General features: G+C 70.4%; 57 protein-coding genes (2 of these 57 running past the window's edge). 28 read left to right on the top strand and 29 right to left on the bottom strand.

Features of this window, described 5'->3' with window-relative positions; all coding sequences use genetic code 11:
- From ACZ7MG_RS21705 to ACZ7MG_RS21695, 3 genes are all read right to left on the bottom strand, one after another.
- On the bottom strand, positions 1 to 971 hold the 5' portion of the coding sequence (locus tag ACZ7MG_RS21705; protein WP_471395657.1) for an energy-coupling factor transporter transmembrane component T family protein. It extends 358 nt beyond the left edge of the window; only the first 971 of its 1,329 coding nucleotides appear in the window; the start codon lies at positions 969 to 971; its stop codon lies beyond the left edge, outside the window.
- On the bottom strand, positions 961 to 1,824 hold the full coding sequence (locus ACZ7MG_RS21700; RefSeq protein ID WP_471395656.1) for a DUF8175 domain-containg protein: 864 nt from the start codon (positions 1,822 to 1,824) through the stop codon (positions 961 to 963). The genes ACZ7MG_RS21705 and ACZ7MG_RS21700 overlap by 11 nt, the downstream gene beginning before the upstream one ends.
- Positions 1,825 to 2,004: 180 nt before the next feature.
- Positions 2,005 to 2,313: a hypothetical protein gene (locus ACZ7MG_RS21695; RefSeq protein WP_013002563.1), complete on the bottom strand. Its 309-nt coding sequence runs from the start codon at positions 2,311 to 2,313 to the stop codon at positions 2,005 to 2,007.
- Positions 2,314 to 2,787: 474 nt separating this feature from the next.
- On the opposite strand from ACZ7MG_RS21695, the gene ACZ7MG_RS21690 reads away from it, so the two are divergent.
- The gene (locus ACZ7MG_RS21690; protein ID WP_471395665.1) at positions 2,788 to 3,423 is read left to right on the top strand and encodes a S1 RNA-binding domain-containing protein; all 636 of its coding nucleotides are present in this window, start codon (positions 2,788 to 2,790) and stop codon (positions 3,421 to 3,423) included.
- Between the two features lie 23 nt (positions 3,424 to 3,446).
- Here the strand turns inward: ACZ7MG_RS21690 and ACZ7MG_RS21685 are convergent, their stop codons facing one another.
- A complete protein-coding gene (locus ACZ7MG_RS21685) occupies positions 3,447 to 3,932 on the bottom strand; it encodes a hypothetical protein (protein WP_471395655.1) in 486 nt (161 codons plus the stop codon).
- A gap of 247 nt (positions 3,933 to 4,179) precedes the next feature.
- On the bottom strand, positions 4,180 to 4,446 hold the full coding sequence (locus ACZ7MG_RS21680) for a DUF397 domain-containing protein (RefSeq protein WP_471395654.1): 267 nt from the start codon (positions 4,444 to 4,446) through the stop codon (positions 4,180 to 4,182).
- A 122-nt stretch (positions 4,447 to 4,568) separates the two neighbouring features.
- On the opposite strand from ACZ7MG_RS21680, the gene ACZ7MG_RS21675 reads away from it, so the two are divergent.
- Together ACZ7MG_RS21675 and ACZ7MG_RS21670 are read left to right on the top strand one after the other, a co-directional pair.
- A complete protein-coding gene (locus ACZ7MG_RS21675) occupies positions 4,569 to 5,576 on the top strand; it encodes a C40 family peptidase (protein WP_471395653.1) in 1,008 nt (335 codons plus the stop codon).
- Between the two features lie 253 nt (positions 5,577 to 5,829).
- Positions 5,830 to 6,558 carry a phosphatase PAP2 family protein gene (locus tag ACZ7MG_RS21670; RefSeq protein ID WP_471395652.1) on the top strand — a complete coding sequence of 243 codons (729 nt, stop codon included), beginning with the start codon at positions 5,830 to 5,832 and terminating at the stop codon, positions 6,556 to 6,558.
- A 173-nt stretch (positions 6,559 to 6,731) separates the two neighbouring features.
- Here the strand turns inward: ACZ7MG_RS21670 and ACZ7MG_RS21665 are convergent, their stop codons facing one another.
- Positions 6,732 to 8,285 (bottom strand): FAD-binding oxidoreductase, encoded by a 1,554-nt coding sequence (locus ACZ7MG_RS21665; RefSeq protein ID WP_471395651.1) that lies wholly within the window; start codon positions 8,283 to 8,285, stop codon positions 6,732 to 6,734.
- Positions 8,286 to 8,898: 613 nt separating this feature from the next.
- On the opposite strand from ACZ7MG_RS21665, the gene pstS reads away from it, so the two are divergent.
- The 4 genes from pstS (at position 8,899) to pstB (ending at position 13,078) form a co-directional block, all read left to right on the top strand.
- On the top strand, positions 8,899 to 10,029 hold the full coding sequence (pstS, locus tag ACZ7MG_RS21660) for a phosphate ABC transporter substrate-binding protein PstS (protein WP_471395650.1): 1,131 nt from the start codon (positions 8,899 to 8,901) through the stop codon (positions 10,027 to 10,029).
- A gap of 135 nt (positions 10,030 to 10,164) precedes the next feature.
- Positions 10,165 to 11,172, top strand: coding sequence for a phosphate ABC transporter permease subunit PstC (pstC, locus tag ACZ7MG_RS21655; protein WP_471395649.1), 1,008 nt, complete (start codon positions 10,165 to 10,167; stop codon positions 11,170 to 11,172).
- Complete coding sequence (gene pstA, locus ACZ7MG_RS21650) at positions 11,169 to 12,233, top strand: phosphate ABC transporter permease PstA (RefSeq protein ID WP_471395648.1); 1,065 nt, start codon at positions 11,169 to 11,171, stop codon at positions 12,231 to 12,233. Before pstC ends, pstA begins: the two co-directional genes overlap by 4 nt.
- Positions 12,234 to 12,301: 68 nt before the next feature.
- Positions 12,302 to 13,078 carry a phosphate ABC transporter ATP-binding protein PstB gene (gene pstB / locus ACZ7MG_RS21645; protein ID WP_152169898.1) on the top strand — a complete coding sequence of 259 codons (777 nt, stop codon included), beginning with the start codon at positions 12,302 to 12,304 and terminating at the stop codon, positions 13,076 to 13,078.
- Positions 13,079 to 13,354: 276 nt separating this feature from the next.
- Here the strand turns inward: pstB and ACZ7MG_RS21640 are convergent, their stop codons facing one another.
- Both ACZ7MG_RS21640 and ACZ7MG_RS21635 read right to left on the bottom strand, forming a co-directional pair.
- Positions 13,355 to 14,353 carry an inorganic phosphate transporter gene (locus ACZ7MG_RS21640; RefSeq protein WP_471395647.1) on the bottom strand — a complete coding sequence of 333 codons (999 nt, stop codon included), beginning with the start codon at positions 14,351 to 14,353 and terminating at the stop codon, positions 13,355 to 13,357.
- A 7-nt stretch (positions 14,354 to 14,360) separates the two neighbouring features.
- Positions 14,361 to 14,981, bottom strand: a complete 621-nt coding sequence (locus ACZ7MG_RS21635; protein ID WP_471395646.1) for a DUF47 domain-containing protein — start codon at positions 14,979 to 14,981, stop codon at positions 14,361 to 14,363.
- Positions 14,982 to 15,169: 188 nt separating this feature from the next.
- Between ACZ7MG_RS21635 and ACZ7MG_RS21630 the strand changes: the two genes are divergently transcribed.
- Entirely contained in the window at positions 15,170 to 15,544 is a 375-nt protein-coding gene (locus ACZ7MG_RS21630) for a metal-sensitive transcriptional regulator (protein WP_471395645.1), read from the top strand.
- A gap of 44 nt (positions 15,545 to 15,588) precedes the next feature.
- Here ACZ7MG_RS21630 and ACZ7MG_RS21625 read toward each other — a convergent pair whose 3' ends face one another.
- The 10 genes from ACZ7MG_RS21625 to mshD all read right to left on the bottom strand — a co-directional run bounded on the left by ACZ7MG_RS21625 (position 15,589) and on the right by mshD (position 25,951).
- Complete coding sequence (locus ACZ7MG_RS21625; RefSeq protein WP_471395644.1) at positions 15,589 to 15,774, bottom strand: hypothetical protein; 186 nt, start codon at positions 15,772 to 15,774, stop codon at positions 15,589 to 15,591.
- 119 nt (positions 15,775 to 15,893) lie between these two features.
- Entirely contained in the window at positions 15,894 to 16,727 is an 834-nt protein-coding gene (locus ACZ7MG_RS21620) for an SCO4651 family lipoprotein (protein WP_471395643.1), read from the bottom strand.
- A 457-nt stretch (positions 16,728 to 17,184) separates the two neighbouring features.
- The gene (locus ACZ7MG_RS21615) at positions 17,185 to 17,607 is read right to left on the bottom strand and encodes an NUDIX hydrolase (protein WP_471395642.1); all 423 of its coding nucleotides are present in this window, start codon (positions 17,605 to 17,607) and stop codon (positions 17,185 to 17,187) included.
- On the bottom strand, positions 17,604 to 18,890 hold the full coding sequence (locus ACZ7MG_RS21610) for a CHAD domain-containing protein (RefSeq protein WP_471395641.1): 1,287 nt from the start codon (positions 18,888 to 18,890) through the stop codon (positions 17,604 to 17,606). Before ACZ7MG_RS21610 ends, ACZ7MG_RS21615 begins: the two co-directional genes overlap by 4 nt.
- Positions 18,871 to 21,105, bottom strand: coding sequence for an RNA degradosome polyphosphate kinase (locus tag ACZ7MG_RS21605; protein WP_471395664.1), 2,235 nt, complete (start codon positions 21,103 to 21,105; stop codon positions 18,871 to 18,873). The genes ACZ7MG_RS21610 and ACZ7MG_RS21605 overlap by 20 nt, the downstream gene beginning before the upstream one ends.
- A 485-nt stretch (positions 21,106 to 21,590) precedes the next feature.
- The gene (locus ACZ7MG_RS21600) at positions 21,591 to 22,571 is read right to left on the bottom strand and encodes an ABC transporter permease (RefSeq protein ID WP_471395640.1); all 981 of its coding nucleotides are present in this window, start codon (positions 22,569 to 22,571) and stop codon (positions 21,591 to 21,593) included.
- Complete coding sequence (locus ACZ7MG_RS21595; protein ID WP_471395639.1) at positions 22,568 to 23,572, bottom strand: ABC transporter permease; 1,005 nt, start codon at positions 23,570 to 23,572, stop codon at positions 22,568 to 22,570. Before ACZ7MG_RS21595 ends, ACZ7MG_RS21600 begins: the two co-directional genes overlap by 4 nt.
- A complete protein-coding gene (locus tag ACZ7MG_RS21590) occupies positions 23,569 to 24,522 on the bottom strand; it encodes an ABC transporter ATP-binding protein (RefSeq protein ID WP_471395638.1) in 954 nt (317 codons plus the stop codon). The genes ACZ7MG_RS21595 and ACZ7MG_RS21590 overlap by 4 nt, the downstream gene beginning before the upstream one ends.
- Positions 24,519 to 24,914, bottom strand: coding sequence for a GntR family transcriptional regulator (locus ACZ7MG_RS21585; protein ID WP_471395637.1), 396 nt, complete (start codon positions 24,912 to 24,914; stop codon positions 24,519 to 24,521). The genes ACZ7MG_RS21590 and ACZ7MG_RS21585 overlap by 4 nt, the downstream gene beginning before the upstream one ends.
- A 110-nt stretch (positions 24,915 to 25,024) precedes the next feature.
- Positions 25,025 to 25,951, bottom strand: coding sequence for a mycothiol synthase (gene mshD, locus ACZ7MG_RS21580; protein ID WP_471395636.1), 927 nt, complete (start codon positions 25,949 to 25,951; stop codon positions 25,025 to 25,027).
- A gap of 274 nt (positions 25,952 to 26,225) precedes the next feature.
- Here mshD and ACZ7MG_RS21575 point away from each other — a divergent pair, with 274 nt between their 5' ends.
- Entirely contained in the window at positions 26,226 to 28,037 is a 1,812-nt protein-coding gene (locus ACZ7MG_RS21575) for a bifunctional metallophosphatase/5'-nucleotidase (RefSeq protein WP_471395635.1), read from the top strand.
- 211 nt (positions 28,038 to 28,248) lie between these two features.
- Complete coding sequence (locus ACZ7MG_RS21570; RefSeq protein WP_471395634.1) at positions 28,249 to 31,308, top strand: NACHT domain-containing protein; 3,060 nt, start codon at positions 28,249 to 28,251, stop codon at positions 31,306 to 31,308.
- A gap of 13 nt (positions 31,309 to 31,321) precedes the next feature.
- Here the strand turns inward: ACZ7MG_RS21570 and ACZ7MG_RS21565 are convergent, their stop codons facing one another.
- Positions 31,322 to 32,053: a response regulator transcription factor gene (locus ACZ7MG_RS21565; protein ID WP_471395633.1), complete on the bottom strand. Its 732-nt coding sequence runs from the start codon at positions 32,051 to 32,053 to the stop codon at positions 31,322 to 31,324.
- On the bottom strand, positions 32,025 to 32,897 hold the full coding sequence (locus ACZ7MG_RS21560) for a TioE family transcriptional regulator (protein WP_471395632.1): 873 nt from the start codon (positions 32,895 to 32,897) through the stop codon (positions 32,025 to 32,027). Before ACZ7MG_RS21560 ends, ACZ7MG_RS21565 begins: the two co-directional genes overlap by 29 nt.
- 102 nt (positions 32,898 to 32,999) lie before the next feature.
- On the opposite strand from ACZ7MG_RS21560, the gene ACZ7MG_RS21555 reads away from it, so the two are divergent.
- Positions 33,000 to 34,178: an erythromycin esterase family protein gene (locus ACZ7MG_RS21555; RefSeq protein WP_471395631.1), complete on the top strand. Its 1,179-nt coding sequence runs from the start codon at positions 33,000 to 33,002 to the stop codon at positions 34,176 to 34,178.
- 7 nt (positions 34,179 to 34,185) lie between these two features.
- Here ACZ7MG_RS21555 and ACZ7MG_RS21550 read toward each other — a convergent pair whose 3' ends face one another.
- Complete coding sequence (locus ACZ7MG_RS21550) at positions 34,186 to 34,476, bottom strand: hypothetical protein (RefSeq protein WP_471395630.1); 291 nt, start codon at positions 34,474 to 34,476, stop codon at positions 34,186 to 34,188.
- On the bottom strand, positions 34,473 to 34,709 hold the full coding sequence (locus ACZ7MG_RS21545; protein WP_471395629.1) for a hypothetical protein: 237 nt from the start codon (positions 34,707 to 34,709) through the stop codon (positions 34,473 to 34,475). The genes ACZ7MG_RS21550 and ACZ7MG_RS21545 overlap by 4 nt, the downstream gene beginning before the upstream one ends.
- Before the next feature lie 149 nt (positions 34,710 to 34,858).
- Here ACZ7MG_RS21545 and ACZ7MG_RS21540 point away from each other — a divergent pair, with 149 nt between their 5' ends.
- From ACZ7MG_RS21540 to ACZ7MG_RS21515, 6 genes are all read left to right on the top strand, one after another.
- Positions 34,859 to 35,689, top strand: coding sequence for a helix-turn-helix domain-containing protein (locus ACZ7MG_RS21540; protein WP_471395628.1), 831 nt, complete (start codon positions 34,859 to 34,861; stop codon positions 35,687 to 35,689).
- Positions 35,686 to 35,886: a DUF397 domain-containing protein gene (locus tag ACZ7MG_RS21535; RefSeq protein ID WP_471395627.1), complete on the top strand. Its 201-nt coding sequence runs from the start codon at positions 35,686 to 35,688 to the stop codon at positions 35,884 to 35,886. The genes ACZ7MG_RS21540 and ACZ7MG_RS21535 overlap by 4 nt, the downstream gene beginning before the upstream one ends.
- 28 nt (positions 35,887 to 35,914) lie before the next feature.
- Complete coding sequence (locus ACZ7MG_RS21530) at positions 35,915 to 36,202, top strand: hypothetical protein (RefSeq protein ID WP_471395626.1); 288 nt, start codon at positions 35,915 to 35,917, stop codon at positions 36,200 to 36,202.
- Entirely contained in the window at positions 36,199 to 36,597 is a 399-nt protein-coding gene (locus ACZ7MG_RS21525) for a PIN domain-containing protein (protein WP_471395625.1), read from the top strand. Before ACZ7MG_RS21530 ends, ACZ7MG_RS21525 begins: the two co-directional genes overlap by 4 nt.
- Positions 36,598 to 36,744: 147 nt before the next feature.
- Complete coding sequence (locus ACZ7MG_RS21520; RefSeq protein WP_471395624.1) at positions 36,745 to 37,986, top strand: AAA family ATPase; 1,242 nt, start codon at positions 36,745 to 36,747, stop codon at positions 37,984 to 37,986.
- Complete coding sequence (locus ACZ7MG_RS21515) at positions 37,976 to 38,572, top strand: DUF4276 family protein (protein WP_471395623.1); 597 nt, start codon at positions 37,976 to 37,978, stop codon at positions 38,570 to 38,572. Before ACZ7MG_RS21520 ends, ACZ7MG_RS21515 begins: the two co-directional genes overlap by 11 nt.
- Positions 38,573 to 38,580: 8 nt before the next feature.
- Here the strand turns inward: ACZ7MG_RS21515 and ACZ7MG_RS21510 are convergent, their stop codons facing one another.
- From ACZ7MG_RS21510 to ACZ7MG_RS21495, 4 genes are all read right to left on the bottom strand, one after another.
- A complete protein-coding gene (locus tag ACZ7MG_RS21510) occupies positions 38,581 to 40,044 on the bottom strand; it encodes a HAMP domain-containing sensor histidine kinase (protein WP_471395622.1) in 1,464 nt (487 codons plus the stop codon).
- On the bottom strand, positions 40,041 to 40,775 hold the full coding sequence (locus ACZ7MG_RS21505; RefSeq protein ID WP_471395621.1) for a response regulator transcription factor: 735 nt from the start codon (positions 40,773 to 40,775) through the stop codon (positions 40,041 to 40,043). Before ACZ7MG_RS21505 ends, ACZ7MG_RS21510 begins: the two co-directional genes overlap by 4 nt.
- A 179-nt stretch (positions 40,776 to 40,954) precedes the next feature.
- Positions 40,955 to 41,137 carry a hypothetical protein gene (locus tag ACZ7MG_RS21500; RefSeq protein WP_471395620.1) on the bottom strand — a complete coding sequence of 61 codons (183 nt, stop codon included), beginning with the start codon at positions 41,135 to 41,137 and terminating at the stop codon, positions 40,955 to 40,957.
- 112 nt (positions 41,138 to 41,249) lie between these two features.
- Positions 41,250 to 42,413: a S1C family serine protease gene (locus ACZ7MG_RS21495; protein ID WP_471395619.1), complete on the bottom strand. Its 1,164-nt coding sequence runs from the start codon at positions 42,411 to 42,413 to the stop codon at positions 41,250 to 41,252.
- A 330-nt stretch (positions 42,414 to 42,743) separates the two neighbouring features.
- Between ACZ7MG_RS21495 and ACZ7MG_RS21490 the strand changes: the two genes are divergently transcribed.
- On the top strand, positions 42,744 to 44,525 hold the full coding sequence (locus ACZ7MG_RS21490; protein ID WP_471395618.1) for a trypsin-like serine protease: 1,782 nt from the start codon (positions 42,744 to 42,746) through the stop codon (positions 44,523 to 44,525).
- A 156-nt stretch (positions 44,526 to 44,681) separates the two neighbouring features.
- Here ACZ7MG_RS21490 and ACZ7MG_RS21485 read toward each other — a convergent pair whose 3' ends face one another.
- Positions 44,682 to 45,704, bottom strand: a complete 1,023-nt coding sequence (locus ACZ7MG_RS21485) for a LacI family DNA-binding transcriptional regulator (RefSeq protein ID WP_471395617.1) — start codon at positions 45,702 to 45,704, stop codon at positions 44,682 to 44,684.
- 94 nt (positions 45,705 to 45,798) lie between these two features.
- Positions 45,799 to 46,590 carry a winged helix-turn-helix transcriptional regulator gene (locus tag ACZ7MG_RS21480; RefSeq protein WP_471395616.1) on the bottom strand — a complete coding sequence of 264 codons (792 nt, stop codon included), beginning with the start codon at positions 46,588 to 46,590 and terminating at the stop codon, positions 45,799 to 45,801.
- A gap of 158 nt (positions 46,591 to 46,748) precedes the next feature.
- Here ACZ7MG_RS21480 and ACZ7MG_RS21475 point away from each other — a divergent pair, with 158 nt between their 5' ends.
- From ACZ7MG_RS21475 to ACZ7MG_RS21440, 8 genes are all read left to right on the top strand, one after another.
- The gene (locus tag ACZ7MG_RS21475) at positions 46,749 to 47,633 is read left to right on the top strand and encodes an alpha/beta hydrolase (RefSeq protein ID WP_471395615.1); all 885 of its coding nucleotides are present in this window, start codon (positions 46,749 to 46,751) and stop codon (positions 47,631 to 47,633) included.
- 174 nt (positions 47,634 to 47,807) lie between these two features.
- Complete coding sequence (locus tag ACZ7MG_RS21470; RefSeq protein ID WP_471395614.1) at positions 47,808 to 48,062, top strand: MoaD/ThiS family protein; 255 nt, start codon at positions 47,808 to 47,810, stop codon at positions 48,060 to 48,062.
- Positions 48,063 to 48,072: 10 nt separating this feature from the next.
- The gene (locus ACZ7MG_RS21465) at positions 48,073 to 49,263 is read left to right on the top strand and encodes a hypothetical protein (RefSeq protein ID WP_471395613.1); all 1,191 of its coding nucleotides are present in this window, start codon (positions 48,073 to 48,075) and stop codon (positions 49,261 to 49,263) included.
- Between the two features lie 292 nt (positions 49,264 to 49,555).
- Positions 49,556 to 50,290, top strand: a complete 735-nt coding sequence (locus tag ACZ7MG_RS21460; protein ID WP_471395612.1) for an LmeA family phospholipid-binding protein — start codon at positions 49,556 to 49,558, stop codon at positions 50,288 to 50,290.
- A gap of 468 nt (positions 50,291 to 50,758) precedes the next feature.
- The gene (locus ACZ7MG_RS21455) at positions 50,759 to 51,598 is read left to right on the top strand and encodes a sulfurtransferase (protein ID WP_471395611.1); all 840 of its coding nucleotides are present in this window, start codon (positions 50,759 to 50,761) and stop codon (positions 51,596 to 51,598) included.
- Positions 51,599 to 51,667: 69 nt separating this feature from the next.
- On the top strand, positions 51,668 to 51,955 hold the full coding sequence (locus tag ACZ7MG_RS21450) for a DUF1416 domain-containing protein (protein ID WP_004986406.1): 288 nt from the start codon (positions 51,668 to 51,670) through the stop codon (positions 51,953 to 51,955).
- 89 nt (positions 51,956 to 52,044) lie between these two features.
- Complete coding sequence (locus tag ACZ7MG_RS21445; RefSeq protein ID WP_471395610.1) at positions 52,045 to 52,308, top strand: DUF3099 domain-containing protein; 264 nt, start codon at positions 52,045 to 52,047, stop codon at positions 52,306 to 52,308.
- Positions 52,309 to 52,365: 57 nt separating this feature from the next.
- Entirely contained in the window at positions 52,366 to 52,764 is a 399-nt protein-coding gene (locus tag ACZ7MG_RS21440) for a VOC family protein (RefSeq protein WP_471395609.1), read from the top strand.
- A gap of 16 nt (positions 52,765 to 52,780) precedes the next feature.
- On the opposite strand, the gene ACZ7MG_RS21435 is transcribed toward ACZ7MG_RS21440, so the two are convergent.
- A complete protein-coding gene (locus tag ACZ7MG_RS21435; protein ID WP_471395608.1) occupies positions 52,781 to 53,143 on the bottom strand; it encodes a DsrE family protein in 363 nt (120 codons plus the stop codon).
- 131 nt (positions 53,144 to 53,274) lie between these two features.
- On the opposite strand from ACZ7MG_RS21435, the gene ACZ7MG_RS21430 reads away from it, so the two are divergent.
- Entirely contained in the window at positions 53,275 to 54,027 is a 753-nt protein-coding gene (locus tag ACZ7MG_RS21430; RefSeq protein ID WP_471395607.1) for a hypothetical protein, read from the top strand.
- Positions 54,024 to 54,641 carry the 5' portion of a hypothetical protein gene (locus tag ACZ7MG_RS21425; protein ID WP_471395606.1) on the top strand. It continues 324 nt past the right edge of the window, so only the first 618 of its 942 coding nucleotides appear in the window; its start codon is at positions 54,024 to 54,026; its stop codon lies off the right edge, out of view. Before ACZ7MG_RS21430 ends, ACZ7MG_RS21425 begins: the two co-directional genes overlap by 4 nt.

Raw genomic sequence — 54,641 nt, 5'->3', positions numbered from 1 at the left:
TAGATCATCGCCGAGGCGAAGATGGCGAGCAGGATGATGGCGAGGCCGGAGACGACGGCGGCGAGGGAGTCGGGGCCGTCCTCCGTGGTGAGGGCGCCGGCGAGGCCGAGGACGATGACGATGACCGGCTTGACCAGGATGATCGCGATCATGATGCCCGCCCAGCGGCGGACGTGGCCCCACAGGTCCTTGTCGACGAGGCCGGCGTAGACGACGACGCCGAGGAGGGCGCCGACGTAGAGCAGGACGGCCCTGAGGTACAGCTCCAGGTAGAGCACTCCGGCGGCGACGATGGAGACCAGCGACACCAGGATCAGCATGATCGGACCGCCGCCGATGTCGTTGCCCTTCTTCAGGGCCTCGGAGAAGGTGCCGAAGAAAGTGTCGGTCTGGTTGCCGGTGGTCTGGGCGATGATGTCGCTGACGCCGTCGGTGGCGGAGACGACGGTGTAGAGGATGAGCGGGGTGAAGGCGGAGGCGAGGACGGTCAGCCAGAGGAAGCCGATCGCCTCCGAGATCGCGGTGGTGAACGGTACGCCGCGGACCGCTCGCTTGGTGACGGCGAGCAGCCAGAGCACGAGGGTGAGGATCGCCGAGGCGGCGAAGACGACGGCGTAGTGCTTCAGGAACGTCATGTTCGTGAAGTCGACGTTCGCCGTCTCGTTGACGGCCTCCGAGAGCTTGTCGACGGTCCAGGAGGCGGCGTCGGCGCAGCCTTGGGCTAGGGAGGAGAGGGGGTCGAGGGTGGTGGTGAGGTCGTTGGGCGTGGTTCCGGAACCGCCGCCTCCTCCTCCGTTGTCGCTCTCACAGTACTCCCGGGCCGCGCCGGAGAGCAGCGAGCAGGAGTCGCCGCTGGGTGAGGGGGACGGTGTGGGTGCGGCGACGGCACGTGTCGCCAGCAGGACGACCGCGGTCTGTACAGCTGTGAAAGCGGCGGTGACCTTGAGTACGCGGTGTGACCTAGCGGGCATAGGTGAACCCTCCGTACTCCTCGACGGCCTTCGAGATCTCGTCGGACGTCGAGACCTTGTTGTCGCCGTTGACCGGCGCGGGGCCTTCCTTCTGCGCGAAGCTGTCGACCTTCCAGTCGTCGTTCTCCCAGCGCAGCTGGAGGGTCATGGTGAACCAGTCGCTGGTGACCGGGTTGGTCGTGCTCTCGGACGCCATGCCGAACACACCTGTGCACCAGACCTCGACGGTCGCGGTGCTGTCCGAGTAGCTGGTGGCGGTGGTGCCGACCGGCATGGTGCGTGAGACGTACGTGCTGCCGGTCGGTGCGTTGCCTTCCTCGTCCAAGCCGACCTTGGTCAGGAAGTCCGCGCTGTAGACCGTGTTGAGACGGTCTTCCAGATCGGCTGACTTGTCGGCGGCGAAGACCTGCCGGACGATTTCGCTGCGTCGCGCGGGCTTGAGGATGTCGGCCGAGACCAGCACCACGGAGTAGTTGGCCGCCGCCGATTCGGCACCCTGCTGGTCGTGGGCGAAGCCGGAGGGGATGCCACCGGCCTTCGTGGTGACCGGCCGTTCTCCCGAAGCCGCCGTAGGCGCGCTGTCCGCCTTGTCGCTGCTGGAGTTGCCGTCGGTGTCGGTGCCGTTGTCTCCGCGGTTCGCGAAGGCGATGGCGGCGATGAGGAGGACGACTACGCCGACGACGGTGACGAGGCTTCTGGAGGAGGAGCGGGGGCGGCGGGGGGCGCCGCCGTAGGGGTCGTCGCCCCCGGGGAGTCGGGTCCTGGTCTGGCCGGTGCCGGCGTAACCCCCGTACGCCCCGTCGTCACCGGAGCGCGAGGGCTCGCGGTACCCGTGCTCGTCGCCGAGACTCATGCCGCGGTCGCCCCTTCAACTTCGACGTCGTACCGAAAGGCGTAGCAGTACGACGGTAGCCGCGCTGGTTCCCGCGCGGGCGCGGTGTGGAGACTCGACATCAGGGAAACGCAACCTCAGCCGGTGGGCACGACGGACGGGTGGGGTGGAAGGGGGACCGGGCGGGAACCGGTCGCCGCGCTACACGGCCATGCCGTACACGATGGTGAAGAGCGTGCCCAGGGAGCCGATGATGAAGACGCCGGTGAGGCCGGCGATGATGAGGCCCTTGCCCTGTTCGGCGCTGAAGGTGTCGCGGAGGGCGGTCGCGCCGATGCGCTGTTTGGCCGCGCCCCAGATCGCGATGCCGAGGCAGAGGAGGATGGCGACCGCCATCACGACCTCGATCATCACGCGCGCCTCGTTGCCCAGGCTGCCGAAAGGCCCCCAGTCCGGGGCGATTCCGCCGATGATGGTGGTGATGTCGCCCTTGTCGGCCGCAACGAACATGTAAGTCACCGCCCCTAGTGGGTAGTTCGGTTGTCTGTGTGTGGTGTGCGACGTGTGCGCCTCGGCGTACGCGTCGCACACCTCCGCGCGGGTGCGCAGAGGTCGGGCCCATTCTCGCCGACAATGACGCTGTCGTATGTCGACTTGGCGTCATTGATTGGCGGGTTTCGTACGAATCCCTTGCCTCCGGCCCGTGCGGGACCCTAACGGGGGGCGCGGAACGGTAAACGAAGGGTCGTATCGTCACTCTGTGTATCACGGCAGGTCACGCCGGGCAATGAGGATCAACCGGAACCTGTGGTGTGGTTCGGTCGTTATTCCCCTTTCGTGGCCTCTGGGCCCTGGTCCGCCCGCTTCTGACGGGGTGTCGGACCAGCACTGTCGAGTGTGCCTGATGCGGACGTAAGGGTCGTGTGTGGGGCCGGGTGTTCCCCGGGGGCGAGCTTTGGCCAGGATGTGACATCAGCGCTGGGGATGACGGTGACTCATGCCATGGCCCGGCGGGAGGGGAAGCAGATGCGGTTGGGGGCCGAGGAGACTCCGGAGTTGTGGGCGTTCTTGGGTGGGCTGCGGGCTGGGGAGGTGTTGGTCGGGACCGTCGCGGCGGTCGAGCGGTTCGGGGTGTTCGTCGCGCTTGACGAGGGGCCGGAGCATCCGTTGTTTCCCGGGGTCGGGTTCATCACCGTTCCCGAGCTGTCGTGGCGGCGCATAGGGGCCGTTTCGGAGGTTGTGAGCGTCGGGCAGCGGGTCGCCTGTGAGTTTCTGCAGTTCGACACCTGGAACGGGGAGGCCCGGCTGTCGTTGCGGGCGATGGAGCCGGACCCCTTTCAGGAGTTCGCCGACGGGGTCGCGGAGGGGCGGAGACTTCGAGGGACGGTGACGAAGGTGGTTCCGTTCGGGGTCTTCGTCGAGGTGGCCGACGGGATCGAGGGGTTGGTGCACCTCGGCGAGCTGACCGTGGAGCCCGTGGAGACTCCGGAAGGGGTGGTCCGGGTGGGGGAGGAAATCACCGTCGTGGTCACGGAGGTCGACCGGGTGCGGCGGAGGCTGGCCCTGTCCCGGGTGCGGGCCCTGGAGGGTGAGGACGAGACGGGGCGGCAGGTGCAGTAGCCCCTGTCTGCCGGGGCCAGGGCTCACCTGGGTGTCGTGGACCAGGCCGCGTCGGGGTGGAGTAGGGGGGCTGGTGTAGGGGGCGGTTTTGGGGCTTCCGCCCCTCGCTCCCCGCCCCTGCCCCGCCCCGTTGCCCAGCGAGTCCGGAACACGTCCAGCAGCGCGGCGTCCTCGTCCCGGCCGAGCCCCGCCGCCTTCGCCGAGGCCCGCGCCCGCCGAGGTGATCGGCAGCTCGCCCGGCGACGCCGCCCAGGCCGCGTCAGCAGCCGTACGTACCCGGCGTGCGCCGCTGCCGGGTCCAGGGCCCCGGCCGGCCATCGCTGGTGATCCGTCAGCTCCTTGGCCGGCAGCGCTCCGAGCCCCGCGAACAGCAGGACGTTCGCCCGGTACCACTCGCCGTCCACCGGCAGGGCGTGGTCCCGGTCGGCCTTGCGGGCCAGGGCGGAGGCCTTGCCCGCGTACCGGGCGCTCCAGGCCGAAGCCGGTGGCCCATCGTGTCCCAGGACCACGGCAGATGGGCCGTCGGCAGGGCGCGCGGGTGCCGCTCCATTTCCGTCAGGGAGCGGCCCGGCTTGTCGTACGCGACCGTATCCGTGTCCGCTCCGTCTCCAGCGCGGCGAGCGCGACGGGCTCGCCGGGCGGGGCGGGTGCGCGGGCCCGGTCGGCGTACACGGTCGAGGTGTGCGGCTGCGCCGGAAGCGGGGCGGTGGTCTTCGTGACGAGATGCCGGCACGCCCCACCCGCAGCGCCCCCGGTCTACGACGCGGGCGGCCCGTACCCCTCCACTCCCTCCACGAAGTGGTCGAACTCTCCTGCCTGGACGCCCAGGACGAAGGCGTCCCACTTGCGGCGGTTCGTTGTGACGACGTTGTCCGGGTCGCTCGTCTCGCGGATGTAGACGGGGGCCTCGGGGTCGTCCTCGCCGTCGCCCGCGCCGAAGGCCAGTTCGATCCAGGGGCCGGGGCCGGTCGCGTCCTCGGGTGCCGCGCGGATCCAGTCGAGGTCCGGGGGGATGTCGGACATGGGGCGGGTCCTCCTCTGCCATCGTCCTACGGCCATGGCGGTCGTCGGTCAGGTGATCATTCCTAAGAAAGCGGGCCGCCTCTACACTTGCTGGCGGCGGACTGGCGCGCGGTGAGGGGCGGTTGACGGTGCGTAAGGCGTGGATCGTGGTGATCGCTGCCGGCAGCGCCGGGCTTGCCTTCGTGATGGTGCTGGTTGTGGGGGTTTATCTGGTCGCGGGGAATCTCGCGAACGGGGTCGGCGGGAAGTCGGTCGGGCTGGCCAAGGGTGCCGTTCCCGCCGCTTATCAGGCGCTCGTACAGAAATGGGGCAATCTGTGCGACGCCATCAATCCGGCGTTGCTCGCCGCGCAGCTGTATCAGGAGAGCGGATTCAATCCGAAGGCGCAGAGTCACGCCGCCGCGCAGGGGATCGCGCAATTCATTCCGGGGACCTGGGCCACGCACGGGCTCGACGGTGACGGTGACGGTGACCGTGATGTCTGGGACCCGAATGACGCGATTCCATCGGCCGCCTCGTACGACTGCTCCCTCGCGAAGTACGTGAAGGACGTACCCGGTGATCCGACGGCGAACATGCTCGCTTCCTACAACGCGGGGGCGTACGCCGTCATCAAGTACGGGGGTGTTCCGCCGTACAAGGAGACCCAGAACTATGTGAAGACGATCACGACGCTGTCGGAGAGTTTCGCCGCGCCGACGACTCGGGTCGATCCCAGCGAGCAGGCCGCCGGGGCCATCGCGTACGCGCAGAAGAAGCTCGGGACGCTGTATCTGTGGGGCGGTACCGGTACCGCTGAGCAGGGCGGACGCTTCGACTGCTCGGGGCTGACGCAGGCGGCGTACGACAGTGTGGGGATCACGCTGCCCCGGGTCGCGAACGATCAGTACAACGCCGGGCCGCACCCCTCGCGGGACGAGCTGCTGCCCGGGGATCTGGTGTTCTTCTCCGACGACCTCACCAACTCCCGCGCCATTCGGCACGTCGGGATCTATGTGGGGGGCGGATACATGATCGACGCTCCGCGGACGGGGGCCGTCATCCGTTTCGACCCGATTGACACCCCCGATTACTTCGGTGCGACCCGGGTCACCGAGGATGGCGCGAAAGCATTGCCCACGACGGTATGACAGCGCCGTAATTCTCTGTGAGCCCCTGCCCTGAGCTGCGGAGACGTGTCTCTCTTCGATAACGTCTGAGTGATCATTCAGTGGAGGGTGGAACGCTTTGAAGGGGAGTGTGCGTTCCTATTTGACGTAGCGCATGTAGCGCACGCGGCGTTTTGACGCTCGCGCGGAAGCACTACGGACACCACGGGGGTGGCACAGCGCGGCGCACGTACGGGTGCGGTCGCGAGAACGATGACGAAAGGGCCGCAGCACGATGGCTGGACTCGCCGCGCATGCCGCTACCGCACTGGCCGCTGATTCCGGATCGAATCCCGACGTCGAGCTGCTGTACGACATCAATGGTCTGGCCAAGGACGCGCCGGGGTGGCTGGACCGGGTGATGGAGTTCGTCGGGGAGTACGGGCTGCTCTTCGCGATGGTGCTGCTGATCCTGTGGTGCTGGTGGGGGGTGCGGAAGCGGGGCGGGGAGGATGCGGCCGCGTCCGTGGCCGCGTTGGTGTGGGCGCCGCTCGCCGCCGGAGTCGCGGTGCTGGTGAACGTGCCGATACGGGGGTTCGTGGAGCGGCCCCGGCCTTTTCTCGATCATGAGGGGCTGGAGGTGCTCGTCTCCGGCAAGACCGACTACTCGTTCGTGAGCGATCACGCGACGCTGATCATGGCGATGGCGGTGGGGCTGTTCGTCGCCAACCGGAAGTTCGGGATGGTCGGGCTGGTCATCGGGCTGCTGGGTGGGTTCATCCGGGTGTACATGGGGGTGCACTACCCGACCGATGTGATCGGTGGGTTCGCGTTGGGGACGGCGGTGGCGTTGTTGTTGTCGCCGCTCGCCATGGCGCTGCTTACGCCGTTGATGCGGGCCGTGGAGCGGTCGGCTCGGGTGGGGTGGGTTGTGCGGGCTCGGGGGCGGGATGGGGGGCGTGCGGTCGTTCCGGGGGCGCGGGTGGAGGCCGCTTCCGCGGGGGAGCGGGATTTGGCGGCCTGAGGGGGCGCCCGGGATTTTTTCGCCCCCGCCGCCCCTACCCGTCCCATCCTCAAGGGGCTGTGCCCCTTCGACCCCCTGGCTTGGAGTTCGGCCGCGGGTCCGGTGGGGGTTCTCGCGCAGTTCCCCGCGCCCCTGGGAAAGGGGCCTGCGGCCCTTTCCCAGGGGCGCCTCGGTTACAGGGCCTGCGGGAAAGTGAAGAAGCGGGTGGGGTCGTACTGGTTTTTCAGGGTGGTCAGGCGGGGGGCCGCGGCGCCGTAGTAGGCCTTTTTCCAGTGGGTGAGGGTGGGGTCGGCGTAGTTCTGGTAGGCGGCGCCCGAGGCGTGGCGGGTCATGGACTTGTGGGCTGTGGTGAGCCAGGACTGGGCCGTCGTGCCGGTGGTGCCGGGCTTCCACGAGGCGAGGTACTGGGCCAGCATCCGGGAGCGGCGGTGGACGAAGGCCGTGGCCGTGGGGGAGACGCGGTTGACCTGGCCGCCGAGCGCGGTGAACGCGATGCTGCCGGCGCCGCCCTTCACGCCCGTGATCTGGGTCAGCAGGGTCTGGATGCCCGCCGATGAGATCGAGCGGTCGAAGAAGTCCGAGCGGGCCGCGTACGTCTCGCGGCCCAGCGCGCCCTGCGGGGAGCGGCCCGGGGTCGAGCCGGGGAGGTGGCACTTGGCGTCCGCCGAGAAGGAGGAGCAGCCGGCGTAGCCCTCCATCGCGTCCTCGTAGGAGCGGCGCTTGAGGGAGACGCTGCGGGCCGGGGTGCCGACGCGGTCGGCGAGGCGGTCGAGGGCGTTCTCCAGGTCGCCGTACGTGCCGAGGGAGAAGGCGGCGACCGCGACGGTCGGGCTGCCGCCGTTCTCCAGGTGGCAGGAGGACCAGATCTCGTCGGGCCGGGTCGGGCCCCACTCCTGCCAGGCCTTCAGTACGGCGGCGGCCTTGGACCACGGCCAGGTGACGTAGGCGGTGACGCCCTGGGCGGCCGGGTGGGTCTTGAAGCGGAGTTCGGTGACCACGCCGAAGTTGCCGTTGCCCGCGCCGCGCAGGGCCCAGAAGAGGTCCTTGTTCGTGGTGGCGTTCGCGGTCAGCTGCTTGCCGTCGGCGGTGATCAGCGTGGCCTGGGTGAGGCTGTCGCAGGTCAGGCCGTAGGCGCGGGACGTCACGCCGTGGCCGCCGCCGAGGGTGAGGCCGGAGACGCCGACGGTCGGGCAGGAGCCGGCGGGGACGGTGACGCCCTTCGCGGCCAGGGCCCGGTAGACGTCGATGAGCTTGGCGCCCGCGCCCACGACCGCCTCGTTCGCGGAGGCGCGGACCTTGTTCAGCTTCGAGACGTCGATGACGAGGCGGCCGTTGCCGGAGGACCAGCCCGCGTAGGAGTGGCCGCCGTTGCGGATCGAGACCTTGATGTCGTGGGCCCTGGCGTAGGCGAGGGTCGTCCGGATGTCGTCGGGGTGGGCGACATAGGCGACGGCGGTGGGCTTCAGGGTGTCGAAGCGGGTGTTGTAGAGCTGGCGGGCCGTGGACCAGGCCTTGTCGCCGGGGCGGATCAGGGGGCCGTCGAGGTCGCGGGCCAGGGCGGACCAGTTGGCCGCGGTCACCTTGGAGGAGGTGGTGGTCGTGGTCGTGCGCAGGGCGGTGTCCGTGGCGCGGGTGCCGGGGGTGGGGTCGGCGCTGGTGCAGGCGGAGGCGGTCAGGGTGGTGAGGGCGGCGGCTGCGGTGCCGCCGATGAATATGCGCCGTTCCATGTGGGTCTCCCGGTGCGCCGCGCGTGGGGTGGGTCGTGGAACGAGACGGGGATCGTGGGGACGGGGTTCCGTGATCGCGGGTTTCCGGGGGCGCCCCCCGTCGACCCCCTGGCCTGATGTTCGGCCGCGCGTCCGTGGGGGCTGGTCGCGCGGTTCCCCGCGCCCCTTGAGGGCGGCTGCGCCGTCTCTCGGAGGGGGATGGTGGGCTGAACTGGGGCATGTTCTCTCCGTAGTCGATCGAGTACGGAGAGTCCCGTTTTCTGGAGAAAGGTGGCGGTGATGTGGAACCCTAGAGTCCGTTGGTGTGTGCGAGGTGAGGGAGGTGGGGTCGTGGCATTGGAATCTGCACGTGCCCTCCCCGTGAGCATTCCGTGACCTCACCGCACTGTCGGCAGGGGTTCACTCGCCGTTCACTTCCGTCCATCGGCGGCTTCACCTGATCTGCCTAATTTCGGCCTTACCCGGTGCGGGATGCGGACCGAAATGCGGCCGCGCAACCCGTGACGACAGCAGTACGAGGGACCAGAGGCGCCAGTAGGACGGGTCCCGAGGCTGATACGACGACTTCGCACGCCGCCATGTGGACGGCGGCTCCTGGAAGGAACCCCCGAAAGTGAAGCTTCAGCGCAAGAACCGCCTGCGCGCCCTTTCTCTCGGTGCTGTCGCCGTCACCGGCGTCCTGACCCTCACCGCGTGCGGGTCCGACGACACCAGTGGTGGCGCGAGCGGCACCAGCGACAGCTCCGCGCCCGCCAGCGACATCGACTGCGGCGACGCCAAGGGTCAGCTGCTGGCCGACGGCTCCTCCGCGCAGAAGAACGCGATCGACGCCTGGGTGAAGCAGTACCAGACCGCCTGCAAGGACGTCGTGATCAACTACAAGGGCAGCGGTTCGGGCGCGGGTATCACCGCGTTCACCCAGGGCCAGGTCGCCTTCGCGGGCTCCGACTCGGCGCTCAAGCCCGAAGAGGTCACGGCCTCCAAGGAGGTCTGCACCGACGGCCAGGGCATCGACCTGCCGATGGTCGGCGGTCCGATCGCCGTCGGTTACAACGTCCCGGGTGTCGACAGCCTGGTCCTGGACGCCAAGACCCTCGCCCTGATCTTCGACAGCAAGATCACCAACTGGAACGACAAGGCCATCGCGGCGCTGAACCCCGACGCCGAGCTGCCCGACCTCAAGATCCAGGCCTTCCACCGCTCGGACGAGTCCGGCACCACGGACAACTTCACCAAGTACCTGATCGCCGCGGCCCCCGACAACTGGAAGTACGAGGGCGGCAAGGCCTGGCAGGCCAAGGGCGGCCAGTCCGCGCAGGGCTCCTCCGGTGTCGCGCAGGGCGTGAAGGACACCAAGGGCGCCATCTCCTACATGGAGCTCTCCTACGCCAAGGACGGCATCAGCACGGTCGACGTCAAGACCGACGCCGCCGAGCCGGTCAAGGCGACCGTCGAGAACGCCACCAAGGCGATCTCCGAGGCCCAGGTCGTCGGCCAGGGCAAGGACCTCGCCCTGAAGCTCAACTACAAGCCCACCGCCGAGGGCGCCTACCCGATCACCCTCGTCACGTACGAGATCGTCTGTGACAAGGGCAACAAGGCGGACACCCTGCCCGCCACCAAGTCCTTCCTCACCTACATCGCGTCCGAGGACGGCCAGGCGCTGCTCTCCGAGGCCGGGTACGCCCCGATGCCCGAGGAGATCATCACCAAGGTCCGTACGACCATCTCGGAACTGAGCTGACCTGAGTGCGGCCGGTCCCGACCGGGGCCGGCCGCACCGTCCGGTGCACCGCCGCCAGGAGTCCTCCGCCACCGCGGGCGGCTCCGCCCCGAGCCGCCGCCCGCACGGCGACGGCTCCGCAGACCGGAGAACCCGATGGACATATCGACCAAAGACACTCCCGCACCCCCCACCCCACCGACTTCCCTGGCCCCCGAGGGCAAGCGCGCCGCCCGTGGCGTCACCCGCCTCGGTGACCGGGTGTTCCTCGGCCTCTCGCGTGGATCCGGCATCTTCCTGCTGGTGCTCATGGCGGCCATCGCCATGTTCCTCAGCTACCGTGCCGTGCTCGCGATCAGCAAGGACGAGGCCAACTTCTTCACCACCTTCGAGTGGAACCCGACCGGCGTCCCGCCGGAGTTCGGCATCGCCGTCCTGGCCTTCGGCACCATCGTCTCGTCGGTCATCGCGATGGTCATCGCCGTCCCGGTCGCGGTCGGTATCGCCCTCTTCATCACGCACTACGCCCCGCGCAGGCTGGGCGGCCCGATCGCGTACGTGATCGACCTGCTCGCCGCCGTGCCGTCCATCGTGTACGGCCTCTGGGGCATCCTGGTCCTCGTACCGCAGCTCGACGGGCTCTACGGCTGGCTGAACGACTACCTCGGCTGGACCGGCATCCTCGAATGGCAGGGCGGCGCCCCGCGCTCGATGCTCACCGTCGGCATCCTGCTCGCGATCATGATCCTGCCGATCATCACCAACGTGAGCCGTGAGGTCTTCCGGCAGGTGCCGCAGATGCACGAGGAGGCCGCCCTGGCCCTCGGCGCCACCCGCTGGGAAGTGATCCGCATGGCGGTGCTGCCCTTCGGCCGCTCCGGCGTGATCTCCGCCTCGATGCTGGGCCTCGGCCGCGCGCTCGGCGAGACCATGGCCGTGGCGATGGTCCTGTCGTCCAGCTTCGAGATCAACCTCAGTCTGCTCGACCCGGGCGGCGGCACCTTCGCCCAGAACATCGCCAGCAAGTTCAGCGAGGCCACCGAAATGGGCCGCGACGCCCTCATCGCCTCCGGTCTGGTCCTGTTCGTCATCACCCTGCTGGTCAATGGCGCGGCCCGACTGATCATCGCCCGCCGCAAGGAGTTCTCGGGGGCCAACGGATGAGCAACGCAACTCTCACCCCGAAGGGCCCGAGCACCCTGCGTGCCGCGTCCCTGCCCAAGTGGTTCGCGTGGGCGGTCGCCGCCGGCTCGGTCGCGCTGGGCCTCGGCATCAGCGCCGCGGCCGGCCTCGAAAGCTCCATCCAGTGGGCCCTGATCGCCGGCATCCTCTTCGTCCTCGGGTCGTACGTCATCGCCGCGCGCGTCGAGGGCAAGCGGCAGGCCAAGGACCGGGTGGCGACCAGCGTCGTCTGGGTCGCGTTCCTGCTCGCGGTCATCCCGCTGGTCTCCCTCATCTGGGAGACCATCAGCCGCGGTGTGAAGGTCCTCGACGGCTACTTCCTCACCCACTCGATGGGTGTGGTCGCCGTATCCGAGCCCGGCGGCGGTATCTACCACGCCATCCTCGGCACCTTGGAGCAGGTCGGCATCGCCGCCGTCATCTCCGTCCCGATCGGTGTGCTCACCGCGATCTACCTGGTCGAGTACGGCCGGGGCAAGCTCGCCAAGGCCGTCACCTTCTTCGTCGACGTCATGACGGGCATCCCGTCGATCGTCGCGGGTCTGTTCATCCTCAGTACCTGGATCCTGATCCTGGACATGGGCCCCTCCGGCTTCGCCGGCGCGATGGCGCTGACGATCCTGATGCTGCCGGTCGTCGTCCGCTCCACCGAGGAGATGCTCAAGCTCGTCCCGAACGAGCTGCGCGAGGCCTCGCTGGCGCTGGGCGTGCCGAAGTGGCGGACCATCCTCAAAATCGTGCTGCCGACCGCGATCGGTGGTATCACGACAGGTGTGATGCTCGCGGTCGCCCGTATCGCCGGTGAGACCGCTCCGGTCCTGCTGCTGGTGTGGGGTTCGAGCTACATCAACGCGAACCCGTTCTCCGACCCGCAGGCCTCGCTGCCGATGTACATCTATCTGCAGTTCCAGCAGAGCGGCGGTTCCGGAGCGGCGTACGACCGTGCCTGGGCGGCGTCGCTGACGCTGATCGCCTTCATCATGATCCTGAACCTGGCGGCCCGCGGCATCGCCCGCTGGAAGGCGCCGAAGACCGGTCGCTGACGCGGCCATACAGCGACCAGATCCCCCGAATTCCCCGCGAATTCCTCGCGAAAGAAGCAGTGATCCACATGGCCAAGCGAATCGACGTCAGCGGCCTCAACGCCTACTACAGCTCCTTCCGCGCCATCGAGGACATCTCGATGGCCATCGAGCCCCGTACGGTGACGGCCTTCATCGGTCCCTCGGGCTGCGGCAAGTCCACCTTCCTGCGCACCCTGAACCGGATGCACGAGGTCACGCCCGGCGGCCGTGTCGAGGGCAAGGTCATGCTCGACGACGAGAACCTGTACGGCGCCGGGGTCGACCCGGTCTCCGTGCGGCGTGAGGTCGGCATGGTCTTCCAGCGTCCGAACCCCTTCCCCACGATGTCGATCTACGACAACGTGGCGGCGGGCCTGAAGCTGGTCGGCGGCAAGAAGAAGTCCGAGCTGGACGAGATCGTCGAGAAGTCGCTCAAGGGCGCGAACCTCTGGAACGAGGTCAAGGACCGCCTCAACAAGCCGGGTTCCGGTCTCTCCGGTGGTCAGCAGCAGCGGCTGTGCATCGCCCGCGCGATCGCGGTCGAGCCGAAGGTGCTGCTCATGGACGAGCCGTGCTCCGCGCTGGACCCGATCTCGACGCTGGCCATCGAGGACCTCATCGGCGAGCTGAAGGAGCAGTTCACGATCGTCATCGTGACGCACAACATGCAGCAGGCGGCGCGTGTCTCGGACCGTACGGCCTTCTTCAACCTCGCGGCGGTCGGCCAGCCCGGCAAGCTCATCGAGATCGACGACACGGAGCGGATCTTCTCCAACCCGTCCGTCCAGGCCACGGAGGACTACATCTCCGGGCGCTTCGGCTAGGCCGAGGTCTCGTAAGAACCCCTCGCGGTGCTGCATGGCGGTGCCGCCGCGAGGTAGGTAAAGGGCCCGCCCCCGGCTCCCGGGGGCGGGCCCGTCCGCGTTCGGGGCGAGCCCCGGCGGGGTGCTGGTGCGGGGCGCCTGATGGCTAGGGGGTGCGGGTGCGTCGGCGGATGCGGGTGCGTCGTGGTCGCTCGCGCAGTTCCCCGCGCCCCTGAAAGGCAGGGGCTGCGCCCCTTGCCTTCCGGGCCCGCCCTGCCCCGACCCCTCGGCCGCCGCCTACAGGAACGCCAGGTTCACGAGCCAGAAGCTCGTCGCGGCGACCAGGGCGGCGGCCGGCATCGTGATGAACCAGCCGAGGATGATGTTCTTGGCGACGCCCCAGCGGACGGCGTTGATGCGCTTGGTGGCGCCCACGCCCATGATCGCCGAGGTGATGATGTGGGTCGTGGAGATGGGGGCCTTGAAGATGAAGGCCGTGACGAACATGATCGACGCGCCGGTGGTCTCGGCGGCGAAGCCCTGCGGCGGATCGAGTTCGATGATCTTCCGGCCCAGGGTGCGCATGATGCGCCAGCCGCCCGCGTACGTGCCGAGCGAGAGCATGACCGCGCAGACGATCTTCACCCAGACCGGGATGGGGTCGCCGTAGTCCTCGACGTCCGCGATGACCAGGGCCATCACGACGATGCCCATCGTCTTCTGGGCGTCCTGGAGACCGTGGCCGAGGGCCATACCGGCCGCCGACACGGTCTGCGCTATGCGGAAACCGCGCTTGGCCTTGTGCGGGTTGGCGCGGCGGAAGATCCACATGATCGCCGTCATCACCAGATAGCCGGCGACCAGGCCGACCACCGGGGAGATGAACATCGGGATGACGACCTTTTCGAGGACGCCGGACCAGTAGACCGTCGTACCGCCCGCGAGCGCCGCGCCCACCATGCCGCCGAACAGCGCGTGCGAGGAGGACGAGGGCAGGCCGAAGTACCAGGTGACCAGGTTCCAGGTGATCGCGCCGACCAGGGCGGCGAAGAGGATGCCCATCCCCTTGGAGCCCTCGGGCGTGGAGATCAGCCCCTCGCTGACCGTCTTGGCGACGCCGCTGCCGAGGAAGGCGCCGACGAGGTTCATGACGGCGGCCATGGCGAGCGCCGCGCGGGGTGTCAGGGCACGGGTCGACACCGAGGTCGCGATCGCGTTCGCGGAGTCGTGGAAGCCGTTGGTGTACGTGAAGAAGAGCGCGACCCCGATGGTCACGACCAGAGCGAAGGTGTCCATGAAGGGGTCAGGACTCCTTGACGGCGATGGTCTCCACCGTGTTCGCCACGTGCTCGAACGCGTCCGCAGCCTCCTCCAGCACATCCACGATCTGCTTGAGCTTGAGGACCTCGATGGCGTCGTACTTGCCGTTGAAGAGGTGGGCCAGGAGCTTGCGGTGGATCTGGTCCGCCTGGTTCTCCAGCCGGTTCACCTCGATCCAGTACTCGGTGAGGTTGTCCATCGTGCGGAGGTTGGGCATCGCCTCGGCCGTCAGTTCGGCGGCGCGGGACAGGACCTCGATCTGCTGCTCGACGCCCTTGGGCAGGTCCTCCACGTTGTAGAGGACGACCAGGTCGACGGCCTCCTCCATGAAGTCCATGATGTCGTCGAGGGAGGACGCGAGGGAGTAGATGTCCTCGCGGTCGAAGGGCGTGATGAACGAGGAGTTCAACTGGTGGAAGATCGCGTGTGTGGCGTCGTCACCGGCGTGTTCAGCGGCCCGCATACGCTCTGCGATCTCGGCCCGGCCGGCGGTGTCCGCCCCGAGCAGTTCCATGAGGAGTTTCGAGCCCGTGACGATGTTGTCCGCGGATGCGGCGAACATGTCGTAGAAGCTCGTCTCCCTGGGGGTCAGACGAAAGCGCACGTGGGGTCCTCGGTATGCATTGGTTTCGGTCAGGCTGATGCTAGGCGCATCATCCGGCCACGGCTAATGGGCCGTCCCCCAGTGTCGCCCATCAGGCAGATCGACCGGCAGGGGGGCCGCCCGCAGGGCGTATACCCGCCAAAGTTCGCTACCATATACCCGGTAGGGGTATATGTCTGGAGGCTGCGATGACGACCACAGGGGCCGGTGCCGAGGTGCCCTCCGCCGTAGACGCCGTGGACGGTGCGAGGCCGGAGGTCGTGACCGACCACGACCGTGGAATCCACGGGTACCACAAGCAGAAGGACGAGCATCTCAAGCGTCTGCGGCGGATCGAGGGTCAGATCCGTGGACTGCAGCGGATGGTCGACGAGGACGTCTACTGCATCGACATACTCACCCAGGTCTCCGCCTCCACCAAGGCCCTGCAGTCCTTCGCGCTGCAGCTCCTGGAGGAGCACCTGCGGCACTGCGTCGCCGACGCGGCCCTCAAGGGCGGCGCCGAGATCGATGCGAAGGTGGAGGAGGCGACGAAAGCGATCGGGCGGCTGCTGCGGACCTGAGGTTCGGGGGCGGAAGACCGGGGTCGGTTTTCGGCCAGGCCGACCTAGTGGGGCGGCTCGTCCTCGTGGGCGCGTTCTTCCCAGACGCGTAGGACCTCGTCGATGCGGTCGGGGCTGAGGCGGTCGCCGTCGGTGGTCGAGGCGGCGATGATGAGGTCGCCGCACAGCTCGATCTCGGCGAGGGCCACGTGGTCCTGAACCGCCGTACCGCCTGCCGGAGCCACGCGCATCACCTCTTCTCCGCCGTCACCGACTTCGACGACAGGTCCTAGGGTAGGCAGCGGCCCACAGCCCGCGCATGGCACCAACGGACCATTTCCGGCCCCGTACTTTCCGGGCCACCGCGGGGCTACTCCTCGGCGATCTTCCCGGCGTAGATGTCCTCGGGCCGCGGCAGCCGTACGGCGACGGGGACGCCGAAGTCGTACAGCAGGGTCGTCGAGGCGACGGCGACGGTGCCCTCCTGGCCGCCGTTGACGAAGCTGAAGCGGTGGCGGACCTTGCGGATACGGCCGTCGTCGTCGAGGTAGGCGTCGAAGGGGACGCGGGCGGTGGCGAAGCCCTGGGCCGCGGCGCGCAGGGCGGCCCGGTTGCCCTCGGAGGCGGCGCGGGAGGCGGTCGTCAGGTCGGCGGTGCCGCGGTAGTGCCGGACCCGGGTGCCGTCGACCTCGGTCTCGCCCACGTACTGAGCCGTACGCGCCCCGCGCAGCACCTCGGCCGCCGCGAACGGGTCGGTGGCGCCGCCGGTGACCAGATTGCCGTCGGAGAGGGTGCCGGTGTCGACGCGGACCCATTTGTCGGCGGGGACGCCCGCGCCCCGGTTCTTCATGAACAGGGCGCCGGGGGCGAGGAGTTCGGTGATCGGGCGGTGCTCGCTGCGGCCGGCGGGGTCGTGCGGGAGGAGCACCTTGAGCCGGCCGAGGCGGCGGCCGTAGTCGTAGACGCCCTCGCCGTGGATGGTCACGCGGGTGCCGCCGGTGGCCATCTCCATCTCCGTACGGGCCTTGGAGCTGCCCGCGCGGACGAGGGTGGGGGCGGCGCGGTGCATCAGGTCGACGGGGTCGGTGGGGAGGGAGTCGTCGTCGGCGCCGGGGCCGGCGCAGCCGGTGACGCCGGCCGCGCCGGCCATGAGTCCCGCCGCGACGAGGGCCGCGCTCGTCCTGGTGTGCCGCCGCGTCACCATCGCCTGCCGATCCGCTGCCGCTGGGTTGTGCCGGGTTTGCTGTGGTCGTTTCGGATAACGACGGCCGGGGGTGGTTGTCACGCCGGGGGGCGCCTGATAGCTCGGGGGTTCGGGTGCGTTGGCGGGTGCGGGGCCGGTGGGGGTTCTCGCGCCCACGCGGCGGAGCCGCATATGGACAGAGCCCCGCGCCCCTGGAGAGGCGGGCTTCGCCCTGCCCCTCCAGGGGGTTCGACCCGACCATGGTGTGGGGGCTTGCCGTGGGTAACGTTGTTGGTGTGGCGCATCAGGACGAGGCGATACCCCCGCAGCAGCACCGGACGGTCACTGTCGAGCAGGGGCGGTTCTGTGTGGCGAGATGCAGTTGTGGGTGGCGTGGTCCGGCCAGACGGGCGCGGAGTCTGGCGCGGACGGACGCGGAGGGGCACGCGGTGGGCGGGGTGTGAGCCCGGAGGCGGTGCTACACGTGGCGGAGGGCCGCCAGGAAGTCGTCGATCAGTTCGCGGTCGCGGGGCTGGGTGAGCCGGTCGCGGGCGGTGGCGGGGGTCAGCCAGAGGACGCGGTCCACCTCGCGGTTGGGCGTGAAGTGGCCGCCGGTCGCCTCGGCCGCCCAGTAACTCACCTGCTTGGCCCGGCCGTTGACGAAGTAGTGGGTCGTGGGCAGCCGGGGGCCGGGCGCACAGCGGTGGCCGGTCTCCTCCTCGACCTCGCGCAACGCCCCGGCGAGGGCGTCCTCGTCGCGCTTCAGCTTGCCCTTGGGGTGCGACCAGTCGTCGTACTTCGGCCGGTGGACCAGGCAGATCTCCAGGTCGTCGCCGTCGGGGGAGCGGCGCCACAGGACGCAGCCCGCCGCCTGGACGATCTCGTCGGTGTGTTCGGTCACGACGTGCTCACCGCCTCCTTCTGCCAGGACTGCTGGAACGCGAACCGGGATGCCTCCACTTCGTGGCGCTGGTCGGCGTGCAGGACACCGAGGGCGTAGGCCGTGGCCGGGGCGATCCTCGGGGTGCGGGCGGCGGCGGCCGCGGCGGAGGCCGCCTCGGAGGCGTCCCGGTGGCGGTTGAGGGCCTCGCCGGCCGCGAGGAGGCGGAGGTCGACGGGGACGGCCTCGGGGTGCAGGACCTCCAGGGCGTAGCGGTGGAGGCGGAGCAGCAGCCGTACCTGGTGCCAGGGGGCGTCCTGGGGGTGGGGCGCGGTGTCGGGGGAGAGGCCGTGGATGAGGGCCTCGGCGTTGTAGGGGTGGCCGGCCGTGTGCAGGGGGAGGCCGGTGACCGCGTCGCGGAGGCGGTCGTGGGCGGCGGCGGCGAGGGGGCGCAGGTCCGTGGTGGGGGCGGCGGCGGTGAGGGGGACCTCGCTGGCGAGGACGGCGACGTTGTCGGCGACGGCGTGGAAGCGGGAGGAGCCGAGGGCCTGGAGGGCCGCCGAGTGGGCCCGGGTGCGGGCCAGGGTGAGCTGGCGGTCCAGGAGGGCGCCCGCCTTCGCGGCGCCGACGGTGAGGCTGCCGCGGTCGGGGGTGGCCGTGGGGCGGGCACCTGGGCCGGCGGTGCCGGGTTCCTCCCCCAGTGCCTTGAGGGCCTGGGAGGTGCCCCCAGTGCCCACCCGTTCCGCCCCGGCGGAACGACTGCCCACAGCGGGGGCGGGAGCGGAGGAGCGGCTGCCGGAGGTGGCGGGGGAACGGCTGCCCGCGGTGCCTGGCGCGGTGGCGCGGCTGCCGGGGCCGGCGGCGGTGGAGGCGCCCGTGGAGGTGGCGCGGCTGCCCGCCGAGGTGGGGGTGGAGCGGGCCGGGAGGGTCGTCTGGGCCGGGAAGCCGGTGGCTCCCGACAGCCGGTTCAGGGCCGTGACCAGGCGGTCCAGGCGGGCCGCGTAGGCGTGCTCGCGGCCCAAGGTGCCCGACAGCCAGGCCAGTTCGGGGCGGAGGGACTCCGACCAGTCCGTGTCCAGGAGCGGTCGGAAGGTGTGGAGCGTGCCGCTGATGCGGCGGGCCGAGCGGCGCAGGGCCAGGGCCGCGTCGGTGGAATCCTCGCCTCCGCTCGCCGCGCCCCCGCCGGTCTCCCGGTGGGTGCGCAGCGCGCGGAGGAACTCCGTGGCCTGGGCCCGCAGATAGCCGGCGACGGCATCGGCGGCCACGGCCGTGGGGTCCGTGGGGTCAAGGTGTTGCTGTGCCACGCCGGCGCCTCCGGGCGTCAATGAGCATCTCCTGGACATTGCGCAGGGGTTGGCCGTCCGCGTCGGTGGAGTGCCGGATCCACTCGCCGTCGGGACCGAGGTGCCAGGAGGAGGTCGTGTCGGACATACCGGTCTCCAGCAGGCGGTTGAGCGCCGCCCGGTGGGCCGGGTCGGTGATCCGGATCAGTGCCTCGATCCGGCGGTCGAGGTTGCGGTGCATCATGTCGGCGCTGCCGAACCACACCTCCGGCTCGCCGCCGTTGCCGAAGCCGAAGATCCGTGAGTGTTCGAGGAAGCGGCCGAGGACCGAGCGGACCCGGACGTTCTCCGACAGGCCGGGGACGCCGGGCCGGATGGCGCATATGCCGCGCACCCACACGTCGACCGGCACACCCGCCTGCGAGGCCCGGTACAGGGCGTCGATGAGCGCCTCGTCCACGATCGAGTTGACCTTGATACGGACGTACGCGGGACGTCCGGCACGGTGGTGCTGGACCTCCTTGTTGACGCGGGCGATCAGCCCGTCGCGCAGGGACTTGGGCGCGACGAGCAGACGGCGGTAGGTCTCGCGGCGCGAGTAGCCGGAGAGCCGGTTGAAGAGGTCGGAGAGGTCCGCGCCGACCTGCGCGTCGGACGTCAGCACGCCCAGGTCCTCGTACAGCCGGGCCGTCTTCGGGTGGTAGTTGCCCGTGCCGACGTGGCTGTAGCGGCGGAGGGTGTCGCCCTCCTGGCGGACCACCAGGGACAGCTTGCAGTGGGTCTTCAGCCCGACCAGGCCGTAGACGACGTGACAGCCGGCCTCTTCCAGGCGCTTCGCCCACTTGATGTTGGCGTGCTCGTCGAAGCGGGCCTTGATCTCGACCAGGACAAGCACCTGCTTGCCGGCCTCGGCCGCGTCGATGAGCGCGTTGACTATGGGGGAGTCGCCGGACGTGCGGTACAGCGTCTGCTTGATCGCCAGGACGTCCGGGTCCTCGGCCGCCTGCTCCAGGAAGGCCTGCACCGACGTCGAGAACGAGTCGTACGGATGGTGCAGCAGCACGTCCCGGTTGCGCAGCGCGGCGAAGATGTCGGGCGCGGACGCCGACTCGACCTCGGCCAGCTCGCGGTGGACGCCCGCGACGAACTTGCGGTACTTCAGCTCCGGCCGGTCCAGGGAGGCGATGCGGAAGAGGCCGGTGAGGTCCAGGGGCCCGGTCAGCGGGTAGACCTCGGACTCCTTGATCTTCAGCTCGCGCACCAGCAGGTCCAGGACCTCCTGGTTGATGTTCTCCTCGACCTCCAGGCGCACCGGCGGCCCGAAGCGGCGCCGCATCAGCTCCTTCTCCAGGGCCTGGAGAAGGTTCTCGGCGTCGTCCTCCTCGACCTCCAGGTCCTCGTTGCGGGTGACCCGGAAGGCGTGGTGCTCCAGCACCTCCATGCCCGGGAACAGCTCCTCCAGGTGGGCGCCGATCACGTCCTCCAGCGGGACGTACCGGCCCGGGGAGGCCTCCAGGAAGCGGGAGAGCAGCGGCGGCACCTTGACCCGGGCGAAGTGCGAGGTGCCCGTCACCGGGTTCTGCACGCGCACGGCCAGGTTCAGGGAGAGGCCCGAGATGTACGGGAAGGGGTGCGCCGGGTCGACGGCCAGCGGGGTCAGCACCGGGAAGATCTGGTGCCGGAAGAGCGTGAAGAGACGGGCCTGCTCCTTCTCCGCCAGCTCGCTCCAGCGGACCAGGTGCACGCCCTCCTCGGCCAGGGCCGGGGCGACGTCCTCATGGAAGCAGGCGGCGTGCCGGGCCATCAGCTCGCGGGAGCGGGCCCAGATCATCTCCAGCACCTCGCGGGGCTGGAGGCCGGAGGCGGAGCGGGTGGCCACGCCGGTGGCGATACGGCGCTTCAGGCCGGCCACCCGGACCATGAAGAACTCGTCGAGGTTGCTGGCGAAGATGGCCAGGAAGTTCGCTCGTTCGAGCAGGGGGGTGTTCGGGTCCTCGGCCAGTTCCAGGACCCGTTCGTTGAAGGCGAGCCAGCTGCGCTCCCGGTCGAGGAAGCGGCCCTGCGGCAGCTTCTCGCCGTCGTACTCCTCTTCCTCGTATCCGTCGAGGTCGGCGTCGATGTCGGGTTCCAGGTCGGAGACCGCGGCCGAGACCGTGTGCGGGCGGTGTCCGGTGATGGAGCCGACGGTCGGCTGTGCGTGCTGGACCTGGTCTGCCTGGGCGTTGGACTGGCTCATGGCACCATTCTTCCGCGCCGCGAGCATCACCGGCGCGTCGGACAGGGCCGGGGGGAGTGCCGGGACGGGCGAGGAGGCGTTCGCCGCGTCGTTCTCGGCGATGTCCGCGTCGATGCGCGCGACGACGTCCACGACGTCGGCGGGGTGGTGCGGGGCGACGGGGACGGTCGCACGGGGGCCGTTCCCCGTGCTCTTCCCGTTGCTTGGGCCGTTGCGTGGGGGAGGCGAGGGCTCGGGCACGACGGGGTTCATTGCGGAAGCGTCGCAAGGCCGTCTGAATCGTTGGTTACGGCGACCTTACGTGCGGGATAGCGCAGGGAGGACCGCCGGTTCCGCGGAGGCATGCGGCGGGCCCCGGCGCACGCCGTTCCGCCCTCGCGCGCCGTTCACCTGCCGTACACCGTCGGCGCGCCCCGCGCGAGGGATGCCCGGCACGCCCCTCCCCCCGTAGGAGGGGCGTGCCCGTCCGGGGTGTCGGCCGGCCGTCAGCGGGTGCGGCGGCGCACCAGCCAGAAGGCGGCGGCGGTGGCGAGGAGGGTGACGGCGAGGATGACGCCGGTCGTCATGAGGTGCAGCGGCCAGAAGTGGGATGCCGGGTGCACCTCGGCGTAGAGATCGGTGAAGCCCTTCCCGCTCATGCACCTGGTGTAGTCGATGTCGGCATCGGCGTCGAAGCAGCTGAGGTCGTCGACGCGGGCGCCGGAGCCGGTGACGGCGCCCAGCTCCAGCTGGTCCGCCGACATCGGCAGCCGGCTGGCGGCGGTGCCCACGAGCGTCGTGGAGGGCCACAGCTGGTCGTATCGCACGTCGAGCCATGCGCGGAACGCGAGCAGGAAGCCGAAGGCCACGGTGAGCGCGGGCAGCGCCCGCCGGAGAACGATGCCCGCCAGGGCGCCGACGGCCAACGCGCACAGGGCGTACGCCAGGACCGCGGGGCCCCGGTTCAGGAAGGGGTCGGTGTAGTACCACTCGTCGCCGCGCAGGTCCTGGTTCGAGGACCAGGCCCAGCGGTAGACCAGCACCAGGACGGTCGTGCCGACGGTCAGCGCGGCGGCGGGCACCGCGAGCTTGGCGGTGAGCCACCGGATGGGGGTGACGGACTGGGTCCAGGCCAGCTGGGCCGTGCCCCGTTCCAGCTCACGGCCGGTCAGTGAAGCCCCCGCCCAGGCGGCCACGGCGTAGGAGGAGTAGGCGATCAAGGTACCGATCGAGCTCATGGCCGAGGAGTAGTCGAAGGCGGACCCGAGGTCGATGCACCCGTCCGCCAGCTTCTGGCAGGCGTCCTGCTCCGCGCGTACCTCCGGGCCCGTGACGAACTGGGCCCAGAGCATCCACCCGACCATGAGCAGTACGTACGCGCTCCACACCAGCAGTGCCGCGCGGTGCACGCGCCACACGGTCCAGGTCAGGCCGCCGCGGGCGGCGGTGTCCGCCGGGGGTGTGGCGGCGAGGGTCTCGGCGCTCATCCGGCACCTCCCGTACGGCGGCGCAGCAGCCCGAACGCGGTCCACATCAGCAGGGCCGTGGCGGTGAGGACGATGGCGGTCTCGACGAGTTGCAGGGGCCAGAAGTGGGAGGAGGGGTGGAAGTCGGCGTAGAAGGAGACGGCGTCGGTGCGGCCGCAGGACTCGTCCGTGCATGTCAGGTCCGAGACACGCTCTCCGGTCGCGGTGATGAAGCCGCGGTCGACCAGCTCGCCCGTCCAGTCCCGGTCCGCGGTCTTGGAGACGAGGGTCTCGACCGGCCACAGCAGGTGCCGGTTGGACTGGAGTGCGCCCGCCAGGACGGCGGTGCCCACCAGGCCGGCGGCGAGGGCGGGGAGCGAGCGGCGCAGCAGCAGGCCGGCGACGACACCGACCGCCAGGCCCAGCAGGGCGTAAGCCGTGGCGGCGGTGCCGTGGCCCGTGAAGGTGGCGGACGCGAACCAGTCCCGCGTCCCGAGCGCGTGCCGGAGGCGTTCCTCCCGCCACCACACCAGGCGGTTCAGCAGGGTCAGCAGGACCGTCCCGGAGACGATCAGGGCGGCCGGGACCGCGAGCTTGGCGGCGAGCCAGCGGGCCGGGGTGACGGACTGGGTCCAGGCCAGCCTCGCCGTGCCGCTCTCCAGCTCACGGCCGATCAGGGCGCCGCCGGCCCAGGCGCCGATCAGGGCCGGGGCGATGGTGAGGAGGGCGAGGGCGAGGGCGACCACCTGGTCGTACTGGTCGTGCGGGGCACCCAGTACGCAGTAGTCGACCTCCGCGCAGCCCCTCCTCACGTACGCGGCCCAGACCGCGTCCACCCCCGGTCCGGCGGCCCACAGCAGCCCGGCGGCGACGAGGCCCACCAGCAGCCCCCAGAACCACAGCGCGGACTGGTGCACGCGGAGCGTGGCCCGGATCAGGCCCCGGACCGGGGTCAGGGGGGAGGCGGGGGCCGGGTCCCCGGCGGGGGCGGTGCCCACCGTCTCGGTGATCGTGGTGCTCATACGGCCGCCTCCCGTGTCCCGGTGCCGTTCGTCCCGGCCGTGAGGTCACCCGTGCCCTCGTCGCGGTCCTCGTCGTCGCCCGTGTCCTCGATCGTGAGGGCCGGGGCCCCCGGTGCCCTGAGGTGGGCGAGGACCAGCTCCTCCAGGGACGGTTCGGCGGTCTGCCAGCCGGTGCCCACGGGGCCCCGGGGGCGGATGAGCGCGGTGTGTTGACGCCCCGTCGTGCGGGACTCGACGACCGTGTGCGGGGCGAGATCGCCGGCCGGGCCGGTGACCAGGGTGTGTGCGGCGAGCACCTCGTCCAGCGGGCCCGCCAGCCGGACGCGCCCGGCGCCCAGCAGGAACAAGTGGTCGCAGGAACCCTCCAGTTCGGCCACTACGTGCGAGGACATGACAACCGTGGTGCCGTGCTCGGCGGCGTCCGCGAGCAGCGTGCCCATCAGCTGGTGCCGGGCGAGCGGGTCGAGGTCGGCCATCGGCTCGTCCAGGAGCAGCAGTTCGGGCCGCTTGCCGAGGGCGAGGGCGAGCGCCACGCGGGTGCGCTGGCCACCGGAGAGGGAGCGGATCTTGGCGCCCCGGTCCAGCCCGCCCTCGTCCACCACCCGCCCGGCGACGGTCGCGTCCCAGCACCGGGGGTTCAGCTCATGGCCCAGCCGCAGGGTCTCGGCGACGGTCAACTGCGGGTACAGGGGCTTGTCCTGGGCGACGTACGCGATGCGTTCGCGGGCCGCCTCCGGGGTCGTCCCCAGCACACTGATCGTGCCCTCGGTCGGGGCGAGCAGCCCGGCCGCGTGGGCCAGGAGCGTCGACTTGCCCGCGCCGTTCGGGCCGACGACCGCGCACACGCGTCCTGTCGGCAGCCGCAGCGTGCAGTCGCGCAGTGCCCAGCCCCCCTGCCGCCACCCGAACTTCTTGCCGAGCGCGGCCGCCTCCATCGCGGTCCCGGTCATGCCTCGTCCCCCTGGTCTTCCTTGAAGTGTTCATCCAGCATCGAAGTGAAGAGCGCCTCCACGTCGGCCCGTTCGAGCCCGGTCTCCCGTGCTCTCGCGGTCCACCTGTCCAGCTCCGCGCGCAGTGGCGAGTCGACGGGTGCGGTGCCCAGTCCCTTCCGTACGAACGTGCCGAGGCCGCGGCGGGCCTCGACCAGGCCTTCGCGCTCCAGCTCGCGGTAGGCCTTCAGCACGGTGTTCGGGTTGATCGCGGTGGCCTCCACGACCTCGCGGGCCGTGGGGAGCTTGTCCCCGGGCTCCAACAGGCCGAGCCGCAGGGCCTGTTTGGTCTGCTGGACGATCTGCACATAGGTGGCGACACCGCTGCGCCGGTCGATGCGGTACTCGACCACGGGGACAACACCCTTTCACTAATTGAGTAGTGAAAGGGTGGTGCAAGAGAGGGGGCGGTGTCAACACACCGCCCCCAGCCTGTGGACAACTCCGGCTTCGCCCGTATGCGTCAGGTTTCGCTGCGGTACATCAGGTCCGTCTCGTACGTCACGAAGCCGAGGCGTTCGTAGACCGTGACCGCCGCCTTGTTGTCCGCGTCGACGTAGAGCATCGCGGTGGGCAGGCCCTGGGCGGCGAGGTGGCGCAGGCCGATCGTGGTGAGTGCCTTGCCGAGGCCTCCGCCCTGGGCGCCGGGGCGGACGCCGACGACGTACACCTCGCCGAGCTGCTCGGCGGCGTGCGCCTTCGTCCAGTGGAAGCCGATCAGCTCCCCTTCCCTGAAGGCCAGGAAGAAGCCCGCCGGGTCGAACCAGGGTTCGGCCTTGCGGTCGTCCAGGTCGCGCTGGGTGAGGGCGCCCTGTTCGGGGTGGTGGGCGAACGCCTCCGCGTTCGCGGCGAGCCAGGCCGCGTCGTCCTCGCCGGGGCGGAAGGGGCGCACGTGGACCCCGTCGGGGAGTACCGGCTCGGGGGGGTCGAAATCGGCCAGGGAGCGGCGCATCTGGCGGAGTTCGCGGAACAGGGTGAGGCCGAGGACCTGGGCGAGATGGCGGGCGGCGGAGTGGCCGCCGTGCGCCCAGATCCGCAGCCGTTTGCCGGACTCGGCGAGCAGGGCGGAGCCCAGGGCGCGGCCGTGGCCGTGGCCCCGGTGGGAGGGGTGGACGACCAGCTCGGCCGCCGGGGCCTCGATGGGGTCGGTGTCCTCCAGCTGGGCGTAACCGACGAGGGTGTCGCCGACGGTGAGGAGGAGGTGGGCCACGCCTTCGCGGGGGCCGCCGCGGAGTTGGAGGCGGCCCTGCTCGGACACCGCCTGCTGGCCGTCGACCTGGGCGGCCTCGTCGAGGAGGGTGCGGACGGCGGCCGTCTGGTCGGGGGTGAGGTCCAGGCTTGTCTCGATGCGGCGCGCTCCGCTGGGCTGGGCCGTGTCGTCGCTGGTCATGGGTACGAGGTTAGCTCCGCGGGGGGCGCCTACGGGGTGGGGTGGTTCCGTGGTGTTCGCGGGTGCGGCTTGAATGTGGTTGCTCGCGCAGTTCCCCGCGCCCCTTTGGGGCGCGCCGTTCGCCCCCTTTCGTCACCAGTCCTCCTTGATGGCAACCAGGTCGTAACCATGAACCCCCTGTCGCGCTACGCGCGTTGACCCTACGCTTCGGGCCGACGGGGCCGTTCTCACGTTTCCCTTACTTCTCTTACCTCTCACGAACCCAGGGGGGCACATGTCAGCCACACCCCAAGCGCAGCGCCGTAGAAGCCGCCGGAACCGGATCCTCGCCGCCGCGGCCGGGCTGGCGACCGTAGGGGCGCTGGCCGCCGCGATCCCGGCGAGTGCCGGTGAGGCGCCGTCGCAGAAGCCCGGCAAGAACAAGCCGCGGTACCAGGACGTGCAGCTGCTGTCCTTCAACGACCTGCACGGCAACCTGGAGCCGCCGGCCGGTTCCTCGGGCCGGGTGACCGAGCTGCACGAGGACGGGACGACCACCACGATCAACGCCGGTGGCGTCGAGTACCTGGCCACGCACCTGCGCGAGGCCCGCAAGACCAACCCGAAGTTCTCGATCACCGCCGCCGCCGGTGACATGGTCGGTGCCTCCCCGCTGATCTCGGGCCTCTTCCACGACGAGCCCACCATCGAGGCGCTGAACGGTCTCGACCTCGACGTCACGAGCGTCGGCAACCACGAGTTCGACGAGGGCGCCAAGGAGCTGGCCCGCCTGCAGAAGGGCGGCTGTCACAAGGTCGACGGCTGCTACATCGAGGGCAAGAAGTTCAAGGGCGCCGACTTCCCGTACCTCGCGGCCAACGTCATCGAGGAGAAGACGAACAAGCCGCTCCTCAAGCCCTACTGGGTGTGGAAGAAGAACGGCGTCAAGATCGGCTTCGTCGGTGTGACGCTGGAGGACACCCCGGGCGTCGTCTCCGCCGAGGGCGTCAAGGGCCTCAAGTTCAAGGACGAGGTCGAGACGATCAACAAGTACGCCAAGGAGCTGGAGCAGCAGGGCGTCAAGTCGGTCGTCGCGCTGATCCACGAGGGCGGTCTCCCCGCCTCCCAGTCGTACAACTACGACTGCGACTCGCCCGGCGCCGGTGACGGCATCTCCGGGCCGATCGTCGACATCGCCAAGAACATCACGCCCAAGGTCGACGCCGTCGTCACCGGTCACACGCACGCCGCGTACGCCTGCACGATCAACGACCCGGCGGGCAAGCCGCGCATGGTCACCTCGGCCGCGTCCTTCGGCCGCCTGTACACGGACACGACGCTGACGTACGACCGCCAGACGGGTGACATCTCCCGTACGGCCGTGAAGTCCGCGAACCACGTGGTCACCCGGGACGTCGCGAAGGCCGCCGACATGACGGCCCTCATCAGTAAGTGGAACACCCTCGCCGCGCCCATCGGCAACCGTGCCATCGGCTACATATCCGCCGACGTGCCCAACGCCGGTACGGAGTCGCCGATGGGTGACCTGATCGCCGACGCGCAGTACTGGTACGGCAAGACGCTCGACCCCGAGGTCGACCTCGCGCTGATGAACCCCGGTGGGGTGCGCGCGCCGCTGACCTACGCGGCCAAGGGCACCGAGGGCGACGGCGTGGTGACCTACGCCGAGGGCTTCACCGTCCAGCCGTTCTCCAACACGGTCAACCTCCAGGACTTCACGGGCGCCCAGCTCGTCTCGGTCCTCCAGGAGCAGGTGAGCGGGTCGAACACCGCCGCGCCGAAGGTGCTGCTGCCGTCGTCCGGCCTGACGTACACGCTCGACCTGACGAAGACCGGCGCCGCCCGCGTCGTCGTCGACAGCATCAAGCTCAACGGCGCCGCCCTCGACCCGGCCGCCACCTACCGCGTCGCCACCAACAGCTTCCTCGCGGGCGGCGGCGACGGCTTCCCGACGCTCGGCCAGGGCACGAACGACCTGGTCGGCGCGGACGACCTCGCCGCCCTGGAGCAGTACCTGCTGGCCAACTCCTCGGCCACCAGCCCGATCGCGCCCCCGGCAGCCAACCGGATCACGATCGTCAACTAGCGGATCCGATCACCGAGTTCCCCGCACTCCCGGACGTCCGGGAGTGCGGGGATTTTTCTGTGCGCCGACCGGTGGCCGAGTCCTGCCGGCCCGAACGCGCCGCACATGCCCCCGGCATGCTTCCGCGCGCCTCCCCGCCCCGGACACACCCCCACCCGCCCACTCGTTCACCTCCAGAGCCAGTGACCGGATCACCACCACGGGGACGACCATGCGGACAGCGCTACGCCGACTACGAGACCCCCATGTCCAACGCCGCGTCGGCCTGGCCACGGCGGCCACCGCGCTGATCACCCTGACCGTCGTCCTCGCGACCGGAGGCCGTCCCGACACCAACTCCATGTGGATCTCCGCGATCTCCGCGGTCGTCTCCGTCAGCGCCTTCGTCGCCGACCTCCTCCGCGATCCCGCCCCGGACCCCGCCGCCGCCCCGGACCCCCACCGCCACCGTCACGCGGTGGACGAACTCGCCGAAGCCGTACGGATCCAGTGGTCCACGGAGTACCGGCTGCGCCGGCTCCAGGACCCCGATCCGCTCGACGTCCACTGGGTCCGCGTCGGTCCCCCGCTCGCCGACCACCGCCGCAACATCCGCGGCGGCCTCCCCCTCCCCGCGCCCCGCGACGGCGATCAGTCGCTCGACGGCATCGTGGAGATGTTCCGGGACGCGCCGTCGAGCCGCATGGTCGTCCTGGGCGAGCCGGGAGCCGGGAAGACGGTCCTCGCCATCCGCTTCGTGCTGGCCACCCTCGACGGGCGCGGCGACGGGGCGCCCGTACCTGTGCTGTTCGCACTCGCCGGCTGGGATCCCGAGGCCACCGGTCTGCGCGACTGGCTGGCGGAGCGGCTGGCGGCGGAGTACCGCCCGCTGGCCGCCGTACGGGGCGGGCGCACCCTCGCGCGTGTCCTGCTGGACGCCGGTCTCGTCCTGCCCGTGCTCGACGGCTTCGACGAACTCCCCGCGGCGGCACACCGCAGGGCGCTGGAGCGGCTGAACGCCGAGCTGGACGACCGGCTCCCGGTCCTGCTGACCTGCCGTACCACCGTCTGGGCGGCGGCGATGGACGACGGCGCCGATGTGCTGACGGCCGCCGAGGTCGTGCGCCTGCGCCCCCTGGACCGGTCGGCCGCCGAGCGCTATCTGCGCAGGACGACCCCGTCCACCGGCGTCGCCGCCCCGAGGGCCGGCACGCTCCCGCCGGACGGGGGCGACACCGTCTGGACGGGTGTGCTCGAAACCGCCTCCCCACCCCTGACCGCCGTACTGCGCTCCCCGCTGATGGTGGCGCTGGCCCGAAGGGTCTACGGCGACACCTCCCGCGACCCGTCGGAACTCAACGACATCGCCCGCTTCCCCACCTCCGCCGCCATCGAGAAACACCTCCTGGACGCCTTCGTCCCGGCCGCCTTCGCCGGCGGCACCGGCCCCTGGGCCCCCGAGACCGCGGACCGCTGGCTGCGCCGCCTCGCCCGCGAACTCCCCTGCCACCGCCCCGACGACAGCGGCACGGCCGCGACCGGTGTCTGGCGCCTCGCCTGGTGGGAGCTGTCCTCCGCGATGCCGCCCGTGCCACGGGTGCTCGGCCCGGCGCTGCTGGGGCTGCTCGCCACGGCGACCGTGCTGGTGCCGCTCGCGAAGTACGGCGGTGGCGTGGTCGCCGACTGGGACAGCGGACCGTCGACCGTGATCAACCTCGCGGGCATTCTGGTGGGCCTCTGCTTCGGGCTGGCCCGGCTGCTGCCGGAGACGCCCCGGTCGCCCCAGGGGCCGAGACAGCTGGCGCGCACGGCTCTGACGATGACCGCCGCGGGCGCGGTCGTGGCACTGGGCCTCGGAGTGCTCGCGCCGCCCTTCGTGGACGGCCGGCTCGGCGCCGTCCTCACCCCACGGTCCACCTGGTTCCTCAACGGCTGCTGCTTCGGCCTGATCCTGTCGATGATGTTCGCCGTCGGCGGCCTCTCCCGCCGCCCCCTCCCGCTGGGCCTGCCCTGGGCGTACAGCCCGGCCGGACCACGGGCCGTGCGGGCACTGGGCGGTGTGGTCGTCTTCGCCGGCCTGGCGATGCTCGGCTACGTCGACCACTTCGAGTTGGCCGTCCCGGCCGTCACCTGCCTCGTGGCCGGGCTCCTGCTCGTCTGTGCGGGCGTCCGCCGCGGCGAGCGGGCAGTCGGCCACTACACCTCCCCGGCCGCGGTCCTCCGCGCCTTCCGGTCGGGGCTGCTGCGCGGCCTCGTCGCCTGCACCCTCATCGGCACCTGCGCCGGGGCGGTCGTCGGCGGCATCACGGGCGCCTTCGCCGCGTACGGGATCCATGCCTCCGACCATGCCTCCGACCACGCCTCCGACCACTCGGCCGACCCGCCGTCGAGCGGCGACGTCATCGACGGCTGGCGGCTGGAGAAGACCGCAGCGAACAGCCGTTCAGTGACCTACGTGGGACAGGAGCGGAAGAGGGTGCTGCTCGTACGGCGCTCGGCACTCGCCCATCCCTTCGTCGTCTACCACGGGGCCCGGATCTCTTACGACCGGAAGATCGGCTACTCCGAGAAGGAGGTACGGATCCACCGGTGGGACGGGCGGTGGGTGGTCGACTGGGCCGGCAGGCCCAGCGAGGGGGCAGGCCGTGAGGCCGACAAGTGGCGGGGCAGGCCGGTCGACGCGCACAACCTCGTCGTCGCCCTGCCGCACGACGTCGAGGTGTGGCTCGTCCGCCGCTCCGTCGGGACGATCGTGCTCGACGCCGCACAGCCCCTGGTCGGCTTCGGTCTGCTCGTCGGCCTGATCGGCGGCTGCGCCTCCGGCGTCTACCGTGCCCTGAACACCCCCTCCGACACGATGCGCGCGGCGGGACCGCGCAGCACGCTGCGTACGGACCGGGCCGCGACCCTGGCGCGCAGCGCGGTCGCCGCGCTGCTCGCGGGCGGGGTCTGTCTGGCGTTCATCGCGGCGAGCGGCCGGGGCACCACGCTGGGCAGCATGCACACCGAGGTCTGGGTGCAGGTGGGCACCCACGCGCTCGCGCTGAGCGCGTGGGGACGACTGGGCGCGGCCCGGATCTGGCTGGCGCTCACCGGGCGGGCTCCCTGGCGGCTGATGCGGTTCCTCATGGAGGCCCATCACCGCGGCGTACTGCGGCAGTCGGGCGCGCACTACGAGTTCAGCCACCTCCGCCTGCAGCAGCGCCTGGCCTCCGACGATCCGCCGCCACCCGAACCACAGGCCACCGGGGAGCCCGCGACGGGCCGCCGGGGCCGGACCTCGGTCGGCTAGGGCCTGTTGCGCCCTAGGCCCCCCGCAGCGCGTACCCCAGGCCCCGGATCGTGTGGATGATGCGGGGTTCGCCGCGGCCCTCCAGTTTGCGGCGGAGGTACATGACGTAGACGTCGAGGGTGTTGGAGGCGGGGGAGAGGTCGAAGCCCCAGACCTCCTGGAAGATACGGGCGCGGCTGTGGACCTTGACCGGGTGGCGGAGGAGGTATTCGAGGAGGGCGTACTCGGTGCGGGTGAGCGTGAGAGGGCGCTCGGCGCGGGTGACGGCGCGGGTGCCGAGGTCCATGACGACGTCGGCGTAGGAGAGCCGGTCCGCGGGGACGCGGGGGATGACCTCGCGGAGGGAGACGGCCGTGGCGGACGACCGGCCCCGGCGGAGCAACGCCCGTACGCGCGCGAGGAGTTCCTCGGGGGCGAAGGGCTTGGCGAGGTAGTCGTCGGCGCCGTTGTCGAGGGCGACGATACGGTCGCCGACCGCGTCCCGGCCGGTGATCATCATGATCGGCACGGTGGAGCCGGAGGCCCGGATCCGGCGGGTCGCGGCGAGCCCGTCGAGCCCCGGCATGGTGACGTCCATCAGCACGAGATCCGGCTCACCGCCGGATGCCCTCCGGGTGTCCAGGGCGTCGAGGGCCACGAGTCCGTTTCCGGCGAGCACGGTCTCGTACCCCTCGAACCGCAACAGCCGCCCGATCCCCTCACGTACGGCCTCGTCGTCATCGACCAGCAGAATCTTCCGCACCATCCCCACACTGTGGAGGCGGGCACTGTGGCTGGTCTTGGAGAGGGGTGTGGGAGGGCTGGGGAGGCCCCAGGGTCAGGTAGTGGTTGAGGTGGGAGGCCGCGTCGAGCATGGCGAGGCCCCGAGCGGTGAGCCGGCGCCGCCAGTCGTCCAGCGCGGCGGAGAGGGCCTCGGTACCGCCGGCTGTACGGATCTGCCGCACCACAGAGGCGATGTGCTCCAGGGGGTGGCCGCCGCGCCGGAGGAGATGGGCGAGTTCGGCGTCGCGGACGTCGGCCGGGCGGTAGAGGCGGTAGCCGGTGAGGGGGTCCCGGGCGGGGGTGAGGATGCCGGTGTCCTCCCAGTTGCGGAGGGTGGCGGGGGTGACGTCGAGGCGGTGGGCGAGGTCGCCGATGGTCAGGGGGGTGGGGGCCGGGGCGGGGCCGGGGAGGGGTTTGGGGAGGGGTTTGGGGTTGGGGCTGGGGGGCGCCGTCAGGTGGTCCATCGCGGCGCGGACCGCGTCGAGGGTCTCCCGGTCGCGGAGCAGCTGGGTGTGCCCACGGTCGACGAGGGTCAGTGCGTCGTCCACGGCCAGGGCGGGTTCGCGGGCGTCCTCGTGGAGGGCGCGCATGATCCGGCCCGCCGTCGCGTGGCCGTACGCCGGGACGAGGGCGAGGAACGCGCGGAGGGCTGCCGCGTGCGTTTCGGTGTAGATCCGGTAGCCGCTGCGCGTCCGCTCGGCGGCCGGGAGGAACCCGTCGCGCTCGTAGTTGCGGACCGCCTGGGCCGAGAGCCCGTGCTCCCGGGCGAGGTCGGACGGTCGCATGCCCGGCCCAGGCGGTCCGTTCAGCCTGTCCAGCTTGTTCATGTGCGCCTCACGTTTTGAGACTTTACCGGCACGTGCACAGGACACTGCGGGGCTACCTCCTCCCAACCCTCAACCGATCTTTCAAGGATACGATCGAGGTTCATGAGCCAGGACATACGAGACCTCGTGACCCCTTCCTGCGAGCTGCTGGCCCTTGGTGAGCCGACCCATCTGGAACCGGCCCTCGGGGACGTCCGCAACGAGCTGTTCGCCCAACTCGTCGACTTGGGCTTCCGTTCGATCGCCCTGGAGACCGACCGCGTCCCCGCGCTCGCCGTGGACGACCATGTCCGGGACGGCACCGGGGACTTCGACGAGGTGATGCGCGACGGCATCGCGTTCGGCCGGGGCGAACTGGCCCCCAACAGGCGGCTGATCACCTGGATGCGCGAGTACAACCGCACCCGCCCGCCGGAGGACCGCCTCGCCTTCCACGGCCTCGACGCCGAGATGGAGAACATGAGCGCGCCCGGCCCGCTCCGCTACCTCGAACACGCCCGCGCCTACCTGGCCGGGGAAGCCGACGGGCCCCCGGCCCCCGCCCTCGCCCTCACCTCCGTCAGCGCGGAGGAACTCGCGGCCCTCGCCGGGGAAGAGGAGCGGTGGAGCCGTACGGAGGCGGTCATGGACGCGGCCGAGTCGGTCGGCGCCACGGCGGAGGCGCGGGCGCTCCGCTGCCTCGCGGACGACATGCTCACCGAGCTGCACGCCCGCGCGCCGGAGCTGATCGAGGCGACGTCACGGGCCGCGTGGTACCGGGCGAAGACGCACCTCACGGCCGGTATCGGCCTGTTGCGCTACCACGCGCAACTGGCGCGCCCGGACGCGGAGGAGGTCCGGATCTCCCGGATGCTCGCCACCCGGGACGCCCTCATGGTCGAGAACATCCTCGACATCCGCGCCGTCGAGGCCGGCCGCGGCCCGACCCTGGTCGTCGGCCACAACGTCCACGTCCAGCGCGGCCCCAGCCATATGCGCATGCGCGGCCTGGACCTCCGCTGGTATGGCGCCGGTGCCGTCCTGGGGTCGCTGGTGGGCGAGCGGTACGTCTTCGTCGCGGGCAGCCTGGGCCGCAGCGAGGCGTTGGGCCTGCCGGACCCGGCCCCGGACACGTACGAGGCCACCGCGCCACGCGAGACCACCTGGACGCTGACCCCGGCCCCCGAACCGTCCACCGCCCGCACCCGCGCCCACCCCTCCGCCGATGACCTGCGGTACTTCCCGCTGGACGAGGCGACGCTGACGGGGGCCGCCGGGGTGCTGCACGTGAACGCCGGCTAGAGGACGGCTAGAGGTCGTCCTCACCGATCCGCCGCCCCCTGCTGACCGCGATCCGTACGACATCCTCCAGCGACTCCACCGCCCGCGTCAGCGCGAACCGCACGGCCCGCTCCCCGGCCGCCGGGTCGCCGAGGACGGCTCTGCTTCCGGCCAACACCTCCTCCGCCGAGCCGAGTTGGGACGCCTCCACGCCGTCGGCGAGGAGGGAGAGGGCACCGGGGTGCGCGGTGTCCGGGTCGAGATAGCAGGGCTTGCCGTCGAGGTTCGTCCACGGCAGCAGACGCAGGCCGTCCATCATGCGGGGACCTCCAGGTCGTGGCCGGCGTGGACGCCGTAGACGTACAACTCCTCCGGGCTGAGCACGTACGGCCGTACGAAGTTGGCGTAGGGCTCGAAGGGCCAGATGTCGTCGGGCCTCCGAGGCGGCGGGGGCGGAGCGGGCTCCAGCGGCTCCGCCGCCCCCGCCGGCGACGGGCCGGGCGCGGCCCAGCGGAGCAGTGCCTCGCAGAGCCGCACGACGAGTGCGCGCATGGCGGTGCCTCAGCTTTCGTCTCAGGGTTATTTCAGGGTCGGTCTGACGAGCGGGGATCACCGTTCGTGTTCAGATCGTCACGGCTGGGCCGTACGTTGGGGAAGAGGCCTGGCGTTGCCTGGAGCGCCAGACAACGGGGAGGGGTGACATGGGCGAAGTCGTTGACGTGGACGTCGAGTCGGGGCGCGCGGTGCTCGGCCGGACGTTGCGATTTATGCGGGAGAAGGCCGGCAAAACGCTGGGACAGATGGCCGACGAGACGGGCTACGACAAGAGCTATCTGAGCCGCTTGGAGTCGGGTGAGCGCCTGTCCAAGATGACGGTCATGGAGGACCTGGACGCCTACTACGGGTCCGTTGACCTGCTGGTCTGTCTCTGGAAGGTGGCTCGGATCGACGCCTTCAAGGACAAGTACAAGGAGTACATGCGGTTGGAGGACATGGCGCGGATGGTGCGCGTGTTCACCCCGAACGTGCCTGGGCTGCTGCAGACCGAAGAGTTCGCCCGGGAGGTGTTGTCTGGGCCCCGGGCAACACGAGAGCTTGACGCCGATGCGATCGAGGAACAGGTGGCCGCTCGGCTGGGGCGGCAACTGCTGCTGCGCAGGGATCCGGCGCCGAGCGTCCGGTTCGTCATCGACGAGAACGCGCTCCGTCGCGCTTCGGCCAGCGCGGAGACCTGGGAGGGGCAGCTGCTTCGTATCGAGGCCGTCGCCCAGTGGCCCAACGTCGTCGTTCAGGTGCTGCCGTTCTCGGCCGGAGTCCACCACCTCATGGGGAAGGGATCACTGACCCTGCTGTGGCAGAAGAACGGAAGTGCCGTTGCCTACGCAGAAGCTGACAGCTTCGGAATGTTGATGGACGATCCGGAAGACGTCCTGCACCACCATTTGTCCTACGATCGGCTTCGGGATATGGCGCTGTCCCCGTCGGAGTCGCTGACCTTCATCAGGGACGTACTGGAGGAGCACAGGTCATGAACCAAACCCTCGACCTCACCGTCGCCGTCTGGCGCAAGTCGAGCTACAGCGACGGGGGAGCCAATAACTGCGTCGAGGTTGCCGACGGCTACATAGGAACCGTCCCCGTCCGGGACAGCAAGGTCCCGGACAGCCGCCCGCTCCTGTTCTCCGCCGGGGCGTGGTCCGCGTTCGTGGGTGGCGTTGCCGCTGACTGAGTTGCCGTGGTGTGGCTATGGTGAACCCATGGCAGAGACCACCACCATCCAGGTGTCCAAGCAGGCCCGCGATCACCTCGCCCAGGTCGCCAAGGAGCGCGGCATGAACCTGGGGCAGCTGATCGAGCAACTGGCCGCCGAGCAGCCGACGGCGGAGCAGATCGCGGAGCGCGTCGCGGCGGATCGCAAGGTGGTCCGCGAGGTGATCGGCGTCGACATCAGCGACGAGGAGTTCGACCGGGCTCCCGACGTGCTGGGCAACATCCAGCGGATCGCCGCGGAGAAGGCCCGCATGGCGCGAGGCATGGCCGCGTGATCATTCTGGATACGGGGGCGACCCGCGCCCTCGCCGGGGGCCACAAGACCCTGAACCTCCTCGCCGGGAACATGGCCCGCACGCCCGGTGACCGGCTGCGGATCCCGGCCCTCTGCTTGATGCAGGCGGAGTCGCAGGACGCCGACGCGGGGCGACGGGTGCTCGCGTTCTCCTCGGTCGTGGTCGATGACCTGGGTACGGCGGCGTCCGTCACCGTAGGAGGCATGATCCGGGACGGCTACGGCGGACCGGACACCTGCCACGCCCTCTACTGCGCGTTGCCGCGCCCGGAGTTCACGGGAATATCGATCCTGCTCACGGACCGCGAGCAGAACTATCCCCCAGGCGTGGTCACCGTCGACATCGACTCCCCCGGAATGCTCGGCTTCCACTGAGGCTCGCCATGAGTGGCCACGGCACTGATCGCACACTCTGCCGAGAGGGCATGCCGGGCGTAGTGACGGGTGGCGAACCTTGGCTGACGCGGCACTAGTGTGGCTGTGCATACCCGTTCATGAGCCTGCGGTGCGTGAGGAGCAGCAGTGATCACCCGGATCGAGATCGACGGCTTCAAGACGTTCGACGACTTCTCGCTCGACGTGCCGCCGTTCCTGGTCCTGCTGGGTGCGAACGGCTCGGGCAAGTCCAACCTGCTCGAAGCGGTGGTGCTGCTGGGGCGGCTGATGAGGGACCCACGAGGCCAGACGCTTGTGCGCTACGCAAGAAGAGGTGGACCTCGGGAACTGTTCCGACGACTGCCGGGCGGTGACTTGGTCAATGAGATGAGGCTGAGCGCGAACGTGCTGGTTCGGACTTCCAACTGGGGTCCGGTACACGTACGTGTCATGGCGACCGTCAGCCGCAGCAGCGAGGTGCCGGAGCGCTTGCACGTGCGTGTGGACCGCACTCCTATCGGCAGTGAGGGCCTGGATCTGCCACGGCACGTCGCGGACCAGATCGAGGACAACGTGCTTCACCTACGTCACCGGTTCCCCGACGATCCGGATCCGGTGAAGCGGAACGAAGCCGAGCGCGAGGTCTACGGTGCTGTTGACCGTGCCACGGACGGGTGGCGCATCCTCGATCCCTCACCTGACGCCATGCGCCACCCGGCCGATGCTTACGACTCCGATCCCCTGACTGAGGACGGACGTAATCTGGGCGCGGTGCTCGGTCGGTTGTGGAGTGCGGAACCGGAGCGAAGGTCCGACTTCGAGGCCGATGTCGCCGCGGTGCTCCCTGATGTCCGCAAGGTTGAGGTGGTCCGGGACGAGCCTCAAGCGGTGTGGGAGATCTGGATCCAGCACAAGAACGAGCCGAAGATGACGCCGCGAGTCGTCTCTGGTGGAACACTTCGCATGCTTGCCTTGCTCGCCGCGGCACATGACCCAGCCCACTCCGGTGTCCTGATGTTGGAGGAACCGGAGAACGGACTGCACCCGAGCCGCGTCCCAAGGCTTCTGGAACGGTTGAGGAGACGCGCCACGGAACTGTCATCCGTCGAACGTCAGGAGCGGTACGGCGATTCCGAAGCGAGCCATGGCGATGGTCTTCGCCAGATCCTTGTGACCTCCCACTCACCTGTCGTCCTGGCCTCCCTTCGTGAAGAGTTCCCCCACAACGTCGTCTTCCTTGACACGGTCACCCGTGTCGGCGGCGGACAGGCGCCGACACGGCTCACTCGCGCCCGTACCGTCGCTGCGAACGGCGAACGCGGGACCTACGTCACCCCCATGGAAGTACGCCAGTACCTGGACCCGGTGGGGTACGCGCGTGGGACGTAGGTATCTGAACATCGCCCTGCTCACGGAGGGCGAGAGCGACCAATGGTTCCTGCGTCCGCTCATCGACCGCCACGTAGAGGACCTGGAATCTGACGCGACGGTCGGATTCGACTTCGGAGGGACCGTTCGCGGTGAGTGCTTCACCGTGTCGCAGCGGGAAAGGGTCGTTGCGGAAGTCGAGTCGCTCCTCAATGAGATGGACCTCGTGATCATCCATCATGACCACAATGAACGGAGCAAGATCGAAGCGGTACGGGTCGGCCTGAGCCACGCGGAGTCGGCCGAGCGGGTCATCGGAATGGTCCCCGTACGCGAGACCGAGGCCTGGATGCTGGCCGACCCGGCGGCACTGCCGGACGCCCCTGCGGCTGTGATCCGAGACCTCGTCCGGGCGCCCCGTGACGTAGAGAAGGTCGCGGATCCGAAGAAGACCCTGGCCCAGGCGTTCGGGCCCCGACACCGCCCCGAGTACGACTTCGATCTGCTGGGGCAGAGAGTGTCGCTGACCGCACTCCGGCAGGTCCCCGCCTACGCGCGCTGGAGCGATGACTTGCGCTGTGTCATGGAGCGGCTGCGCTTCCTGTGACGGGCCGCTCAAGCCCCTGCGGCCGACCCCTCCGGCGGAGGCGTAGTCGCCCCCGGAATCCGTACCGTCGCCAGCGTGCCGCCGCCGTCCGCGCGGGACAACGAGACCTCGCCGCCCGCCTGTTCCACCGTGCGGGCCACGATCGACAGGCCCAGGCCCGAGCCCGGGAGGGCCCTCGCGCTGGGGGAGCGCCAGAAGCGGTCGAAGACGTGGGGGAGTTCGTCGGCGGGGATGCCGGGGCCGTGGTCGCGGACCGTGAGGGTGCCTTCGGACAGGGCGACCTCGATCGTGCCGGACTCCGGGCTGAACTTCACCGCGTTGTCGAGGATGTTGACGATCGCCCGTTCCAGGGCGGAGGGCTCGGAGCGTACGTACCAGGGCCCCAGGTCCGCCGTGATCGTCAGCTCGGGGCCGCGCAGCCGGGCCCGGCGCAGGGCCGCCTCCACGGTCTCCTGGAAGTCGACCGTCTGGAGATGGCGGCCCCCCTGCTGGCCCGACTCCGAGCGCGACAGCTCCTGCAAGTCGCCGATCAGCGAGGCCAGTTCGGTCATCTGGGCCTTCACCGAGGCGAGCAGGGCCTTGCGGTCCTCCGCCGGGATCGGGCGGCCCGTCTCCTCGCTGCGGGTGAGGAGTTCGATGTTGGTGCGGAGGGAGGTGAGGGGGGTGCGGAGTTCGTGGCCGGCGTCCGCGATCAGTTGTTGTTGCAGTTCGCGGGAGTTCGCCAGCGCGCCCGTCATCGAGTTGAAGGAACGGGACAGACGGGCGATCTCGTCGTCGCTCTCCTCTTCCACGGGGATGCGGATGCTCAGGTCCTCGGTCAGCGCCACGTGTTCGACGGCTTCGGTGAGCTTGTCGACCGGGCGCAGGCCCGCACGGGCCACGGCCAGCCCGGCCGCACCGGCGCCGACGACTCCGATGCCGGAGACGAGGAGGAGGATGAGGGCGAGGTCGTTGAGGGTGGACTGGGTGCCCTTGAGGGGGAGGGCGACGAGAAGCGCCGCGTTGGACGTCTCCCCCGTGTTCCGGTTGGTGTAGGACACCGGCTGGATTTTGACGCGTACGTCGTTGCCGTCCGCGTCGACGCTGTTGTGGTAGACCGCCTCGTCGTGGCCCGTGGCCGCGGCGACGTTCTTGTCGGTCTCGGTGACCTTGACCGAACCGGCGGAGAACTCCACGACACAGGCCGTGCCGTCCTCCAGAACCACCTGGAAGTACGTGTTCTGGCCGAAGCGGTTGTTCTGTACGGACTCCTGCGTGCAGTTCTCGATCGCGAGACTGGCCTGGTCCGTGAACGCCGGCATACCCATCGACTTGTTGAGATCGCCGTCCAACTGCTCGTACAGCTTCCCCTGCACAATGAACCAGCACGTCACCGACACCGCCGCCACCGCGAACGCCACCGCCGCCGCGACCAGCATCGACAGGCGGGCCCGGATGGGGAGGGACCGGTAGTGGCTCAGGAGCTTCCTCACTCCGCGCCGCCCTGTCGCAGGACGTACCCGACACCGCGCACGGTGTGCACGAGGCGCGGCTCGCCGCCCGCCTCGGTCTTGCGGCGCAGATACATGACGTAGACGTCCAGGGAGTTGGAGGACGGCTCGAAGTCGAAGCCCCAGACCGCCTTCAGGATCTGCTCACGCGTGAGGACCTGGCGCGGGTGCGCCATGAACATCTCCAGCAGCGTGAACTCCGTACGCGTCAGCTCCACCGGACGCCCGCCCCGCGTGACCTCCCGCGTCGCCAGATCCATCCGCAGGTCCGCGAAGCTGAGCGCCTCGTCCACCTCGGCGGTGTCGGCCGCGGCCGCCGCGTACGTGCTGCGGCGCAGCAACGCACGGACGCGGGCGAAGAGTTCGTCCAGCTCGAAGGGCTTGACCAGGTAGTCGTCCGCGCCGGCGTCGAGGCCGGTGACCCGGTCGCCGACCGTGTCGCGGGCCGTGAGCATCAGGATCGGGGTCGTGTCGCCCGCGCCGCGGATCCGGCGGGCGGCCGTCAGCCCGTCCATCCGCGGCATCTGGACGTCGAGGATCACCAGGTCCGGCCGGTACGCGGTCGCCTTCTCCAGCGCGTCCGCGCCGTCTACGGCGACCTCGGTGCCGTAGCCCTCGAAGGCGAGGCTGCGCTTGAGTGCGTCGCGCACGGCCGGCTCGTCGTCGACGATGAGGATGCGCTGGGGTTCGGAGGCGCCTTCGGCGGGGCTCATGGTGGGTTCGTTCCTCGGGTGGGGGTGATTACGGGCCGGGGGCGCCGTGCGGGCTGGGGTGCGTGGTCCGGTTCGGGTGCGTTGTGGCTGGTCGCGCAGTTCCCCGCGCCCCTTGAAGGGGCGCGGCAGTATCGCCCTAGCCTTGCACGTCGCCCCGGCCGCACAGAAGCCGCAAGAAGTCAGCCACGCACCGTACGCCGGCGCGGGCGTACCGCCGTCGCGCGACGGGTGGCGGCACCGGTCGCCGCCACCTCGGGCGCCCGCGTCACCGCCGGGTGCAGTTCGGCCGCCACCGCGAGGGCGAGGCTCAGTCCGGCCGGGTCGCCGGCGGTTGCGACGGTGTGGGAGACCTGCGTGATCATGTCGAACTCCTTGGGACTCAGCGGGACGGAGGGGACGGAGGGGACGGAGGGGCGAAGAAGCTGGACGGAGCGGAGGTGTGGACCTCAGTCCTCAGTCCTCAGTCCTCAGTCCTCAGTCCGAGCCGCCCGCGCGCAGCGTGCTGAGGTCGGCCTTGACCGTGTTGATCGGGATGGCGAAGCCGAGGCCGACGCTGCCGGCGCTGGACGAGGTGGCGTCCGCGGCGGAGTACATCGCCGAGTTGATGCCGATGATGTTGCCGTTCATGTCGATGAGGGCGCCGCCGGAGTTGCCCGGGTTCAGGGACGCGTCGGTCTGGAGCGCCTTGTACGTCGTTGTCGACGAGCCCGTGTCGCCGTTGAACTGCTGCCCGCCGAACTCGAACGGCCACTGCCCACCGCCGTCGCCCTGCTGTTGCTGCTGGCTCTGGCTCTCGTCCGTCGAGACCGTGACGTCACGGTCGAGCGCGGAGACGATGCCGCTGGTCACCGTGCCGGTCAGGCCCTCGGGGGAGCCGATCGCCACGACCTGGTCGCCGACCTTGACGCCGGCGGAGTCGCCGAGCGTGGCCGCCTTCAGCCCGGAGGCGTCCTGGAGCTTGATGAGGGCGAGGTCCTTCTTGCTGTCCGTGCCGACGACCTCGGCCGTGTAGGACTTGCCGTTGCTCGTCGTCACCTTGATCTGGGAGGCGCCGGAGATCACATGGTTGTTGGTGATGATCTCGCCGCCGCTGGTGATGATCACACCGGAACCGGTGGACTCACCCGCGTTCGAGCTGGCGCTGATCTCCACGATGCTCGGGCTGACCGCCGTGGCGACCCCGGAGACCGTGCCCTTCTCGCTGGTCGGCACCACGCTGGTGCTGGTGGAGCTGGAGGCCACGGTGTCCGTGCCGGTCAGCTCCTGGATGCCGTACGCCGTACCGCCACCGATCGCCGCCGCGACGAACGCCACGGCCGCCAGCAGCGCGATCGGCCCCCGGGCACGCCTTCTCGACGCGGGCGCCTGGGCCACCGGCTCGGTGAGGAGCGCGGTCGGAGCGCCCTGTGCCGAAGCGCCCTGTGCCGAAGCGGCCTGTGCCGAAGCGGCCGCCGCCGGACCCGCCGAGGGGTCGTAGGCCGGCGGAGGCGGCCACTCCGGGTTCACCGGGGCGGAGGCGTGCTGCTGCTGGAGGTACGCGGGCTGCTGCTGGGTCTCGCCCTCGGCGTACCCGGAGTGCTGCTGCTGACCCTGGTAGGGGTTCTCGTACTCGCCGCTGCGGCGGAAGCTCTCGGTCATGACTCAGAGCCTGCCGCCCGACCATGAGACGTTCCTGAGTGCTCCCTGAGAACCCCACCAGAACCTCGTTCGCCCCATATAAAGGCGCCGGGCCCCGCGGTCATGGGAAACAAAGGGTTGCCGTGCGGTGATGTGACGGAACGCGGTATCCGAATACTTGTCTGAACCCTGTGAATCACGTGTCCACCGGGACCCGTGGTGCCTACGATCACCCAGCCGGAGGGGGGCTCCGCGAGACGACCCGAGGCCGGGACAACCGGTGACGGGGCGGTCGGCGTCGTACGCCCTGCTCGGGCGTCCCACGACACCCACGCATCCCAGGAGCCCTGAGTGATACGTGCCTTCAAGGCACTGCCCGCCGCCGCCCTCGCGCTCGCGCTGAGCGGTGCCGGCGTCCTCGCGGCACAGCCCGCGACAGCGGCCGACGCACCGTCCGAGTCCAAGCCCACCGTCACCCTCGACCGGCCCGCCGCGCCGAAGACCTCCGCCAAGGATCTCCGTGAACGTGTGATCAAGGCGGCGGAGGACCAGGCGGCACAGTCGCCGGACGCCGCCCCCGAGGCCCCCGACGACACCCCCTCGTCCCCGTCCTCCCAGTCCCCGTCCTCCCAGTCCCCGTTCATCATCGGCGGCAGCGAGACGACCATCTCCGCCGCGCCGTGGATGGTCCAGCTCGCGTACTACGACGCGACGACCGACGAGGGCTTCTTCTGCGGCGGCACCCTGGTCGCCCCGAACAAGGTCCTCACCGCCGCCCACTGCCTCGACGGGCTCGACTGGACGGCGAACGGCGCGGTCCTGGCCGGTACGACCGACCTGTACGACGACACGACGGGCACGGTCGCGGGCGTCTACCGCCAGTGGCAGCACCCGAAGTACGACGAGGACCTCATCAAGAACGATGTCGCCGTCCTCACCCTGGACCGCCCGCTGGAGCAGAAGACGCTGCGCCTGGCCGCGTCCGACGACAGCTCCCTCTACACCGCCGGCACCAAGGGCACGGTGTACGGCTGGGGCCTGACCTCCGGCGGCGAGGACGCCCAGCTGTCCGCCAAGCTGAAGAAGGCGACGCTGCCGCTGGTCAAGGACAGCACCTGCGACTCCGCGATGAAGTCGGTCCTCGGGACGGACTACTTCGCCGAGGGCTCCATGATCTGCGCGGGAACCCCGGCCTCCGGCGGCGACTCCGGCACCACCAGCACCTGCAACGGCGACTCCGGCGGCCCCCTGGTGGTCGGCGGCAAGGTCGTCGGCATCGTGTCGTGGGGCGTCTCCGGCTGCGTGGCCAAGGGCGCCTACCCGGTCTTCACCAAGGTCTCCTCGTACACCTGGGCCGCCCAGCCCCGGATCGACGACACCGACCTGACGTACGACGGCCGCGCCGACCTCCTCGCCCGCACGCCCTCCGGCGGTCTGTTCCAGCAGGACAGCAAGGGCACGTCGCTCGCCACGCGCGCGTACCAGGGCAACGGCTGGCAGAACGCGAGCTGGATCATGCAGGCCGACCTGGACCGGGACTTCTACCAGGACCTGGTCATCCGGGACAAGAACGACGGCAAGCTGTACCGCAGCTACATGAACCACTCCACCTGGGAGTGGACCTGGATGCAGATCAGCTCGGTGTGGGGCGGCTACAAGTCGTACGCGCTCCCCGGTGACATGACCGGTGACGCCGTCCCCGACCTGCTGGCCCTCGACGTCGACGGCTCGGCCTACCTCTACCCCGGCAAGGGCAACGGCCAGTTCAACGCCAAGATCCGGGTTGTGAACAAGGCCTGGAAGGGCGCCAAGCTCCTCGGCCGCGGCGACCTCTCCGGTGACGGCAAGCCCGACCTCCTGGTCCGCTTCTCCGACGCCTCGCTCTCCCTCTACAGGGGCACCGGCAAGTCCACGACCCCGTGGTCCCCGCAGATCAAGGTCCGCACCGGCTGGAAGTTCACGGCCTACGTCACCAACGGCGACGTCACCGGCGACGCCATCGCCGACGTCATCGCCCGCGACTCCGGCGGCACGCTCTGGCTCTACCCCGGCACGAACAAGGCCTCGACCTCACTGTTCGCCAGCCGCATCAAACTGGGCACGGGCTACAACCAGTACAACGCGCTGTTCTGACAGCGCCTATGGCAGCAGACCCCGTGCCCCGTCTTGGCTTTTAAGGGGCGCGGGGAACTGCGCGATCAACCACGACGCACCCGCACTCAGCAACGGCGGGCACCCCCTACGGCGCTATCCGCACCCCCTACGGCGCTATCCGCACCCCTTGCCGAGCTACTCGCAACCGCACGACCGCCGAGCCACCAACGTCGACGGGAACAACTTCACCCGCTCCCGCCGAGACCCGGCCACCCGAATCCCGTCGTCCAGCACCAGATCCACCGCGGCCCGGGCCATCCCCGTACGGTCCGTCGCGACCGTCGTCAGCGGCGGATCCGTCAGCGCCGCCTCCTTGACGTCGTCGAACCCGACGACGGCCAGCTCGCTCGGCACCTCGATCCGCAGCTCACGCGCGGCCCGCAGCACCCCGATCGCCTGGTCGTCCGTGGAGCAGAAGATCGCCGGCGGGCGGGACGGCCCGGCCAGCAGCTTCAGCGCCACCTGGTAGGCGTCGTACCGGTTGTAGGGCGCCTCGAACAGTCGCCCCTCCGTGGACAACCCGGCCTCGTCCATCGCGCGCCGCCAGCCCTCGACGTGGTCGGAGACCGGGTCACCGACCAGCGGGGTCTCGGCGATACCGCCCATACAGGCGACGTACGCGTAGCCGTGCGAGAGCAGGTGCTCCACGGCGAGCTTCGCGCCGCCGAGGTCGTCGGTGACCACGGCCACGTCGTCGATCGCCTCGGGCCGCTCGTGCAGCAGCACGACCCGCGCGTCCCACGCCTCTATCTCGGCGGCGGCGTTGTCGTTGAGGGCGTGGCTGACGAGGATCAGGCCGGAGACCCGCATCCCGAGGAACGCCCGCAGATAGTGGACCTCGCGCTCGGCGACGTAGTCGGTGTTGCCGACCAGCACCATCTTTCCGCGCTCGGCGGCGGCCTGCTCCACGGCGTGGGTCATCTCGCCGAAGAAGGGCTGACGTGCGTCCGGCACGATCATGCCTATGAGATCGGTGCGCCGGGACGCCATCGCCTGGGCGACCCGGTCGGGCCGGTACGACAGTTCCTTGATCGCGGCGAGGACACGCTCGCGCGTGGCCGGGGCGACCGGCCGGGGTCCGTTGTTGATGACGTAGCTGACGACGGCGGTCGACGTACCCGCCAGTCTTGCCACGTCATCCCGAGTCACCTTGGCCACGCGCGGAGTCTACGCGGATAAAACGCCCCTGGGCAGGGCGTACGGAGGCACACCTGTGGGTTACCTGTGCGTACGCCGGCCAGGGAGATCGTCACTACGCCTCGGCGGCGATCTCGACGGCCTCCAGAGACGCCGTCTCGTCCGCATCCGCCGCCTTTGAGGGGGCGGTCGAGGGGGTGGCCTTGCCCTTCACGTCGTCAGCGGCGCGCTCCGCCTTCTCGGGCGTAACGAATCGATAACCGACGTTCCGTACGGTCCCGATCAGCGACTCGTGCTCGGGGCCGAGCTTGGCGCGCAGCCGCCGTACGTGGACGTCGACCGTCCGCGTACCGCCGAAGTAGTCGTAGCCCCAGACCTCCTGCAGCAGCTGGGCGCGGGTGAAGACGCGGCCCGGGTGCTGGGCGAGGTACTTGAGGAGCTCGAACTCCTTGAAGGTGAGGTCGAGGACGCGGCCCTTGAGCTTGGCGCTGTAGGTCGCCTCGTCCACCGAGAGGTCGCCGTTGCGGATCTCCATCGGGGAGTCGTCGTTGACGATCTGCTGCCTGCCCATGGCCAGCCGCAGCCGGGCCTCGACCTCGGCGGGGCCGGCGGTGTCGAGGAGGACGTCGTCGATGCCCCAGTCCGCGGTGACGGCGGCGAGGCCGCCCTCGGTCACGACGAGGATCAGGGGGCAGCCGGGGCCGGTGGAGCGCAGCAGCTGGCACAGGCTGCGGACCTGCGGGAGGTCACGGCGTCCGTCGATCAGGATGACGTCCGCGCCGGGGGTGTCGACGAGGGCGGGGCCTTCCGCCGGAGCCACGCGCACGTTGTGCAGCAGCAGCCCGAGGGCCGGAAGCACCTCCGTGGACGGCTGGAGGGCGTTGGTCAGGAGCAGCAGAGAACTCATACGTCTGGTTCCTCCTCGGTCCCTGCGAGGACGTGGGCGGCGCAGGTTGTATATCCGCGGTCACCTGGCGTTTCCCACTCGTATACAACGCTTGCCGAAAGCACAAAAGGACCCGGGGGCGACCTTGCCCGAGTCCTCTGTCCAGCAGAATAGCCCACATGAGTGCTGGTCCGGCAGGTGATGTGATGCGATCTTTCGACATTCCGAACTCTGAGACGGCCCCCGGAGCCCTTTCGGCGCCGCCCGCAACCCCTTTGCGGAGGTTTCTGCGCACTGACGACGGGGTGAATATCGAGGCCGTATACGATCCGAAAGCCGTTGTATACAACGCCCCCGGCAACACCTCGGACGCCACCGGAACGCCACCCTCCGGCCATCTCGCCGTTGTCGTCGCACACGGCTTCACGGGTGACGCCGACCGTCCACATGTTCGAAGGGTGGTGGAGGCGCTCACCCGGTACGGGGCCGTCGTCACCTTCTCCTTCCGCGGCCACGGCAGATCCGGCGGCCACTCCACGGTCGGCGACCGCGAGGTGCTCGACCTGGCGGCGGCGGTCCGCTGGGCCCGGGAACTCGGCCATGAGCGCGTCGCCACGGTCGGCTTCTCCATGGGCGGCTCGGTCGTCCTGCGCCACGCGGCGCTGGCGGACGCCGGCACGGACGCCGTCGTCTCCGTCAGCGCCCCCGCCCGCTGGTACTACCGGGGCACGGCCCCCATGCGCCGCGTCCACTGGCTCATCACCCGCCCCGAGGGCCGTCTCGTCGGCCGCTACGGCTTCCGCACCCGCATCCATCACCGCGACTGGAACCCCGTCCCCCTCTCCCCGGTCGAATCCGTCCCCCTCATCGCCCCGACCCCGCTCCTGATAGTCCACGGCGACCGCGACGGCTATTTCCCGGTCGACCACCCCGAGATGCTGGCGGCAGCGGCCGGCGACAACGGGGAACTGTGGCTGGAACGGGGGATGGGGCACGCGGAGAACGCGGCGAGCGGGGAATTGCTGGACCGCATCGGGGAGTGGATCGGGGAGGGGATTAGGTGAGGGGATCGGGAGCGCGTCGTGAACAAGGGCCGAGGGCGGCTCGCCCCTTCAGCGGCGCGGGGAACCGCGCGATCGACCCCCACCGAGCCGCCGTCACCCCCCGGGCCGCGGTTTCCCACCGTCCCGACGGCCCCGTAGCCTGATCCCCTCCGACCGATATCCAGAGGAACGCAGATGCCAAAGGGCACCGTCCGCTACTGGGCCGCGGCGAAGGCCGCGGCCGGCGTCGCCGAGGAGTCCTACGACGCGGCCACCCTCGCGGACGCCCTGACCGCGGCCCGCGACCGACACCCCGGCGAACTCGACCGCGTCCTGCGGCGATGCTCGTTCCTCGTCGACGGGAATCCCGTGGGCACCCGCGCGCATGAGACCGTACGTCTGGCCGAGGGCGGCACGGTCGAGGTGCTCCCGCCGTTCGCAGGAGGGTGACCCCCAGATCATGAGCAACCAGCCGCCGTACGGGTACGAGGGCCACCCGGGCTACGACCCGTATCAGCAGCCTCAGCAGCCACAGCAGCAACACCCTCACCAGCAGCCGCAGTGGCAGGGGTACGACGAGGGCCAGGCCGCCCACGCCCAGCAGTACACCCAGCAGTGGGAGGGCCAGACCTGGGAGACCCAGATCCAGCCCCAGACCCCGCCGGCCGCCCACCTGACGGAGACGGCGTACCTGCCCCCGCAGACGGACGACCCGAACGCGCGCTACGGGCAGAACGCGCAGCCGCCGTACGGGCAGAACACGCAGCCGCCGTACGGCCAGTACGCGCCCCAGGCCCAGCAGCAGGCACCGGCTCAGGCTCAGGCGCCCGTGCCGGACCCCGCCCCTGCGGACGGTGTCGGCTACGGTCCGCCCACGCTCACCGGCAACACCCGGGTCACCGACGCCCAGCGGGCGCGGGCCGAGGGGCGGTCGCCGATCATCGAGCCGGGGATGCAGCCGGCGCTGATCACCGCCGTCCTGGGCCTGCTGCTGGCGGGCGCCGCGGCGCTCGGTGAGTACGCGCTCGCCGTACCCCTGGTGGTCCTCCAGGCGGTGACCGCGGCGGGCTGGTTCCGGCTGAACGGCATGTGGCCGGCCCGGCAGGGCATCGTGCTGGCCTTCGCGGGCGCCCTCGCGGCGGACGCGGCCCTCTTCACGGCCGGCCGGGAGCACGCGCCCGCCGCGATCCTCGGCACGCTCGGGGTGTGGGTGCTGCTCGGCATCGTCCTCGGCCTGCGCAGCCACGCGGACCCGGACGAGCGGATGTACGGCCTGATGGCGACGGTGGCCTCGTCGGCGCTGGCGATCATCGCGACCGGGTATCTGGCGGCGGAGGCGGACGCGGTGACCGTGGGCGGGGCCGCGGTCGCGGTGGCCGTCCTGGCGCGGGCGCTGCCGCTGCCGACGCCGGCCTCGGTGATCGTGTCGCTGCTGGCCGCGACCGGTGCGGGGATCGCCGTGGGCGGCGCGACCGACCTCGGGACCTCCGGGGCGCTCCTCGGTGCGGGGGCGGCGCTCTGCGCCCTCGTCGGCCACCGGGTCGCCAGCTACGACTACCCCTCCCGCTTCGTCCACTTCACCGCGGGTGTGGCCCTGCCGCTGACGGCCGCGGCCCCGGCGGTGTACCTGCTGGGCCGCGCGCTGGCCTGACGGGGGCGTGCGTCGTCGGGTGCGGGTGGGTGGGGGCGGGCCGCGCAGTTCCCCGCGCCCCTGAAAAAGCGGGGCTGCGCCCCGTGCTTTTTCGGCCCGAAAGGGCCGTAGGCCCTTAAGGGGCGCGGGGAACTGCGCGAGAAGCCCCACCGGACCCGCACCCGACCACGCACCCCTGTCACAGCTGATCAACAACGCACCGTGATCCCACCCCACCCTTACCCGGACCGGATTACTCTCGCGTAGGACCGTTGACCGACCGCCGAGTGGACTACGTGGGGAACCCCGAACCATGCGCGCACTGCGAATACTTGTCATCGTCGCCGTGATCCTGGGCGGCCTCTTCGTGATCGCGGACCGCGTGGCCGTCGGCTTCGCCGAGGACGAGGCCGCCCAGCAGCTGAAGACCAGCGAGGGCCTCACCACCACCCCCGACGTCTCCATCAAGGGCTTCCCGTTCCTCACCCAGGTCGCCGGCGGCGAACTGGACGACGTCGAGGTCGGCATCGCGAACTACGAGGCGAGCACCGGCAAGGCCGACGAGAGCATCCGCATCGCCGACCTGAAGGCGAACATGCGCGGCGTCACCTTCTCCAGCGACTACAGCTCCGCCACGGCCACCAGCGCCACCGGCACCGCGACCATCTCGTACGACGAACTTCTCAAGGCCGCCAAGTCCGAACCCACGGACATCGGCCTCGGCTTCACCGCCCGCGTGGTCGGCCTCTCCGACGGCGGCAAGGGCAAGATCAAGGTCAATGTGGAGATCGACCCGCCGGCCCTCGACCCGCAGACCGTCTCCGTCCTCAGCACCGTCAGCGTGAAGGGCGACACGGTCGAGGTGCACGCCGACTCCCTGCCCTCGGTCGGCGGTCTCGACCTCGCCGAGGACGCGGCCCGTTCGATCACCGACTTCCAGCAGGCCATCGACGACCTCCCCGGCGGCATCAAGCTCGACAAGGTCGAGGCCGCGCCGGACGGTGTGGAGATCACGGTCAAGGGTTCGAACGTCAGGCTGGCGGGGTAGGACGACGGGCGGCGCCCCCCGGCTCCTCGGCTCCCCGGCCCGGCTCCCCGGCTGCTCCGCCCCCGGGCGCGCGTCCGAAAGGTGAGACGCCGACGTCCGTACCGCAGATGTGACGACGGACGCACCGGCCCGGGAGCCCTGTCCCCGCAGCCCCAGGGGCCTCCTCGTCCCACATTCCGGACGATCGCGTCTCAGAATACGACATGCCGGTGACACACCCGCCTGTCCGTCCCTACGATCGACCATCATGAAGCGACAGGCGGATCTCACGAAGCGGCGGGCAGTAGACCTGTGCCGCGTCGCCGCCATGCTCTGTCGCACTTTCTGAGCGAGCGGCGGGAGTTCCCGCCGCCGCGTCCCCCGACGCCTGCCCTGTTCGAGCCAGGGCCCATCCCTGCGCGCCCCGGCCGAACCGCCGGAGGCACCCGCAACCCGCCCCCGCCGTAACTGCCCCGGAGGAGAACGAGCATGAGCCGCAGCGACGTCCTGGTAGACGCCGACTGGGTCGAGGCCAACCTCGACGACGCGAACATCGCCATCGTCGAGGTCGACGAGGACACCACCGCGTACGAGAAGAACCACATCAAGAACGCGATCCGGATCGACTGGACGAAGGACCTCCAGGACCCGGTCCGCCGTGACTTCGTCGACCAGGAGGGCTTCGAGAAGCTCCTGTCGGCCAAGGGCATCGGCAACGACACCCTCGTCGTCCTCTACGGCGGCAACAACAACTGGTTCGCGTCGTACGCCTACTGGTACTTCAAGCTGTACGGCCACGAGAACGTCAAGCTGCTCGACGGTGGCCGCAAGAAGTGGGAGCTGGACGCCCGCGAGCTGACCGACGAGGTGCCGGTGCGCCCCGCGACCGAGTACAAGGCCAAGCCGCAGAACACCGCGATCCGTGCCTTCCGTGACGACGTCGTGGCGGCCATCGGTTCGCAGAACCTGGTCGACGTCCGTTCGCCCGACGAGTTCAGCGGCAAGCTGCTCGCCCCGGCCCACCTGCCGCAGGAGCAGTCGCAGCGTCCGGGCCACGTCCCGTCCGCCCGCAACATCCCGTGGTCGAAGAACGCCAACGACGACGGCACCTTCAAGTCGGACGACGAGCTGAAGGAGCTCTACGCCGACGAGCAGGTCGACCTCGCCAAGGACACCATCGCGTACTGCCGTATCGGTGAGCGTTCCGCGCTCACCTGGTTCGTCCTGCACGAGCTGCTCGGTGTGGAGAACGTCAAGAACTACGACGGCTCCTGGACCGAGTACGGCAGCCTCGTCGGCGTCCCGATCGAGCTGGGCGCCAACAAGTAAGCACACCCCCGTACCCCACCCGACCGGCCTTCCTTCCGGTCAGACCCCTATCTGAATCTGGAGAAAGACATGTGTGGAGCGAAGGCCGGCGGCCCGGACGCCTCGACGATCAAGCCCGGTGAGACCACGATCCAGGGTCAGGTGACCCGCGACGGCGAGCCGGTGACGGGCTACGTCCGTCTGCTGGACTCGACCGGCGAGTTCACGGCGGAGGTCCCCACCTCCGCGACGGGCCAGTTCCGCTTCTACGCGGCCGAGGGCACCTGGACCGTGCGCGCACTCGTCCCCGGCGGCACCGCCGACCGCACCGTCGTCGCCCAGCAGGGCGGCCTGGCGGAGGTCGCGATCGCCGTCTGAGGCGCTTGTTCTCGAACGGCGGAGGGCCGTACCCCGGGAGTCCGACCCGGGGTACGGCCCTCCGCCGTGAGCGGACCTACCCTGGACCTATGTACGCCCGCCGGCGCCACACCTACTTCGCCATGATGGGCACCTGCCTCGCCCTCTTCGTCCTGGCCTGGGGCGTCGTACGCCTCTGGTCGGTCCCGGTCGCCGTCGGCATGTGCGTGGTCGCCATGCTGATCCCCCCGCTCGCCGCCGTCGTAGCCAACCGCCGAGGCCCCGACGACCGCTGGTGGGACGACCCCTCCGGCGACCCGAAATCCGACGAGTGGTGGGACGAACTGGACGGCAAGAGGCGCCCGCCGAGGTAGTGGGCGGTGGACGGTCCGCCGTGGACAGGAGCGACCGCCCGCGATAGGAAGGCGGGCATGCCGCCGCCCCCGAATGTGCCGACCGCGAGACTCTCGACCGTCGTCCTGGACGCGCACGACGCGCACGAGCTGGCCGGCTTCTATGTCCGCCTGCTCGGCTACGAGGTACGGCGCGAGGAGCCCCACTGGGTGCTCATCGGCCCGCCGCCCGGCACTGGGGGCACGGCCCTGGCGTTCGAGACCGAACCCGCGTACGTCCCGCCCGTCTGGCCGACCAGGAACCCCGGGGAGCAGCAGATGATGCTCCACCTCGACATCGAGGTCGACGACCTGGCGGCCGAGACCGCCCGGGCCGTGGCCGAGGGCGCGCGCCTCGCCGAGCACCAGCCCCAGGACGACGTACGGGTGCTGTTCGACCCGGCGGGGCACCCGTTCTGCCTGTGGGTCCAGGAGTAGCGGTACTCGGTGCCGCTCAGTAGACGAGTGCCTGGGTGTCGGCCGCCAAGGTCTCCTGGACGAACACCTGGGCACCGGCGATGCGTACGCCCTTGAGGACGTCCTTCTCCGTGATGTCCCGGCGGGCCGCGCACTGTGTGCACAGGGTGAGGCGGCCGCCCGCGAGGACCGAGTCGAGGAGGTCGGGGAGCGGGGCGGCGTGCGGCAGGTCGAACTCGGCGGCCCGGCCCGGCAGCGCGAACCACGCGGACTCACCCGTCAGCCACAACGACACCTCGACCCCGCTGGCGACCGCCACCGCCGCCACCGTGAACGCCTGCGAACACCGCTCAGGAGCGTCCGCCCCCGCCGTCACCTTGATCACGAGCTTCTTCGCCATGGCCGCATGCTAGTCCGAATCGTGATCATCCTCGGTGCAACCCCGTGAGCGGTCCATGGGTCTCCTGTGCGCGGATCCGGAGTCCGCGCCGCCCGTGCCGTGTTCGCGTTCTGTGGGGGAGTGCCTTGGAAGTGCCGGAAAGATCCGAAGGGGAGACCGCGGAGCCCGTGGCCCGCGTGCCGCGTCGGGGGCGCGGCGTCCTGTTCATCGCCGGAGCGGCGGTGCTCGGGGCCATCGCCGGAACCTGCGCCGGATACCTCGTCCAGGCCGAGCGGGAGCCCACCGAACTGCCCCCGCTCTCCCAGCCGGTGCTCGACCGGGCCGAGGGCGAGGGACCCGAGCCGCTCTCCGCCGCCCGGGACCGCAAGGTGCGGACGGACGGCGATCTGCGCAGGCTCCTGCTGAAGAAGCCGACGGGCGCCAAGAAGGCCGAGTGGCTGGAGGGCACCGACGGCTGGCTCGGCATGGCCGCCTACACCGACACCTTCACCGACCCGAACGACAAGTTCGGCTCCCTCGTCAACGACGAGTTCCGCCGGGCCGCCGTCGCCGGCTGGGAGGTCGGCACCTCGTACAACGTGGAGATCCGGCTGGTCCAGTTCCGGCAGCACAACAGCCTGGCCGCCGTCGACTCCAGCAACAACCTCCAGAGCTGGGCGGAGGAGGAGCCGGACACCGACAGCTGGGCCATCCCCGGCACAGGCGACGGCACGGCGTACGTCCACTCCCGGGCGGACACCGAGCCCGGCTACGGGCCGGTGTACAGCGCCGAGGCGCACGCCTGGCGCGGGGACATCGCGATGGAGATCTGGGTCTACGGCGGCAGGCCGATCCCCAAGAAGACGATCATGGATCTGGCCCAGCGGCAGATGGAGCGGTTGTGAGCGCGGACGAGACGACAGAGCAGGAAGGCCAGGAGGGACAGGAAGGCCAGGAGGGGCAGGAGGGGGCGGCTGTCGCCCCGGCCTCGGCCCCGGCTGTCGCCCCGGCTCCGGCTGTCGCCCCGGCTCCGGCCGGTTCCGTACCGTCCGTGCCGAGGCCCGCGCGGGCCCGCCGTATCGGGGTCGTCGCCGGGTCCGCGCTGCTCGCCGTGGCGCTGGTCGCGGGCGTCGGGTTCACGGTCGTGGCCGTGCGGGACGCGGACCGGGACGCGGGCGCTCCTACCTGGAAGTTCCCCAAGGACGAGTACGAGGTCGAGGTCGAGGGCGAGGCAGAGGCCGGGGCCGGGGAGAAGAAGGCGGCGGCGCGGCCCGGGCTCGCGGGGCTGCTGGTGCCGTACGGCAGCGACACCTGGGTCCAGGGGCCGGACCTCGCGGAGTTCGGCTCGGACGCGGAGTTCAGCGGCGCCCAGGCCACGGCCCTGCGGAAGGAGTCCCTGAGCGGGCTGCCCCGCGCCCAGCGCAAGCGGCTGGAGCGGCAGATCGACCGGCAGCGCATCAAGGGCATGGCGATGCGCAGCTACTTCAGCGCCGCCTCGTTCGCCTGGCGCACCGACGAG

Source organism: Streptomyces sp. NPDC107538 (assembly GCF_055657445.1).
Note: the sequence above shows the minus strand (reverse complement) of the source record. Positions and strands in the feature narration are given on the sequence as shown.

Coding starts and splice junctions, on each gene's coding strand:
- mshD (WP_471395636.1), bottom strand. CDS start 25,951: ATGACCAGCGACGACACGGCCCAGCCCAGCGGAGCGCGCCGCATCGAG.
- ACZ7MG_RS21530 (WP_471395626.1), top strand. CDS start 35,915: ATGGCAGAGACCACCACCATCCAGGTGTCCAAGCAGGCCCGCGATCAC.
- ACZ7MG_RS21495 (WP_471395619.1), bottom strand. CDS start 42,413: ATGACCGAGAGCTTCCGCCGCAGCGGCGAGTACGAGAACCCCTACCAG.
- ACZ7MG_RS21550 (WP_471395630.1), bottom strand. CDS start 34,476: ATGATGGACGGCCTGCGTCTGCTGCCGTGGACGAACCTCGACGGCAAG.
- ACZ7MG_RS21435 (WP_471395608.1), bottom strand. CDS start 53,143: ATGGCGAAGAAGCTCGTGATCAAGGTGACGGCGGGGGCGGACGCTCCT.
- ACZ7MG_RS21460 (WP_471395612.1), top strand. CDS start 49,556: ATGCGCGCACTGCGAATACTTGTCATCGTCGCCGTGATCCTGGGCGGC.
- ACZ7MG_RS21680 (WP_471395654.1), bottom strand. CDS start 4,446: ATGTCCGACATCCCCCCGGACCTCGACTGGATCCGCGCGGCACCCGAG.
- ACZ7MG_RS21690 (WP_471395665.1), top strand. CDS start 2,788: ATGACGGTGACTCATGCCATGGCCCGGCGGGAGGGGAAGCAGATGCGG.
- ACZ7MG_RS21605 (WP_471395664.1), bottom strand. CDS start 21,105: ATGAGCCAGTCCAACGCCCAGGCAGACCAGGTCCAGCACGCACAGCCG.
- ACZ7MG_RS21620 (WP_471395643.1), bottom strand. CDS start 16,727: ATGGTGACGCGGCGGCACACCAGGACGAGCGCGGCCCTCGTCGCGGCG.
- ACZ7MG_RS21450 (WP_004986406.1), top strand. CDS start 51,668: ATGTGTGGAGCGAAGGCCGGCGGCCCGGACGCCTCGACGATCAAGCCC.
- ACZ7MG_RS21470 (WP_471395614.1), top strand. CDS start 47,808: ATGCCAAAGGGCACCGTCCGCTACTGGGCCGCGGCGAAGGCCGCGGCC.
- ACZ7MG_RS21535 (WP_471395627.1), top strand. CDS start 35,686: ATGAACCAAACCCTCGACCTCACCGTCGCCGTCTGGCGCAAGTCGAGC.
- ACZ7MG_RS21505 (WP_471395621.1), bottom strand. CDS start 40,775: ATGAGCCCCGCCGAAGGCGCCTCCGAACCCCAGCGCATCCTCATCGTC.
- ACZ7MG_RS21540 (WP_471395628.1), top strand. CDS start 34,859: ATGGGCGAAGTCGTTGACGTGGACGTCGAGTCGGGGCGCGCGGTGCTC.
- ACZ7MG_RS21465 (WP_471395613.1), top strand. CDS start 48,073: ATGAGCAACCAGCCGCCGTACGGGTACGAGGGCCACCCGGGCTACGAC.
- ACZ7MG_RS21570 (WP_471395634.1), top strand. CDS start 28,249: ATGCGGACAGCGCTACGCCGACTACGAGACCCCCATGTCCAACGCCGC.
- ACZ7MG_RS21665 (WP_471395651.1), bottom strand. CDS start 8,285: ATGGAACGGCGCATATTCATCGGCGGCACCGCAGCCGCCGCCCTCACC.
- ACZ7MG_RS21560 (WP_471395632.1), bottom strand. CDS start 32,897: ATGAACAAGCTGGACAGGCTGAACGGACCGCCTGGGCCGGGCATGCGA.
- ACZ7MG_RS21640 (WP_471395647.1), bottom strand. CDS start 14,353: ATGGACACCTTCGCTCTGGTCGTGACCATCGGGGTCGCGCTCTTCTTC.
- ACZ7MG_RS21700 (WP_471395656.1), bottom strand. CDS start 1,824: ATGAGTCTCGGCGACGAGCACGGGTACCGCGAGCCCTCGCGCTCCGGT.
- ACZ7MG_RS21630 (WP_471395645.1), top strand. CDS start 15,170: ATGACGACCACAGGGGCCGGTGCCGAGGTGCCCTCCGCCGTAGACGCC.
- ACZ7MG_RS21625 (WP_471395644.1), bottom strand. CDS start 15,774: ATGCGCGTGGCTCCGGCAGGCGGTACGGCGGTTCAGGACCACGTGGCC.
- ACZ7MG_RS21595 (WP_471395639.1), bottom strand. CDS start 23,572: ATGAGCACCACGATCACCGAGACGGTGGGCACCGCCCCCGCCGGGGAC.
- ACZ7MG_RS21670 (WP_471395652.1), top strand. CDS start 5,830: ATGGCTGGACTCGCCGCGCATGCCGCTACCGCACTGGCCGCTGATTCC.
- pstA (WP_471395648.1), top strand. CDS start 11,169: ATGAGCAACGCAACTCTCACCCCGAAGGGCCCGAGCACCCTGCGTGCC.
- pstB (WP_152169898.1), top strand. CDS start 12,302: ATGGCCAAGCGAATCGACGTCAGCGGCCTCAACGCCTACTACAGCTCC.
- ACZ7MG_RS21440 (WP_471395609.1), top strand. CDS start 52,366: ATGCCGCCGCCCCCGAATGTGCCGACCGCGAGACTCTCGACCGTCGTC.
- ACZ7MG_RS21500 (WP_471395620.1), bottom strand. CDS start 41,137: ATGATCACGCAGGTCTCCCACACCGTCGCAACCGCCGGCGACCCGGCC.
- ACZ7MG_RS21575 (WP_471395635.1), top strand. CDS start 26,226: ATGTCAGCCACACCCCAAGCGCAGCGCCGTAGAAGCCGCCGGAACCGG.
- ACZ7MG_RS21600 (WP_471395640.1), bottom strand. CDS start 22,571: ATGAGCGCCGAGACCCTCGCCGCCACACCCCCGGCGGACACCGCCGCC.
- ACZ7MG_RS21555 (WP_471395631.1), top strand. CDS start 33,000: ATGAGCCAGGACATACGAGACCTCGTGACCCCTTCCTGCGAGCTGCTG.
- ACZ7MG_RS21480 (WP_471395616.1), bottom strand. CDS start 46,590: ATGAGTTCTCTGCTGCTCCTGACCAACGCCCTCCAGCCGTCCACGGAG.
- pstC (WP_471395649.1), top strand. CDS start 10,165: ATGGACATATCGACCAAAGACACTCCCGCACCCCCCACCCCACCGACT.
- ACZ7MG_RS21565 (WP_471395633.1), bottom strand. CDS start 32,053: ATGGTGCGGAAGATTCTGCTGGTCGATGACGACGAGGCCGTACGTGAG.
- ACZ7MG_RS21455 (WP_471395611.1), top strand. CDS start 50,759: ATGAGCCGCAGCGACGTCCTGGTAGACGCCGACTGGGTCGAGGCCAAC.
- ACZ7MG_RS21695 (WP_013002563.1), bottom strand. CDS start 2,313: ATGTTCGTTGCGGCCGACAAGGGCGACATCACCACCATCATCGGCGGA.
- ACZ7MG_RS21475 (WP_471395615.1), top strand. CDS start 46,749: ATGAGTGCTGGTCCGGCAGGTGATGTGATGCGATCTTTCGACATTCCG.
- ACZ7MG_RS21590 (WP_471395638.1), bottom strand. CDS start 24,522: ATGACCGGGACCGCGATGGAGGCGGCCGCGCTCGGCAAGAAGTTCGGG.
- ACZ7MG_RS21545 (WP_471395629.1), bottom strand. CDS start 34,709: ATGCGCGCACTCGTCGTGCGGCTCTGCGAGGCACTGCTCCGCTGGGCC.
- ACZ7MG_RS21445 (WP_471395610.1), top strand. CDS start 52,045: ATGTACGCCCGCCGGCGCCACACCTACTTCGCCATGATGGGCACCTGC.